This is a genomic window from Streptomyces sp. NPDC052012 (genome assembly GCF_040689265.1).
Lineage (GTDB): Bacteria > Actinomycetota > Actinomycetes > Streptomycetales > Streptomycetaceae > Streptomyces.
The window spans coordinates 115,344-171,694 of sequence record NZ_JBFAXA010000016.1 but is presented as its reverse complement, the minus strand read 5'-3'; the positions used below and the strand labels follow the sequence as shown (position 1 = coordinate 171,694).

Sequence of the window (56,351 nt, the reverse complement as noted above, 5' to 3'; positions counted from 1 at the left end):
TCGACCAGCAGGGGCAGCGGGTCACTGCTGGTGACCAGCTCCCGCAGCGGATGCCGGGCCAGCACCGCGTCCACCTCCGGCGTCAACGCCGCCGCGAAGCGGGTGGCGCAGGGCAGGGAGTCGTCGCGGAGGGTCGCCGCGGCGGCGAGGACGACGTCCTGTCCCTCGTCCTGCGGGACACCGGCGGCCGCCCGCTCGTACAGATCGGCGCCCTCCTCCAGGACCAGGCCCGTGTCGATGCCCGCGGGCACCTTGATGCCCGCGGTGCGGCGCCAGGTGGTGATCGGATCGCCCCAGGCCTCCACGCGGTACGTCCAGCGGCCCACGGCGCCGGCGGTGACCTCCGCGCCCCACCGGTCGCTGCCCGGCGCCAGTTCGCGCATCGGGGTGAACGGGCCGGGCCGCCCTTCGGGGTCCTTCAGGACGACATTGGCGGCGACCGCGTCGTGCCCCTCACGGAACACGGTCGCCGTGACCTCGAACGTCTCGCCCACGACCGCCTTCGCCGGCCGCCTGCCGCACTCGACGGACGGGCGGACGTCCCGCACCGGGACGCGGCCGATGGCCCGGGTCGTCTTCATGGATGTGCACCTCCGCCGTGCTCGAACGCCGGGCCCGCGCCCGGTCGTGGGGACCAAACTGCGGCGGGAAGGTCATTGCCTTCCCGCCGGGGAGCGCCGCTCGATCGTCGGCGGGCCCCGTCTGACCGCGGCGGCCGGACGGGGCCTGTCGTTCTGTTCCTGCAGATAGGTGACGAGGTTGGTGCGCAGGTACCGCTCGGCGGCGTCCGCCGCCTCGCGCGCGCAGCGCTTGCCCATCAGCACGCAGAGGGTGTAGCCGGAGTCCTCGAAGGTGGCCCGGACCGTGCGATCGGCCGGTGCCGCCAGCATCACGCGTTCCCAGGCCCGGTAGCGACGCAACTGCCGGGCAACTTCGGCTTTGGCGGGTAGCAGCATGGCGCCGTTCACCTTTCCGTGGCTCGATGGGGGCACGTTCTCCCGACGGTCGGGCGGCGCCCGTGCGCACAGCGGCACGGACCGTAACGGCGATCGAGGTCTTCACATATGGTGCACGCGCTGTGACCCTGCGTCTTGTTGGGCTTTCAACCATTTGTGCTCAGTTGTCGCCTCCGACATCTCAGGCGTGCGCTCGTGTTGCACGAATGGACCAACCCGGTCACGCTGAGGGTGACTCAGAAGCGATAAGTGCTCACGTTCCGTGTTCGGGGCCCGTCCCGCAGGGGCGAGGAGGAACGGGAGTCTCGCGGTGAGGAGCCAACGACCATGAAGACCGCAGTGCCCTGCTACTACCACCTCGATGTGGAAGTCAGCCCGGAGAGGGTGGGACAGGTCAGCCGCATTCTGGCCGCTCACCTCCGGTTCTGGGACCTCGAGAACCTGATGGAGCGCGTGTGCGGCGGCACGGAGATGCTGCTGCGGGCCATCGACGAGCACGCCACCGACAAGAACATCTCGATCGAGATGTGGTGGAACGGCCAGCACCTCATCACCGCCATCGGGGACAACGACCGCGCCCTGCGCCCGGACCAGGAACTGCGCGGCTGCCTGGAGCACATCGCCGCCAGCAGCGACGGATGGGGCTGCTGCGCCACCGAGACCGGCAGCAAGGTCATCTGGTTCTCGCAGCGCGCCCGCGCCGGCGAACGCGTCCCGCTGGTGCCCACCGCCCCCGACCCGCGCGAGAGCGAGGGCCTGGACGTGCCCCGCGAGGTGAGCGTCGCCCAGCTCACCGGCCGGGTGCGCACCTCCGAGGGCGTCCTGGAGGACGCCCGGTGACCCGGCGGCAGAACCGGCGAGGGGCGCCCGCGTGGAGCGGGCGCCCCTACCCGCTCGGGGCGTCCCACGACGGCGAGGGCACCAACTTCGCGCTGTTCAGCGAAGTGGCCGAACACGTCGAGCTGATCCTCGTCGACGACGACGGCCGACATACCGGCGTCGCGCTGACCGAGGTCGACGGCTTCGTGTGGCACGGCTATGTGCCCGGCGTCGGCCCCGGCCAGCGCTACGGCTACCGGGTGCACGGGCCCTGGGACCCGGACTCCGGTCACCGCTGCAACCCGGCCAAGCTGCTGCTCGACCCGTACGCCACCGCCGTCGACGGGCAGATCGACAACCACCCCTCGCTGTACGAGCGCAACCCCGACGGACCCGACCCCGCGGACAGCGCCGGCCACACCATGCTCGGCGTGGTGACCGACCCGGCCTTCGACTGGGGCGAGGACCGCCGGCCCTGCCGCCCCTACGCCGACACCGTGATCTACGAGGCGCACGTCAAGGGCCTGACCCGCACGCACCCTGAGGTGCCCGCCGAACTGCGCGGGACCTACGCCGGACTCGCCCACCCGGCCGTGGTGGAGCATCTGACCTCCCTCGGCGTCACCGCGGTGGAGCTGATGCCGGTGCACCAGTTCGTCCAGGACGGAGTGCTGCAGGGCCGGGGCCTGGCCAACTACTGGGGCTACAACACCATCGGCTTCTTCGCCCCGCACAACGCCTACGCCGCCCACGGCACGCGCGGCCAGCAGGTCACCGAGTTCAAGGAGATGGTGCGCACCCTGCACGCCGCCGGGCTCGAGGTGATCCTCGACGTGGTCTACAACCACACCGCCGAGGGCAACGAGAAGGGGCCCACGCTGTCCTTCCGGGGCATCGACAACTGCTCCTACTACCGTCTGGTGGACGGCGACTGGGCGCACTACTACGACACCACCGGCACCGGCAACAGCCTGCTGATGCGGCACCCCTACGTACTCCAGCTGATCATGGACTCGTTGCGGTACTGGGTCACCGAGATGCATGTCGACGGCTTCCGCTTCGACCTCGCCGCCACCCTCGCGCGGCAGTTCCACGAGGTGGACCGGCTGTCGGCGTTCTTCGACCTGATCCAGCAGGACCCGGTGATCAGCCGGGTCAAGCTCATCGCCGAACCGTGGGACGTCGGCGAGGGTGGCTACCAGGTGGGCAACTTCCCGCCGCTGTGGTCGGAGTGGAACGGCAAGTACCGGGACGCCGTACGGGACTTCTGGCGCGGCGAGGAGCACACGCTGGGCGAGTTCGCCTCCCGCCTGACCGGGTCCTCCGACCTCTACGCCCACAGCAGGCGGCGGCCCCGGGCCAGCGTCAACTTCGTCACCGCGCACGACGGTTTCACGCTGCGCGACCTGGTCTCGTACAACGACAAGCACAACGAGGCCAACGGCGAGGGCAACCGGGACGGCGAGAACGACAACCGGTCCTGGAACTGCGGAGCCGAGGGCGAGACGAAGGACCCGGCCGTGCGGGAGCTGCGCGCCCGGCAGCAGCGCAACTTCCTCGCGACCCTGCTGCTCTCCCAGGGCATCCCGATGCTCTCCCACGGCGACGAGCTCGGGCGCACCCAGCGCGGCAACAACAACGCCTACTGCCAGGACAACAAGACCTCCTGGATCGACTGGCGGCTCAGCCGCGAACAGCGCGACCTGCTGGACTTCACGCGCCGGGTGATCGCGTTGCGCACCGCCCACCCGGTGCTGCGCCGGCGCCGCTTCTTCCGCGGGGAGACCGTGTGTCACGCCGGTCAGCCGCTGCCCGACCTGGTGTGGCTGCTGCCGGACGCCGAGGAGATGACCGACGACGACTGGCAGCGCTCCGACGCCCACTCGGTCGGCGTCTTCCTCAACGGAGACGCCATCGCCGAACCCGACGCACGCGGCCGGCCCGTGGTCGACGACTCGTTCCTGCTCCTGCTCAACAGCCACTGGGAGCCGGTGGACTTCCGCCTGCCCGACGCGACCTACGGCGAGCGCTGGACGGCCCTGATCGACACGGCGGACCCGGAGGGCACCCCCGACGAGTCGGAACACAAACCCCGCACCACCCTGACGGTCGCCCCCCGCAGCCTGGTCCTCCTCTCCCGCCCGTCCCGCACCTCCGGTTGACCTGCCGGGCGGGCTCGCTCGTCGTGGCCGCCGCGCCCGCCCCGCGTGAGCGGTCAGCGGCCGCGGCGGGTCGTCACCGTGAACTGGGCGCCGTCGTTGTCGCGGAGGACCGCCTCGTCGGGGCTCAGGGACAGGACGCTGCCGCCGTGGATCTCGGCGGCACGGGCGCAGGCGGCCACGTCCTGCACCGCGAAGTGGACCTGCCAGTGCGGCCGGATCGTCGGATCGGGCGCCGCCTCCAGGGCGCCCGACTCGATGCGGGCCACCACGTCGCCGCCACTGCGCAGCACCACCTCGTCGCCCTCGTACTGGACCTCGCAGCAGCCCGGTTTCTCCGACGCCCAGTCGAAGACCTCGCCGTAGAAGATCGCGGCGTCGAAGGCGTCCCGTGTGTGCAGCTTGATGAACGCCGGCTGGGCGCGGCGCCAGGTGGGCCAGTCGGTGAAGAGTTCGCCCTCCCAGATGCCGAAGGTCGCCCCGTCCCGGTCGGCCAGCAGCGCCGCACGCCCCGGCGCCAGCGAGATCGGCCCGACCGCCGTCGTGCCGCCGCGCTCCTGCACCCGCGACACCGCCTCGTCGGCGCTGCGCACGGCGAAGTAGGGCGTCCAGGCCACCGCCATCTGCCACATGGTGGCGACCCCCGCGATGCCCGCGACCGGCGCCCCGTCCGCCAGCGCGATCCGGAACCGGTCCCCGAGCCGGACCGGCCGCCAGGTCCAGCCCAGCACGGCGCCGTAGAACTCCTCCGTCGTCTTCACATCGCGGCTGGTCAGGCTCACCCAGCAGGGCGCCCCGAACACGGCGTCCGTCGAGAAGACGTCCTTCGTGCCGGCGGGGGAGGGCATGTCGTGGTTCATGGCAGTCGCGTCCTGATCTCGTCGGCCCGGTGGCCACCGGAATGACACCAGTGTCCGGCCCGGACCCGTCCGGGCGCCTGCCGAGTACCCCGGCGGCGGTGCCGAAACGGTGATCCGGAACGCCCTCGTCCGCCCCAGTGGCACGAGGCGCGAGGAGTGGCGACGATGGAGGGGCCGGACACTGGGTGAAGGCACTCAAGCACTGTGCGAAGCCGGGATGAGAGCGGCACACCGGACCGGGAGGTGACCATGCCCACGGACGGGGGCTCGGAGCGGATCCTCCAGCTGGAGGCTGAGGTGCGGCAGCTGAAGGACGCGGTCGTCTCGCACGCGGTCGTCGACCAGGCGATCGGCGTGATCGTCGCCCTCGGGCGCGTCTCCCCCGACCAGGGCTGGACCGTGCTGAAAGAGGTCTCCCAGCACACCAACATCAAGGCCCGCAACATCGCCGACATGATCCTCGTATGGGGTCGCAGCGGCGTCATGCCGCCGGAGATACGCGCGGCCCTGGAGGACGCCCTCGACCGGCTCGGCCCGACCCAGGTCCCGGGCGCGCCGCCGGCTCCCTGATGCGCGGCGCGCCCGCGCGGCTCAGCCGGACTCGGCCTCCAGCTCCTCGCGCAGATGGGCGAAGCAGCTGCTCAGCAGCCGTGACACATGCATCTGCGAGATGCCGAGCTGCTCGGCGATCGTGCTCTGGGTCATGCCCCGGAAGAACCGCAGGTAGAGGATGATCCGCTCACGCTCCGGGAGCGCCTCGAGACACGGCCGCGCCGCCACCCGGTCGACCACCGTGTCGTACGCCGGGTCGGGGCCGCCGATCGCGTCCCCCAGCGCGTAGCCGTCGGTGCCCGGCATCTCTGCCTCCAGCGACAGCGCGGAGAAGCACTCCAGGGCCTCCGTCCCGGTCCGCACCTCGTCCTCGGTCAACTGCGCGTACGCGGCGATCTCGGCGGTCGTGGGGGCCCGGCCCGTGGTCGTCTGGGAGAGCTCCTTGACCGCGTTCCGCACGCGGTTGCGCAGGTCCTGGACCCGGCGCGGCACGTGCAGGGTCCACATGTGGTCACGGAAGTGGCGCTTGATCTCACCGGTGACCGTCGGCACGGCGTACGCCTCGAAGGCGTTGCCGCGCGCCGGGTCGTAGTGGTCGACGGCCTTGACCAGCCCCAGGGCCGCCACCTGGTACAGGTCCTCCAGGGCCTCGCCGCGGCCGCGGAAGCGGACCGCGATCCGCTCCGCCATGGGCAGCCAGGCCCGGACCAGTTCGTTGCGCAGTGCCGTGCGCTCGGGCCCTTCGGGCAGCTGAGCGAGGCGGGCGAAGTCCTCGATGGTGTCCGGGGCGTCGTCGTGGGGGTGCGGCCTGGTGGTGCTGCCGGGGTTACGCATGGTGCGCACCTCCCTGAGCAGGTGCCGGTGGGACGGACACCGCGGGAGCCTGGACTCGGACGACACGGAGCGGTCCGGGCCGGTGAGCCGGTTCCCGCGGACGTGCCTCCGGTCCGAAGCACTGAACCACATTTTCCCATGCCCCGGCATTCCGAAACAGCTTGGGAATTCAACGAGAGAGAATTCCTTGGTGTTGTACGCCGTGAAATCAAAGGAATTCGTGGCGTGAAATTCCCGGAGGGCGGGCCGGTCGCGGCGCAGGGCGGGTGGCGGTGGTCCCGCCGTGCGGCGGCCGGCCCGGGCCGTCGCCCCCGGCCCGCGCGTGATCACGACACGGAACGTGATGTGCGGCACGCCGCCGGGACGGGGCGGCCGACCGGTACGGGGGATCGTTCCAGCGCAGCGCTTGATCAGCGATCAGCGCCGGTGAACTGCCTGTCCACAGCGCATTCCGCTCATTTGACAGTGCGCTGAGCCCACAGATAGGAAGCAGCCACAGAATGTCGAGAGGTGCACTGTGTACGAGCCGAACGTGGTCGGGGACTGGCAGGAGTACGATGAGCATGCCGGTCTGCGGGTCCGCGTCCACCGTCTGGAGGCGGGCGAGCCGCCGCGCGGACGCGACGACGCCGCCGAGGGGCTGGCGTACTTCAGTGTCCGCGTGACCGTCGAGAACCGCGGAAATCGTGCCTTCGGCATTCATCTCGAGGACGGTCAGATCGACGTCCGGGTCGGCGCCGACGGGGAGAGCGCCTTCATCGACTGGCGCAACTCGCAGTTCATCGAGGGCTTCGACGTCTACCCGCTGCGCCGGGCCACCGCGGTGATCTACGCCGCGGGTCCCGAGGCGTCGCTGAACCATGTCGACGTCCAGGTCCAGCTGCGGGTCGACGAGGAGTGGACCGGCCGCCGGCTGTGGGCGGGCGGCATCGGGGTGCACGAGCCGTCCGCCGGGGCTCCCGCCGGTGCCTGCCGGGAGAGCCTCGCGCACCAGGTGAGCGTGTTCCTGCGCGACCAGGCGGAGGAGGGCACGGCCTGACCGGGCGGTGACAGCGGCACCCGCTGACCCGGCTCAGTGCGGGATCGCGTCGATGATCTCCCGGGCGCCCTGACGCAGCAGGGCCACGGCGACCGAGGTGCCGAGCGTGGCCGGATCGAGGCGGCCGGCCCATTCGTGCGCGTTCAGCCGGGTCTTGCCGTCCGGGGTGAACACGCAGGCCCGCAGGGACAGTTCGCCGCTGCGGTCCACGCGTGCGTAGCCGGCGATCGGGCTGTTGCAGTGCCCCTGGAGCACATGCAGGAGCATGCGCTCGGCGGTGGCCTCGCGGTAGGTGTCCGGATCGCCGAGGACGCTGATCGCGTCGATGACGGCGGTGTCGTCCTCCCGGCACTGCAGCGCGAGCACTCCCGCACCGATGGGCGGCATCATCGCCTCGGGTGAGAGGACCTCGCTGATCACGTCCCCGCGCCCGATGCGCTCCAGTCCGGAGACCGCCAGGAGCAGCGCGTCGGCCTCGCCGGCCGCGAGCTTCGCCAGCCGCCGGTTGGCGTTGCCGCGGAACGGCACGCAGGCCAGGTGGGGGTGGGTGGCGGCGAGTTGGGCGACTCGCCGCACCGAGGAGGTGCCGATCCGGGTGCCGGGCGCGAGCTCGTCCAGGGTGAGCCCCTCGGGGTGGACGAGGGCGTCGCGGATGTCGTCCCGCTTCAGGAAGGCGGCGAACACCGTGCCCGCGGGCAGCGGACGGTCGGCGGGCACGTCCTTGAGGCAGTGCGCGGCGACATCCGCCTCGCCGGCGAGCAGAGCGGCGTCCACCTCCTTGGTGAACGCGCCCTTGCCCTCCACCTTCGACAGGTCGCCCAGCCACTTGTCGCCGGTCGTGCGCACGGGTACGACCTCGGTGCGCACGCCGGGGTGGGCGGCGGCCAACTCGGCCCTGACACGCTCCACTTGGGCGAGCGCCATGGGCGAGTCGCGGGAGACGATGCGGATCAGCTCGGGGGCGGACATGGCGACACGATAGACCCTCCGGCCGGAGTCCTCCTCGCGAACCGTCAGGCGTTCGGATCGAACGGGATGCCGGGCGGCTGGGCGGCGGCGAGGTGTGAGGCGAAACTGCCGTCCTTCAGGCCGAAGTGGGCGCTGCCGAAGTCGTACGAGACCAGCCTGTCGCGCAGCCCGGCCGGGTAGCCGTTCCAGCCGACGAGGGCCGGGTACTGCCAGCTGCCCCGGTGGTTCTCGGGTGGTTCGTCGCCGGAGGTCGCGACGCGGAAGCAGTGGGTGCTGAGGCCGTCCTTGTGGTAGACGATCTTCGGGTGGGTGCCGTCGAAGCGGACCGCCGAGCGCGCGTGGACGGTGAACGAGCCGTGGTTGGACGTCGAGACGTACTGCACCGTGTCGTTCTGCACCCACACCACGACGTGCTCCCAGTCGTGGCGGTGGCCGCCCAGGCTGCTGCCCGGCAGCGCCTGGTCCTTCTCGAAGTACAGGGCGTAGACGACGGCGCACCAGCCGTTGTTGCACTTCGCGCGGGCGTAGCCGTTGGTGTTGGCCAGGTCGGCGGCGTCGCGGCAGTTGCCGTTCAGGGCGCCGGTCGGCTTCAGTCCGCCGTTCACCTCGCCGCCGGGGCCGATCGCGGGGGTGGGGTAGCAGCCGTCGGTGTCGTAGTCGTAGGCGGGCTGGTACGTCTGCTCCAGAGCATCGGCGTTCGCCGGCAGAGCGGGCGGCGGAGCGGCGAAGGCGGTGGCGGGGAAGGCGATGACGAGCGCTGCGGCTCCGGCCAGGCCGGTCAGCCATCTTCTGCGGTGGGTGCGGAGCGTGCTCGACGACACTGCGTCCTCCTGGGAGTACGGGCGCAGCACAACGGCTGTGGGGGGCAAGGGAGTTCAGCATCGCGGCTCGACGCGTCCATGCCAAGAGGGAGAGGCGTACCGGCGGTGAAGCGCGGCCCAACTCTTCGTGGGCGCACGGGGGGCTCACACCATGTCGTCGGGCAGGTCGGCCGCCGCCTCCTCGGGCGCCAGGTCCGGCCGCAGGCGCAGCCAGGACGGCTGGCGCAGCATCCCCTCCCGGGTACGGGTGCTGTAGCGGACCTCGCCGACCAGCCGGGGGACCACCCAGTGCGCGCCCGGCACCGAAGGCACCGGGTCGAAGGGGCACACCTGGCTCGCCGCACCGGACAGCAACGCGGCCAGTTCGGTGCGTTCGGCCTCGCTCCAGCCCGTGCCCACACCGCCGACGTAGCGCAGCCGCCCCGCCGCCCGCTGGCCCACCAGTACGGCGCCCGGCAGCCCCGTCAGCCGCCCCTTGCCGGGCAGCCAGCCGCCGATCAGGACGTCCTCGCTGCGCATGTTGCGAATCTTGATCCAGGCCCGGGAGCGCACCCCCGGCTCGTACACCGAGTCCAGCCGTTTGCAGACCAGGCCCTCGAGCCCGTGCTCCTGCGTGGCACGCAGCGCCTCGGCGCCGTGGCCGACGATCGCGGCCGGGGTCGACCAGGAGGGCCCGTCCAGGCCGAGCGCCTCCAGCTCCTCACGGCGCCGCGCGTACGGCAGACGGACCAGGGAGTGCCCGCGCAGGTGCATCACGTCGAACAGCACGAGATGGACGGGGACCGCCGCGGCTCGCTGCGCCGCTTTGGCGGGCGCGTGGGCCAGGCCCATGCGGGACTGGAGCAACTGGAAGCTGGCGCGGCCGTGTTCGTCCAGTGCGAGCACCTCGCCGTCCAGGACCGCCGGTGTGCTGCCGAGGGCGGTGGCCAGCGGGGCCAGCTCGGGGTAGGCGCGGGTGATGTCCTGGCCGGACCGGGCGCGCAGGAGGACGGTGCCGTCGCCGGGGAGGTAGATCACCGCGCGCTGGCCGTCCTGTTTGGTCTCGTAGGCCCAGCGGTCGTCCAGCGCGCGGGACGGCAGGGTGCCGGAGGTGGCGAGCATGGGCGGGATCAGCGGCAGGGTCACGGGTGAGGTGTGGACGCGGGTGGTGGTTGCTACGCGTGCGGGGGCGGGGTTTCGCCTGAACGGCGCCGTGGCGGCCCCCTGGGAGGGCTGTGGTGCCCAGGCGCCGTAGGGGGTGCGGTTCGGGGGCGGCTGCGGGTTGTGGGGGGCTGGTCGCGCAGTTCCCCGCGCCCCTGAAGGGGGTTGCACGGCCGCTCCCTCGGCGAGTGGCCTACCTACCGTCGGGTAATATCGCGCGGCAGGTCGTCAGAGGAGGAACCGTGTCCCGGTCCGATCGCTCGCCCCTGTTGCTCGCCGGTCTGCTGGCCGTCGCGGGCACCGCCCACTTCGCCGCCCCGCGGCAGTTCGACCACATCGTGCCCCGCTCCCTGCCCGGAGCGCCCCGCACCTGGACCCATGTCAGCGGTGCCGTCGAGCTCGGGCTGGCCGCGGGGATCGCGCTGCCCCGGACCCGCAAGGCCGCCGCACTCGCCGCGGCGGCCTTCTTCGTCGCCGTGTTCCCCGCCAACGTGAAGATGGCCGTCGACTGGCGGCACCGCCCCGCCCCGCAGAAGGCCGCCGCGTTCGGGCGGCTGCCGCTGCAGCTGCCCCTGGTGCTCTGGGCGCGCGGCGTCGCCAGGAACGCGGAGGGACGGTCGTGAGCGGCAAGCTCGTCACGGGCGACACGGTCGAGGACTTCGCGCTGCCGGACGAGACCGGCACCGTCCGCCGGCTGACGGACCTGCTCGCCGAGGGGCCGGTCGTGTTGTTCTTCTACCCGGCCGCGCTCAGTCCCGGCTGCACCGCGCAGGCCTGCCACTTCCGCGACCTGGCCGCCGAGTTCGCCGCGCTCGGGGCCCGGCCGGTCGGCATCAGCGGCGACCGGGTCGAACGGCAGGCGGAGTTCGCCGGTCGGCACACCCTCGGCATGCCCCTGCTGTCCGACACCGACGGCACGGTGCGTGAGCGGTTCGGGGTCAAGCGCGGCATCGCCCTGGCGCCGACCAGGCGCGCCACCTTCGTGATAGGCCAGGACCGCACCGTCCTCGAGGTCGTGCGCAGCGAGCTGCGCATGAACACCCACGCCGACCGGGCCCTCGCCGCCCTGCGCGACCACCGCCCCTGAGACCGGCCACGGCCCCGGGCCGCGGTTGATCGCGGTTGATAAGGGGACGTGATGGACCGATCCTGGACGAATGGAGGAGGCCTCCGCTGCGGTGGTCGTCGATGTCCGCGGCATCGTGACGGGGTGGAGCGAGGGTGCCCGGCGGCTGACCGGACACCCGGCCGAGGAGGCCGTGGGGCGGGCCGTGACCGAGCTGCTCGCCGAGGACGCGCCCTCCGCCGCCCCGCCCGTGCCCTCGGGCATCGTCGTGCTGCGTCACCGCGCGGGGCACCCCGTCCCGCTCCGGGTGACGGTCACGCCGCTCACCGGCCCGAGCGACACCCCCGCCGGGTACGTCCTCGTCGCCGAGCCGCCCGGCGCGGCCGAGAGTTCCCTGGCCGGGCAGGCCTTCCAGCAGGCGTCCATGGCGATGAGCGTCTTCGACACCGAGCAGCGCTACCTTCGGCTCAACGACGCCTCGTGCCGGGCGATGGGGACGACCGAGGAGGAGCTGGTCGGCCGGCCGTACCTGGACACCGGGGAGGCGGCCGGCCATCAGCGCGGCTTCCAGTGGTATCTGCGGCGGGTCGTCGAGACGGGCGAGCCCGTGCACTACGAGACCCTCGGCCGAGCACCCTCCGGCAAGCGGTTCCACGCCTGGAGCGTGGAGATGTGGCCGGTCCGCGACCCCTCCGGGCGGCTCCTCGGGACCGCGCTCGCCGCGTTCGACAGCACCGAGCAGCACCGGGGCCGGCAGCGGCTGGCGCTGCTCAACGAGGCCGCCACCGGCATCGGCACCACCCTGGACGTGGTCCGCACCGCCGAGGAACTCGTGGAGTTCCTGGTGCCGACCTTCGCCGACTTCGCCGCCGTCGACCTGCTCGACTGGGTCCTCGGCACCCACGAACCCCCGGCCCTCACGGACGCCGAGATCGTGCTGCGCCGCGTGGCACACGGCTCCGCCACCCAGGGCTCCCCGGCCGGCGCCGTCCACCTCGGCGGCACGGACGTGTATCCGCCGGCCTCGCCGCCCGCGCGGGCGCTGCGCGAGGGCAGGCCGGTCCTCGGCCGCGCCGGCGAGCCGGAGTTCGACCGCTGGCTGGGCGGGCGAGGGGCCCCCGCCCCGCCGGACCGGTCACGCCGGGCCCCCATCCACTCCCTGCTGGCGGTGCCGCTGCGCGCCCGCGGCACGACCCTCGGCGTCGCCGTCGCCGTCCGCAATCTCTTCCCCGACCCGTACGCCGCCGACGACGCGGTCCTCGCCGAGGAACTCGCCAGCCGCGCCGCCGTCTGCGTCGACAACGCCCGCCGCTTCGCCCGCGAGCGCAGCACCGCCCTGGCCCTCCAGCACAGCCTGCTGCCCAAGGGCCTGCCGGGTCAGGCCGCGGTCGAGGTCGCCCACCGCTATCTGCCCTCCGGGTCGGAGGCCGGCATCGGCGGCGACTGGTTCGACGTCATCCCGCTGTCCGGCAGCCGGGTCGCCCTGGTCGTCGGCGACGTCGTCGGCCACGGCATCCCCTCCACCGCAACCATGGGCCGGCTGTGCACGGCCGTCCGCACCCTCGCCGACGTGGACCTGCCGCCGGACGAACTGCTCACCCACCTCGACGACCTGGTCATCCATCTCGCCTCCGACGACGGCGACGAGGCCGCCGAGCTCGGCGCCACCTGCCTGTACGCCGTCTACGACCCCGTCTCGCGCCGTCTGACCGCCGCGACCGCCGGACACCCCCCACCCGCCGTCGTGCTCCCCGACGGCACCTGTCGCCTGCTCCGGCTGAGCGCGGGACCCCCGCTCGGCGTCGGCGGGCTGCCGTTCGAGGCGACGGAGCTCCAGCTGCCCGAGGGCTCCGTCGTCGCCCTCTACACCGACGGCCTGGTGGAGAGCCGCGACCGCGACGTCGACCACGCCACCGGCGAACTGTGCCGCGCCCTGACGGTGCCCGCCGCCTCGCTGGACGCCCTGTGCGACAGCGTGCTGAAGGCCGTCCTGCCGGAGGAGCCCGGCGACGACGTGGCCCTGCTGCTGGCGTGCACCCGGGCCCTCGGCGCGGGACAGGTCGCCACGAAGGAGGTGCCGCCCGATCCCGCGGAGGTGGCCGCCGCCCGGCAGTGGGCCGTCGAGCGGCTGACCGCCTGGGGCCTGGACGAGTTCGCCTTCGTCACCGAACTGGTCGTCAGCGAGCTGGTCACCAACGCCATCCGCTACGGCACCCCGCCGGTGCACCTGCGCCTGATCCGCGATCGCGCCCTGATCTGCGAGGTCTCCGACGGCAGCGCCACCTCGCCGCACATGCGCCGGGCGAACGCCTACGACGAGGGCGGCCGGGGCCTGCTGCTGGTGGCCCAGCTGACCCAGCGCTGGGGCAGCCGGCAGACCGGCACCGGCAAGACGATCTGGGCGGAACAGTCACTGTCCGCGGTGTGAAGCAGGCCCCGTCCCGGCAGTCCCGCAGCTCCGGCGGTTCTTCCGGCTCCGGCCGCCTCGGCCCGCTCTCAGGTGCCGCCGTCGTCCGCGGCGACCTGCGCGAGGGTGCGGCCGGACCGCGCCGAACGGGCCCGCCGGGGATCGGGCGCCCCGCGGCCCCCGGACCGGCCGGAGGACGCCCGCACCAGCAGCCACGCCTCCTCACCGCTGCCGTCCCCGCCGCCGCGGAACCGCGTCAGGGCGTACTCGCCGCGCAGCTTCGACCCCTTCAGCCGGAACGTGGCGTGCCCGCGCTCCAGCGACTCGGCGAAGTCGACCGGCCGGCCCCTGCGGTCGTGGCTGAGGGGCACGTACGTGCCGTGGTCCCACACGATCACCGTGCCGCCCCCGTACTCGCCGTGCGGGATCACCCCCTCGAACTCCTCGTACTCCAGCGGATGATCCTCCGTGGGCACGGCGAGCCGCTTGTCCTTCGGGTCGGCGGGCGGCCCCTTCGGCACGGACCAGGACCTCAGCACGTCGTCGACCTGGAGCCGGAAGTCGAAGTGCATCGTGCGAGCGTCGTGGATCTGCACGACGAACCGGGGCTCCGGGCCGGGCGACGCGCTCCGGCCCCGGGGCTCGGCGGTCCGTGCGAAGTCCCGCTTGCCGCGGTAGTCCCGCAGCCGGTCCTGTCCGTCCCGCTCGCCTCGTCCGTCCTGTCGGCCCACGGTCCTGCTCCCTTCCCGCGGCTCCACACAGCCTGATGCGGCTGCACGCGCCGTGCCGCCCGGTGCCGGGCCGGGTACCCGGTCAGTACTCCTCGTGCACCTCGGGGTCCCCGCCGAGGCGCCGGTGGGCCCGGTCGGTGATCGTGCGCATCTGCGCGGCGTCCAGTTCGAAGCCGAAGACGTCCAGGTTCGCGCGCTGCCGCTCGGGGTCCGCCGACTTGGGGACCGGCAGCGCCCCGAGCTGGACGTGCCAGCGCAGCACCGCCTGGGCGGGTGTCACCCCGTGCGCCTCCGCCACGGCGGCCACGGCCAGGTCGTCGAGCAGCGTCGAGCCCCGGCCGAGCGGGCTCCAGCTCTCGGTGAGGACGCCCTTCTCCTCGTGGTAGGCGCGCAGTTCGTCCTGCGGGAAGAAGGGGTGCAGCTCGATCTGGTTGACCGAGGGCAGCACTCCCGTCTCCTTCTCCAGCCGCTCGATGTGGGCGGGGGTGAAGTTGGAGACGCCGATGGACCGTACGAGGCCCTCCTCCCGCAGCTTGATCATGGCTTTCCAGGAGTCGACGTACTTGTCGACGCGGGGGAGCGGCCAGTGGATCAGATACAGGTCGACGTACTCCAGGCCGAGCCGCGTGCGGGACTCCTCGAACGAGGCGAGGGTCTCGTCGTAGCCGTGGTGGCGGCCCGGGAGCTTCGTCGTGACGACGATCTCCTCGCGCGGGACACCGGCGCGGGCGACGGCGCGGCCGACGCCGGTCTCGTTGCGGTAGTTGGCCGCCGTGTCGACGAGGCGGTACCCCATCTCCAGGGCGCCGGTCACCGCGCGTTCCGCCTGGTCGTCGTCCAGGGGCCAGGTGCCCAGGCCCAGGGCGGGGATCGTCGTGCCGTCGTTCAGGGTGCGGGTGGGGACGCTGATCACGAAAGGACCTCCCGTCGGCGATGTCGTACCCCCAGCCTCGGGGACACGACGGGCCGTGATCAACCGGAGGAGGGAGCCCACGCGGCCGAGGCCCTGTCGCCAAGCGCCCGCACGGCTGTCACGATCTTCCGAGAGCCGGCCCGCACCGGGCCGGTGCGCACGAGCGACGGAGCGGGGACCGATGACGAGCGACAGGGGTGGCGTGCCGGATCACGACGAGCGGGTCGCGGAGCTGGACGTACGGCCCGTCGCCGGGTGCATCGGGGCCGAGATCGGCGGGGTCGATCTCACCGGTGACCTCGACGACGCGGTGATCGCCGCGATCAGGGCGGCGGTGCTGCGCTGGAAGGTGGTGTTCTTCCGCGCACAGCGCCTCGACCACGCCGGACACGTGGCGCTGGCGCGCCGGTTCGGCGAACCGGTCGTTCTGCCGCGGCGCGGCAAGGCCTCCCCGCCCGGCGCCCCGGAGATCGAGACGACCGCCGACCGGCTGGAGCTCGGCGGCCGGTTCGGCATGGAGCACGACGAGTGGCTGCGGCGCCGCCGGCACACCCTGCTGCGCGGCTGGCACTGCGACCACGGCGCCCGCGTCGACCCGCCCGCCGCGACGATCCTGCGCGCCGAGACCGTCCCGCCCTACGGCGGCGACACCACCTGGTCGAATCTGGCCGCCGCCTACGCCGGACTGTCCGCGCCGGTCCGGGCGTTCGCCGACGGGCTGCGCGCCGAGCACCGGCTGGGGGTCGGCTATCAGCCACGGCCCGGCGACGACGCCTACGTGCGGCATCTGCTGGACCACCAGACCGCCTCCGAGCACCCCCTGGTGCGGGTCCACCCGGAGACGGGGGAGCGGATCCTGTTCGTCAACGGCTACTACGTCGAGCAGATCACCGGCCTGTCCCGCCCGGAGAGCGAGGCCGTCCTGCGGATGCTGCTGGAGCAGGCGACCCGGCCCGAGTACACCGTGCGGTTCCGCTGGGAGCCGGGCAGCGTGGCCTTCTGGGACAACCGGGCCACCATCCACCTGGCCCCGAGCGACACCGCCCACCTGGACCATCCCCGGATCATGCACCGGGTGATGCTCGCCGGCGACGTCCCGGTCGGCGTCGACGGGCGGCCGTCCACGCCGCTCACCGGCACCGCACCGGGCCGCTGGTGAGCGGCGGGCCACCACGCCCCGGGTTCAGGCCAGCGGGATGGTCACCTCGTCCTCGACCGGCGGGTCGACTTCCTGCGCGCGGTTGCCCGTGGCCGCGTGGCAGCGCAGCCGGATCTCCTCCGGGCCGACGTCCAGGCGCAGGAAGCACTTGAAGAACGGCGGGCTGTAGGTGGCCGAACCCGGCGAGAACACCTGCGTGTAGATCTTGCGCACGGGCAGCCGGATCCGCTTGGCCCGGTCGGGCCGGCGGCCGGTGCCGAGCAGCGCGGCGACCAGCCGCACCCGCCGGGTGACCCGTGCCGCCGGGTCCGTGGGACGGGTCGGTCCGATGCCGAGCCGCTCGGCGACCACGGCGGCCGCCTCCGCCTCGGTGAGGGTGAAGAAGCGGCGCAGCCGCAGCCGGCGGCCGTAGAGGGCGCTGTAGAAGGCGAGGGAGTCGCCGCGCAGCGGGTAGCAGCGGAAGTCCCGCTCGGTGACACCGGCGACGGCGACGCGGGGGATGGTGTGGGTGGCGTGCGTGAACGCGCCCCCGCCGCCCGCCACCACGTACTGGATCGTGCGCCCGTCCGGCAGCCGCACCGGGTAGCGCTGGTAGTTGTGGATGTCACCGCCGATCGCCGCGACGTAGTGATGCTCCGGGTCGCGGACGACGTCGTCGACGGTGCCGCCGCCCTCGACGGGGCACGGGTGGTGCTTGCCGTCCACGTACAGCGGGGAGCCCGCGACGAGGATCTTCGGGCGCGGACCGCGGGACACCTCGCGCAGCCAGGCGCCCTGCTCGGCGTCGAGGGTCCCCAGCAGCCCCGTGTCGATGCCCACGATCCGTACCGGTCCCGCGTCGATCGCCCAGTAGGGGCCCGGCTGGACGGCCTGCTGGGCGGGGGCCGCCCGCAGCTTCCGCGCCTCGGCGAGACCGCGGCCGTCGTCCGGGCGCGGCCGGTGCCACAGCAGCGAGCGCAGCCAGGCGCGGGTGAGGGGGCGCGGGGGCTGCTCAGGCGGCAGGGGCGGGGCGTCGTCGCAGAAGACGCGCATGAAACCGCGGAGGTCCTCGTACCAGTCGTGGTTGCCGGGTATCGCGTAGATCGGCGCGGGGTAGTCCGCGTACGGGCGGAAGAACTTCTCGCCGTAGTCGCCGGCGCTGCCCACCGGGTAGATCACATCGCTGGCCAGGACGGCGAATCGGGTGTCCCGGCCCGCGTTCAACAGGCCCGGCACCACCGCGTACTGCGGCTCGCCGCCCTCGCCGGTGTCACCGATGACCAGGAAGGAGAACCGGTCCGGGTCGTCGCGCCGGATCACCTTGTCGGCGGGCGCGCCGGCCGCCTCCCGCTGCGCCGTCCAGCGGCTGCGGGTGCGGCCGGTGGGGTCCCCGAACCAGGAGGCCAGGACGCCGTTGCGGGCGGCCCACAACATGCGCGGGTCGAGCCAGGACACCTTCTCGGCCCCGCCGGGCATCAGCCGCCGGTACGTGCCGCGTTCTGCGGAGCCCCAGCCTGCGCCCTCGGCCGTGTCGCGTGAGGAGTTGGACATCGGGGCACCGTAACAACGGTGCGGTGCACGGGCGCAGGGGTGTGCCGAGCTTCAACTGCCCCCGGGACGCTACTCGAACCGCGACACGTCGCCCGCGCCCTGCCGTACGATCTCCGCCTCGCCGCCGGAGAAGTCGATGACCGTCGTCGGCTCGGTGCCGCAGTCACCGGAGTCGAGCACCGCGTCCACCACGTGGTCGAGGCGGTCCTTGATCTCCCAGCCCTGCGTCATCGGCTCGTCCTCGCCGGGCAGCAGCAGGGTGCTGGACAGCAGGGGCTCGCCGAGCTCCGCCAGCAGCGCCTGGGTGACGACATGGTCGGGGATGCGCACGCCCACCGTCTTCTTCTTCGGGTGCTGGAGCATGCGCGGCACCTCCTTCGTCGCGGGCAGGATGAACGTGTAGCTGCCCGGGGTCGACGCCTTCACCGCGCGGAACACGTCGTTGTCGATCCGCACGAACTGGCCGAGCTGGGCGAAGTCCCGGCACACCAGCGTGAAGTGGTGCCGGTCGTCCAGCTTGCGGATGGTGCGGATCCGGTCGATGCCGTCACGGCTGCCCAGGCGGCAGCCCAGCGCGTAGCAGGAGTCCGTGGGGTACGCGATCAGTGCGTCGGCGCGGATGCTGTCGGCGACCTGGGAGATGGTGCGCGGCTGCGGGTTGTCGGGGTGCACATCGAAGTACTTCGCCATTCACCGAGCTTATGCCGCCCGCGCCGGTGCGTCCCCCGAGGCCCGGCCGTGCCCCGGTGCCGGGTGAGGTCCGTCCCGTGCCGGGTGAGGTCCGTCCCGTGCCGGTGCGGTCCGTTCCGTGTCGAGAGCGGGCCGTCCCGTGTCGAGAGCGGGCCGTGCGGGTGCGGGCGGCGCCCCGTGCGGGCGGCGTCCCGTGCCGAGGCGGGCCGCGACCCGTTCCGCCGTGGGGTGTCCGGGACGAGCCGGGCACAAGGGATGAGCCGGGCGCACGGGTGAGGTAACGTGCCCGACCTGGACCGAAACGGCGCCGAGAGCGAGGGGAAGGCCGAGGTGGCAGGCCGCAGGGACGGAGTCCGGGACACACAGCCGGCGGCCGGGGAGGCCCCGACGTGGGCGCGGGAGCTGCTCGAGCACCTGCGCCCGGCCGGCCGCGACGTCCGCAGGATCGCCGACTGGCTCGGCCGGACCGCGCACGCCACCGTCGCCCTCCAGGACGCCGGGGGAGCCCTCGTCGCGGGCACCCGGCTCCAGCTCGACGAGGATCTCGTCGCCGACCTCACCTCCGGCCGGATCGCCTCCGCCGCCTGGGAGGAAGAGGGGCGCCATCTGCGGCTGGTGCGGGTCGAGCACCCTTCGCAGGCCTGGGTGCTGGCCGTCTCCCGGCGGACCCCGTTCGACCGGCACGCCGCCGATGTCGTCACGTACACCGCCCAGGTGCTGGAGCTGCTGCTGACCGCCCGCGAGACCACCACGGCCGGGCATCTGCTGCGCCGCGCCACCGCCGACCTCCGGCTCGCGATCCTCCAGCTGCTGATGGTCGAGGACACCGTCGCGGCCCGCCGGGTCGCCGCGGGACTGTGGCCCGGACTGCTCGACGCCGACTCGGCCTGCGTCTACGTGGTCGAGTCGACCCCGGCCCACCGGGACCGCCTCGCCGAGGAGTGCCTGGACGCCACGGCCGAGGAGGCACTGGTGGTGCGGTGCCCGGCCATGGACGGCCATGTGATCGTCGTCAGCCCCCGCGAGACCACCGCCGGCGATCTCCGGTCGCTGGTCGTACGGCATCCGGACACCTTTCTCGGCGGCAGCGCCCGGCAGAGCCTCGCGCGCACCGCCACCGCCTACGGGCAGGCCGTCAGTGCCCTGGCCGTGGCGCGCTTCCGGCCGGACCGGACGGCCGTGTACGCCGAGCGCACGCATCCCGAGCGGCTGATGGACCCGGCGGCCCTGCGCGGCTGGACGGCGCGGGTGCTGCGCCCGCTCGACGCCCTGCCCCACCACACCCGCGCCGAACTCCTCGCCACCACCCGCCTCGGCCTGGAGTTCACGGCGGTCAACACGGCCAAGATCCTCGGCGTGAGCCGCAACACCGTGCGTGCCCGGATGGAACGCGTCGAGACCATGCTGGGCACCGACTTCACCGACGTCACCGCACGCGCCGTGGCCCATCTGGCGCTGCACACCCAGATCAACCTCCAGGACGGGCAGGCGGTCGCCGACCCCGGCACGGCCCCGCCCGGCCTCGCCGAGCTGCTGGCCGGCCCGGCCGTCCGCGCCTGGGCCCAGCAACTGCTGGGCCCGCTCGACGAGGACGCCCGGAACCTGCGCCGCACCCTGCGCGCCTGGATCGCCTCGGGCGGCAACGCCGAACGCGCCGCGCAGAGCCTGGGTGTCCACGCCCAGACCGTCCGCGAGCATGTGCGCAGCGCCGAGCCGGTCCTGGAGCGCCAGCTGCTGGCCGCCGGGACCGACCTGTACGAGGTGGTCGTGGCGCTGCTCGCGGCCGGGGACCTGCGGCAGCCGGTGTTCGCCGCCCCGGCGCAGGCATCCTCACCTGCGTGAATGACCATTCCTTGGTGAGGGACCACCTGCGCGAAGCGGGGCCGACCGGTACTTTCCGGACTCGGTTGTGCACAGGTGAGTCCTCCGGCCGCCGCGGCGGGCACGAGTGCGGTACCCAGACCCTCCGCGCCCGCATAGTTTCTTCCTGCCGCGGGAGCACGACCGGAACGGGGGACCGGTCGCGCTCCCGTGCCGTCGTGCTGTGTGTCCCCGCCGAGGACGGGTACCCGAGCGGCGCTGTGGAGGTCCGCCCCCCGCCCAGGCGGTTCGGGGCCGGCGGACCCGGAACCGAGCGAGCCGCGAGAAGGAGGCCCGAATGACCAGCGACACGGAGACCGGCGGCGTGACGGGCACGCAGGACAAGGACTACAACCTGATCTGGTACGTCGAGGCGTGCCTGAGCAACGCGCTGCGCCTGGAGAGCTACATCCAGGACGCCGAGCGCGCCAAGGACACCGAGGTCGCGGACCTGTTCCGCAAGGCCCAGGCGGACAGCCGCAAGGGCGCCGAACTGGGCAAGGGACTTCTGCGCGCACGGCTCAACGGCGGCTGAACGCACCGCTGTCGAGGCCCGGCCGTCGTCACCTGGACGACGGCCGGGCCTTTGTCGTGCGCGGCGGACCGCGGTGGACGGTTCTGCTACGGTCGCATACGCGTTCCACACAGGTGGTTACGCGGAGTTCACACCCGCCCGGTCTGCCGGGCGGGCGGACTTGCTATCGTGCTACTCGCCGGTAGCAAGCTGAACGGGGGTTCGGGGGGCCGGTGTTGACCGCATCAGCGCTCCCCGCGGTGTCCAGCGGCAGCGGTCTGGCAAGGGGGCCAGGCCGGCCACAGTCTCGCGCGTTCCCAAGGCGCGGCCCTCGCACTCCGGTTCCTCGCACTGACGCAAGAACAGGTGAGTCTCCTCCTATGGCCCGTTCCCTGGTCGACCTACTGATCGCGCACGCCACCGAGCACCCTGACCGGACCGCCTACCGCTTCCTCGCCACCGGCGACTGCACGGGCGAGACCTCCGAGATCCACGACATCACCTACGGCCGCCTGGCCGACCGCACCCGAGCGGTCGCCGCCTGGCTGCAGGACCGCGGACTGGCCGGCTCGCGCGCCATGCTGCTGTACCCGCCCGGCCTGGAGTTCATATCCGGCTACCTCGGCTGTCTCGCCGCCGGGGTCGTCGCGGTCCCCGGAGTGCCGCCGCAGGGACGCACACAGAACCACCGCGCCCTGACCCGGATGAAGCGCCTGATGGCCGACGCCGACACCAAGGTGATCCTCGGTGGACGCGAGGTGATCGGCGCGCTCGACACCATGGCACCCCACCTGCCCGAACTGGCCGACGTCACCCGCGTCGCCACCGAGGACATCCCCGGCGAGCTGTCCGCCGGCTGGCAGGCACCCGAACCCGACGCCGACACCGTCGCCTTCCTCCAGTACACCTCCGGCTCCACCTCCGCGCCGCGCGGCGTGATGGTCACCCACGGCAACCTGCTCGACAACCAGCGGATCATCACCGAGCGGATGGGCCACACCCCGGACGCCCTCGCCGCCCACGCGGGCGAACTGTTCGTCAGCTGGCTGCCCGTGTACCACGACATGGGCCTCATCGGACCCGTCCTCAACACCGTCTACCTCGGCGGCACCAGCACCCTGTTCTCCCCGCTGCACTTCCTCCAGCAGCCGCAGCGCTGGCTCGACGCCGTGACCCGCTACCGCCCGCACACCAGCGGGGCCCCCAACTTCGCCTACGAACTGTCCCTGAAACACGCCACACCCGCCTTCCTCGACCGGCTCGACCTCGGCGCCTGGAAGGTCGCCTTCAACGGCGCCGAACCCGTACGGGCCGCCACCCTGCGCTGCTTCGCCGACACCTTCGCCCCGGCGGGCTTCCGCCGCGCGGCCCTCTACCCCTGCTACGGGCTGGCCGAGGCCACCCTGATGGTCACCGGCGGCTCGATCGACGCCCCGCCCACGCTCCTGTCCGCCGCCGACGACGGGCCGCACGCGGGCGAGGCGGACGCGGCGGCGGTCGGCACCGGCCGGCCCGGCCCCGGACTGACCGTGGTGATCGCCGACCCCGAGACCCACGAGGAACTGCCCGACGGAGAGGTCGGCGAGATCCGCGTCGCCGGCGCCAGCGTCGCCAGGGGCTACTGGCGCAACGCCGTCGCCACCCGTGAGACCTTCCGCGCCCGGGTCACCGGCCGCGAGGGCCGCTTCCTGCGCACCGGCGACCTCGGGTTCCTGCGCGACGGCGAACTGTTCGTCACCGGACGGCTGAAGGACCTCATCGTCGTCGACGGCCGCAACCACTACCCGCAGGACCTCGAACTCTCCGCCGAGATGGCCCACCCGGCGCTGCGGCCCGGCTGCACCGCCGCCTTCGCCGTGGACACCGGCGCGGACGGGTCCGGCGGCGAACAGGCCGTCCTCGTCGCCGAGGCCGCCCCGGAGGCCGCCGCCGAGGCCGAGAAGATCACCGAGGTGATCCGCGGCGCGCTCGGCGACGCCCACCAACTCGCCGTCCGCGATGTGGTGCTCGTCCTTCCGGGCACGATCCCCAAGACCTCCAGCGGCAAGATCCAGCGCCGCGCCTGCCGGTCCGCGTACCTCGACGGCACCCTCTCCACGCTCGGCGCTCCCACCGCCGGATGACCCCCCGCGCGCCGACGGCCGGCCTGCCGGACGCCGGCCGGCCGGCGGCCCGTAGGTCACCGCGCACCCGGCGCGCCGTTTCCGGTCCGCCGTGAGCCCGCCCTTCGTACGCCCGCCCTTCGTACGCCCGCCTCCGCACCAGCCCTGCCCAGCGCCCGAGTTCACGAGGACCACCCGTGTCAGAGATGCCCGCGCCCGAGCCCCCGAAGCAGACCGACGACACGCCCCCGACGACCGTGGACGAGCTGCGGGCCTGGCTGGTGTCGGCCGTCGCCGGGGCCACCGGAATCGATCCGCTGAGCGTCGACCCCGACCGTCCCCTCGCGGAATTCGGCCTGGGATCACGGCAGTTGGTCACCCTGTCCGCCGAACTCGCCGCGCGCACCGGCCGCTCCCCGGACGCCGCCGCGGTCTTCGACCACCCGACGATCACGGCCCTCGCGACGGCGATCCTGCACGACGGCACCGACGGCACCGACAGCACCGACGGCACCGTTCGTGCGCCGGGCGGGCGGGCCGCCGGCCGGGCGGCCGGCGCGGGACAGACGCGGCGGGCCGTCCCCGCGCCGGGCGCCGGGCCGGGTCCCGCGGGCGCTTGCGGACCGGCGCCGGATGCCGGGCCGGTGTCCGCGGCAGCCGCCCACCCCGGCGACGACATCGCCATCGTCTCCATGGCCTGCCGTCTTCCGGGAGGAGCCGACGACCCGGAGGCGCTGTGGCGGCTGCTGGCCGACGGACGGGACGCCGTCACCGAGGTGCCCGCAGGCCGCTGGCACACCCAGGGCCTGTACGACCCCGACCCGGAGGCGACCGGCACGGCGTACAGCCTGCGCGGCGGATTCCTCACCGGCATCGACCGGTTCGACGCGGCCTTCTTCGGCATCTCGCCCCGCGAGGCCGACGCCATGGACCCCCAGCAGCGGCTGCTGCTCCGGACCGCCTGGGAGACCGTCGAGCGCGCCGGGATCGTCCCCGGCACGCTCAGCGGCACCGCCACCGGCGTCTACGTCGGCCTCTACGACAGCGGCTATCTCGCCTCCGCCGGGCTGGACCGGCTCGACGGGCACGTCGGCACCGGCTCGGCGTCCAGCGTCGCCTCCGGGCGCATCGCCTACTCCCTCGGGCTCGAGGGACCGGCGGTGACGGTGGACACCGCCTGCTCCTCGTCCCTGGTCGCCCTGCACCTCGCGGCACGGGCGCTGGCCGACGGCGAGTGCGACCTGGCGCTCGCGGGCGGCGCCACGCTGCTGGTCACCCCGCGCGGGCACGTGGAGTTCAGCCGGCTGCGCGCACTGTCGCCCAGCGGCCGGTGCAGCCCCTTCTCGGCGGACGCCGACGGAGTGGTGTGGGCCGAGGGCTGCGGCCTGGTGCTCCTCAAGCGACTGGCGGACGCACAGCGCGACGGCGACCGGGTCCTCGCCGTCGTCAAGGGCTCGGCGATCAACCAGGACGGCCGCAGCCAGGGCCTCAGCGCCCCCAACGGTCCCGCGCAGGAACGCGTGGTGCGCGCCGCCCTCGACGCCGCCGGGCTCACCCCGCACGACATCGACTACATCGAGGCCCACGGCACCGGCACCCGGCTCGGCGACCCGATCGAGGGCCGGGCGCTGGCCCGCGTCTTCGGCCCCGGCCGCCCGGCCGAACGCCCCCTGGCCATCGGGTCGCTGAAGTCCAACCTCGGCCACACCCAGGCCGCCGCGGGCGTCGCGGGCGTCATCAAGACCGTTCTCGCCCTGCGGCACGAGACACTCCCCGCGTCCCTGCACGCGGACACCCCGACCGAGCACGTCGACTGGGCCGCGGGCGGCCTGCGTGTCGTGGACGACGCGCGGCCGTGGCCGCGAGGGGAGGGCCGGGTCCGCCGCGCCGGGGTCAGCGCCTTCGGCATCAGCGGCACGAACGCCCATGTCGTCCTGGAGGAAGCACCCCGCGAGCCGGACACCACGCCCGCTCCCGACCCCGGCGGACGGCACCTGTTCCCCCTCTCCGCCCGCACCGTCCCCGCGCTCCGGCAGCAGGCCGACCGCCTCCAGCGCGCCCTCACGGCGCGGCCCGGCCTGCCCCTGCCCGGGGTGGCGGCGACCCTGGCCCACCACCGCACCCACTTCGAGCACCGGGCCGTGATCCCCGCCGAGGACCGCGACGCCCTGCTCACGGCGCTGCGCGGACTCGCCGCCGGAGAACCCGACCCCGGCCTGGTCGTCGGCCCGGCCCACGCCCGTCCGCACGGCAAGCTGGCCTTCGTCCTCCCCGGCCAGGGATCCCAGTGGGCGGGCATGGCCCGCGACCTCCTCGCGCACGACCCCGTGTTCGCCGACGAACTCGACCGCTGCGACGCCGCCCTGCGCCCGTTCACCACCTGGTCGGCGGCGGCCGTCCTGCGCGGCGACGCGGGCGCGCCCTCCCTGGACCGCGTGGACGTCGTCCAGCCGGTGCTGTTCGCCGTGATGGTGTCCCTGGCCGCCGCCTGGCGGGCCCGCGGCATCAGGCCGGACGCCGTGATCGGGCACAGCCAGGGCGAGGTCGCCGCGGCCTGCGTCGCGGGCGCCCTCAGCCTCAACGACGCGGCGGCCGTGGTCGCCCTGCGCAGCCAGGCGCTGACCGCCCTGTCCGGCACCGGCGCCATGGCGGTCGTCGCCCTGCCGCACACCGAGCTGGAGACCCGCCTCGCCGGACTCGGTGAGGACCGGGTGTCGGTCGCCGCCGTCAACAGCGGCCGCTCCACCGTCGTCGCGGGCGAGGCGGAAGGCGTCGAGGCGCTGCTCGCCGGCCTCGACCGCGAGCAGGTCTTCGCCCGCCGCCTCGACGTCGACTACGCCTCCCACAGCGCCGGTGTCGAAGCGGTCCGCGCCGACATCCTCGACGAGCTCGACGGCGTCACCGCGATCCCGGCGTCCGTCGCCTGGTACTCCACCGTCACCGGCGCACCCGTCACGGAGGAACTGGACGCCGGCTACTGGTACACCAACCTGCGCGAACCCGTGCGGTTCGGGCCGACCGTCGAGCGGATGATCGCCGACGGGTACCGCTGGTTCGTCGAACTGAGCCCCCACCCGTCCCTGCTCACCGCGCTGCGCACGGTCGCCGAGGACACCGGCACCGAGGATCTCGTCGCCGTGGGCTCGCTGCGCCGCGACGAGGACGGCCCGGCCTGTCTCGACCGGGCCACCGCCGAACTGCACGTCCACGGACGGCCCGTGGACTGGCGCCGGCGGGTCGCCGGGACCACCCCGGCCGATCTGCCGACGTACGCGTGGGACGAGGAGCGCCACTGGTCCGAGGCCGTCGGCACCGGCACGGCTCCCGGCCTCTTCGACCGCGCCGCACACCCTTTGCTCGGCGTCCAGTTGCAGTCGGCGGACGAGACGCGCTGGACCTTCCGCGGTGAATGGTCCGCCGCCACCGCAGCATGGCTCCCGGACCACGCGGTGTTCGGCCGCACCGTGGTCTCCGGGACGACGGTGGCGGAGCTGTGCCGCGCCGCCCTCGCCGTGGCCCGCCCGGACACCCCGTCCGACGTCACCGACCTGCTCCTCACCGCCCCGCTCGCCCTGCCGGCCTCCGGCACGGTCGAGGTGTCCGTCGAGGTGGTGACCTCCGGCCCGGCGCCGGAGATCACCGTGCACAGCCGCCCGCGCGGCCAGGAGGCCACGGGCTGGACCCTGCACGCCACCGCCACCGCCGACGCCGCCGCCGCGACGACGGGGGAGGCACCACCGGCCTGGCCGGACGCGGCGGACCCCGCCTGGAGCGAGGACACCTACGACCGGCTGGCCGGCCTCGGCCTCGGCTACGGCCCCGCGTTCCGGGGCGTACGGCAGGCCGTCCGCACCGGCGAGGGCGCTCTGCTGGCCCGGCTGTCCCTGCCCCCGTCGGCGCGCGACACCACCGACCCCTACCCGGTCCACCCCGCGCTGCTGGACGCCGCACTGCACGTGACGGCCGCGCTCGACCCCGACGGCACCCGGGTGATGCTGCCGGTCGCGGTGGGCCGCTGCGTCCTTACGCCCGGCGGTGCCACCGAACTGACCGTCCGCGTGCGGCGCACCGGCGCGTCGGACACGGACGTCACCCTCGACGTCGGCCTGTGGGACACCGACGGCATCCCCGTCGGCCGTCTGGAGGGCGTACGCCTGCGCGCCGCCGAGCGCGCCGATCTGGACGGTTCCTCGGAGAACGCCCGGCATCTGTACGAGGTGACGTGGACACCCGTCCGGGCGGAGCCGGACGCGCAGGGCACCTGGCGGGTGCTCGGCGACGACCCCGTCGCGGGCGGCCTCGCGCGGGAGCTCGAAGCGGCCGGTGCAGCCCTCGCCGCTCCGGACGCGCACCCCGACGTGGTCGTACGGCTCTGGCCGCGCACCGACCCGTGGGCCGGGACGGCCGAGCAGGCCGCCACGGCCCTCGCCGAGCTGCGCGACCTCATCGCCCTTCCGCCCGAGGAGACACCGTCGCGGATCCTGTGGGTGACCCGCCAAGCGGTCGGGGCCGGTGCGGGCGACGACGTCCAGGGTCTCGCCCAGTCGGTGCTGTGGGGCCTCGCCCGCAGCGCCCGCGCCGAACACCCCGGGCTCGGTCTCACCCTGCTCGACCTCGACCTCGACGACGCCGAGGACGTGACGCCCGCCCTCCTCACCGCCGCCGCACATCCGCAGGAGCCCGAACTCGCCGTCCGGCGGGGCGCGCTGCTCGCTCCGCGTCTCGTCCGGGCCCGCTTCGCGGACGAGGCCGGGGCGACGGAGGCCGCCGGCCGGCGGATCCCCACCGACGGCACCGTGCTGATCACCGGCGGGCTCGGCGCGGTCGGCCGCACCCTGGCCCGGCTGCTCGCCGAACACGGCACACCGCGCCTGCTGCTGACCTCCCGTCAGGGGCCCGCCGACCCCCGCCGCGACGAGATCACCGCCGAACTCACCGCCCTCGGCGCCGAGGTGGACGTCGCGGCCTGCGACGTCGCCGACGCGGACGCGCTCGCCGACGTGCTCGCCGGGATCCCGGACGAGGCACCCCTGCGGGGCGTCGTGCACTGCGCCGGCGTCCTCGCCGACGGGCTCGTCACCGACCTGACCCCCGAACGCCTCGGCCAGGTGCTGCGCCCCAAGGCCGACGGCGCCGCGCATCTGCACCGCCTCACCGCCCACCTGCCCCTCGACCTGTTCCTGCTGGTCTCCTCCGCCGCCGGTGTCGCCGGCAACGCCGGCCAGGCGAACTACGCCGCGGCGAACGTCTTCCTCGACCAACTCGCCCACCACCGCAGGGCCCGGGGCCTCACCGCCCAGTCCGTCTCCTTCGGCGCCTGGGCGGGCGAGGGGCTGGCCGCCGGGCACGCCGACCTGGACCGCATGGCCCGCCTGGGCCACCGGGCCCTCACCCCCGAACAGGCCCGGGACCTCGTCGAGCTGGCCCTGCGCCGGCCCGGCCCGCACCTGGTCGCCTGGTCCCTGGACCTGCCCCGCCTGCGCGCGGCCCTCACCTCCGCGCCCGGCGGCACACCGGCGCTCTGGCGCACCCTGCTGCCCGCCGCGCCCCGCACCGCACCCGGCGGCGGCGACCGGCTCGCCGACCGCCTGGCCCGGCTGCCCGAGGACGAACGCGCCGCCCGCGTCCTCGCCCTGGTCCGCGAGGAGGCCGCCCGCGCCCTCGGTCTGCGCACCCCGGACGCCGTACGCCCCGAACAGCCGCTGCGCGAGCTCGGCATGGACTCCGTGACGGCCGTCGAACTCCGCAACCGCATCGGCGCCCGCATCGACGCCCGGCTCCCCGCGACGCTGCTGTTCGACCACCCCACGCCCGCCCGGCTCACGGCCCACCTGCTCGGCACGGTGCTCGCGGCCGGCCGTGCCGCGGCCCGCCCGGCGGCCCGGCCGGTCCCGTCCGGCACCACCGCGGCCACCGCCGACGAGCCGATCGCCCTGGTGGCCATGGCCTGCCGGCTGCCCGGCGGCGCCGACGACCCGGAGGCGCTGTGGCGGCTGCTCGCCGAGGAACGCGACGCGGTCGGCCCGTTCCCGGCCGGACGCTGGGACGTGGAGGCGCTCTACGACCCCGACCCCGACACCCCCGGCACCTCCTACACCCGCGAGGGCGGCTTCCTCGACGACATCGAGTCCTTCGACGCGGGCTTCTTCGGGATCACCCCCAAGGAGGCGGCGGCCATGGACCCGCAGCAGCGGCTGCTCCTGGAGACCGCCTGGGAGGCGCTGGAGCGGGCCGGGATCGTACCGGGCGGACTCGCGGGCAGCACCACCGGCGTGTACGTCGGCATGTTCGGCAGCGACTATCTGGCGGGCTCCCGCCTCGACCAGCTCGACGGGTACGTCGGCACCGGCTCGGCACTGAGCGTCGCCTCCGGCCGGCTGGCCTACACGCTCGGCCTGCACGGTCCCGCGATGACCGTGGACACCGCCTGCTCGTCGTCGCTCGTCGCCACCCACCTCGCCGTCCAGGCGCTGCGTTCCGGCGAGTGCGACCTGGCCCTCGCCGGCGGGGTGACACTGATGGTGACCCCGCAGACGTTCGTCGAGTTCAGCCGGCTGCGCGGGCTGTCCCCGACCGGCCGCTGCCGCTCCTTCTCCGACGACGCCGACGGTGCCGTCTGGGCCGAGGGCGCCGGCATGGTCGTACTGAAGCGGCTCGCCGACGCGCGGCGCGACGGCGACGAGGTGCTGGCCGTGCTGCGCGGCACCGCCGTCAACCAGGACGGCCGCAGCCAGGGCCTGTCCGCGCCCAACGGGCCCGCGCAGGAACACGTGATCCGGCGGGCACTCACGCAGTCCGGGCTCACGCCCGCCGACATCGACTACGTGGAGGCCCACGGCACCGGCACCACCCTCGGCGACCCCATCGAGGCGAACGCGCTGACGCAGGTCTTCGGCGCCACCCGCCCCGACGACCGGCCGCTGTATCTCGGGTCCCTGAAGTCCAACATCGGGCATGTGCAGGCCGCCTCGGGCATCGCCGGGCTGATCAAGGTCGTCGAGTCGCTCCGCCACGAGACCCTGCCGGCCACCCTGCACGCCGGCACGCCCAGCCGGCACGTCGACTGGGCGGACAGCGGACTGCACCTGCTGCGCGAGCCGGTGGCCTGGCCGTCCGGAGAGCGGGTGCGGCGGGCCGGAGTGAGCGCGTTCGGGATCAGCGGCACCAACGCACACGTGATCGTGGAGGAGGTCCCGGCCGCGCGGATGGCCTCGCCGACCCGGGACGGCGACGAGCGCCCGGCCGCCGGACTGTTCCTGCTGTCCGCGCGCAGCGAGCCGGCCCTGCGCGGGCAGGCCGCACGCCTCGCCCGGCACCTGACCGACGACGTGTCCCTGCCGGACGTCGCCCACACCCTGGCCCGGCACCGCAGCCACTTCGAGCGGCGCGCCGGACTCGTCGCCCACGACCGGGACGAACTCCTCGCGCAGCTGGAGGCGTTGGCGAGCGGCCGCATGCCGGTGCCGCCGGCACGACGGGAACAGGACGGCAAGGTCGCCTTCGTGTTCGCCGGGCACGGCGGGCAGTGGCCGGGCATGGGCCTGGAACTGATGGCGCAGTCGGAGGCGTTCCGTGAGGAGCTCACCCGGATCGACGAGGCCGTACGGCGGCACGCCGGCTGGTCGGTGCTCGACGCGCTGCGCGCCCCGGAGGAGTTCTCCCCGCTGGACCGCACCGAGTACCTGCAGCCCGTGCTGTTCGCCGTCAACGCCTCGCTCGCCGCCGCCTGGCGGGCGCTCGGCGTCACCCCCGGCGCGGTGGTCGGGCACAGCCTCGGCGAGATCGCGGCCGCGTACAGCGCGGGCGCGCTCGGACTCGACGACGCCGTGACCGTGGTCACCGGCCGCGCCCACGCGGTCGTGCCGCTGGTCGGGCGCGGTGGGATGGCCGCCGTGGAACTGCCGCGGGCGGACGTCGAGGAACTCCTCGCGCCGTACACCGGCCGGCTGTTCGTCGCCGCGGTCAACAGTCCCGGATCCACGGCCGTCTCCGGCGACTCGGGCGCCCTGGCCGAGCTGCGCGCCCGCCTGGAGGAACGCGGCGTCACCGTACGGCGGCTGTCGACGCCGTTCGCTTCGCACACCCCGCTGATGGAACCCCTGCGGGACGAACTCCTGGAGAGGTTCGGCGGGGTGCGGCCCGTCGAACCGCGCACCCCGCTGTACTCCAGCGTGCTGGCCGAACCCGTGCCGGGCGAACGCCTCGACCCCGCCTACTGGTTCGCCAACCTCAGCCGGCCCGTCCGCTTCGCCGACACGATCCGCCGCCTGCTCGACGACGGCTACCGCCACTTCGTCGAGCTCAGCCCGCACCCGTCCCTCACGGCCTCCATCGAGGCGGTCGCCGCCGACGCAGGATCCGACGCGGCCGCCGTCGGCTCACTGCGCCGGCAGCAGGACGGCCGGCACGTACTGCTGCGCAGGGCCGGCGAGCTGTACGCGGCCGGCCACACCCCGGACCTGGAAGCACTTGTCCCGGCCGGCCACCGCGTCGCCCTGCCGACGTACGCCTTCGCCCGATCCCGGCACTGGCTCGCGCCCGCCCCGGCCACCGCCTCCGGCGGCTCCCCGCTGCTCGGCACCCACGTCGAGGCCAGTGACACACCCGGTCGGCACCTGTTCCAGAGCGAGATCGACCTGCGCGACCGCCGCTTCGCCTATCTGACGGACCACCGTGTCACCGGTGAGGTGTGGCTGCCGGGCTCCGCCTTCCTCGGCATGGCCCTGGAGGCCGCCGCGACCGTCGAGCAGTCAGCCGAGGTGCGCCTGGCCGACGTCGACTTCCTGCGGCCCCTGCGTCTGGAGGAGGAGCGGCCCGTACGGCTCCAGCTGGTGCTGCGGCCCGCCCAGGACGGCGTCCGGGAGTTCACCGTGGCGGCCGCCGCGCCCGGCGCCCGCTGGGAGCGGCATGTCACCGGCCGCGTCCTCACCGGCGCGTCCGGTGACACCGGCACGGCCGAGCCGCCGTCGGTCCTGCGCGCACGCTGCACCGAACAGGCGGATCCGCCCGCCCTCTACGCGCGGCTCGGCACCCTCGGCATCGAGTACGGCCCGGCCTTCCGCGGCCTGACCGACGGCCTGCGCGACGCCTCCACCGCCCTCGCCCGGCTGGCCGACCGGTCCGCCGAGGGACACCTGCTGCACCCCGCCGTCCTCGACGCGGCCTTCCACAGCGCCGGTCTGCCCGGTGACGCGCCCGAGGGCCGGGCGTTCGTGCCCGCCGGGGTCGGACGGCTGCGGTTCACCGGGCGGCGCACCGCACCCGCGTGGGTCACCTGCGCGCTGCGGTCCGTGGACGGCGACACCGCCACGCTCGACCTGCGCCTGTGGGACGACGACGAACAACTCGTCCTGGAGGCGCGGGAGTTCCGGCTGGCCGCGCTCTCGCCGCTGGACGGCGCGCTCTTCGAGACCCGCTGGCAGCCCCGCCCCGACGCCCGGGAACCCGCGACCGACGGCCGCTGGCTGATCCTGGCCGACACCACGGGCGTGGCCGACGAACTCGCCGCGCGCCTCGGGGCGTCGACCCCGCACGTCGTGGCACGGGACGGGGAGACGTTCGCCCCGGACGGGCCCGGCCGCTACGTCCTCGACCTGACCGACGAACACCAGCTGACCCGGTTGCTCGACGAGGCGTTCCCGGACGGCCCGCCCGAGCGGGTGGTCCAGCTGACCGCGCTCGACGCCCCGCCGGTCACGGACGACCTGAGCGCCGGCCGGGCGGCCCGCCTGTGCTGCCTGAGCACCCTGCACCTGGTGCGGTCCCTCACCGGCCGCGGTCCGGCGCCGCGCCTGTTCGTCGTCGTCCGCGCCAGCCAGGCCGCCGGCGACCACCCGCGGGTCGCCCGTCCGCAGCAGGCGCTCGCCTGGGGCTTCGGCCTGGCCGTCGCGCAGGAGCACCCGGAGCTGTCCACCACCCTCGTCGACCTGCCCGACACCGGCGGGACCGACGCGCTGTGGACCCAGCTGCGGCACGCCGACGACGAACGGCTCGTCGCGCTGCGCGAGACGGGCCGCCTGGTGCCCCGCCTGGCCCGCACCCGCCCCGACGACGGCGCCGACGGCACCGTCAGCCCCGACGGCGTCCACCTGATCACCGGCGGTCTCGGCGGCCTGGGCCGGGTCGTCGCCGAACGCCTGGTCCGGCTCGGGGCGCGGCGGCTGGCCCTGCTGAGCCGCGGCACGCCCGGCCCGGACGCCGCCGCCTGGATCGCCGGCCTGGAGCAGCGCGGCGTCACCGTGCACCTGGCCCGCGCCGACGTCGCCGACCGCGCCGCCCTCACGGCCGCCCTGGACGCCGTGCGCGAGGAGGCCGGGGCCATCGCCACCGTCGTGCACGCGGCCGGTGTCCTCGACGACGCCACCGTGGCGAACCTGACCGACGAGCGCGTCCTGCGCGTCCTCGCGCCGAAGGTCCTCGGCACCGCCCTGCTCACCGAACTGGTCCCCGAGGCCGGCAACCTGGTGCTGTTCGCCTCGGCGGCCGGCCTGCTCGGCTCCGCCGGACAAGCCCCGTACTGCGCGGCCAACGCCTTCCTCGACGCCTGGGCCCACCACCTCGACCGGCGTGCGCTGAGCCTGGACTGGGGCGCCTGGACCGGCGTCGGCATGGTCGCCGCCTCGGGCACCCGCGCCGCCGAGACCGGCCGGTCGGGACTCGTCCCCTTCACCCCCGAGGACGGCGGCGCACTCTTCACGCGCGTGCTGGGCGACTCCCGGCGCCGGCTCGCCCCGATCGCCCTCGACTGGGAGATGCTGGCCCTCGCGCCCGACCTCGCCCGCACGCGCCCGGTCCTCGGCGACCTCATCGGCGCACCGGCCGGCGACCCGGACGCGGACGAACTCGTGCGCAAGGTGTTCGCGGCGGCCACCGAGGAGGACCGCGCCATCTGGCTGGAGGCATACGTACGGGCGCGGATCACGGCCGTCTCCGGAGGCGTGGCGGACGTGACCGCGTCGACGGCCCTGAAGGAACTCGGCCTGGACTCCCTGATGCTGGTGCGGCTGCGCAACGACTTCGCCCGCGAACTCGGCGTCGACCTCCCGGCCGCCGAGGTGTTCTCGGCCGCCGACACCCGGGGTCTCGCCCGCATGCTGGCCACCGCGCTGCCTGAGCAGGCGGTGGCCCCCGAGGAACAGCCGGCGGCCACCGGCGAGGTGCCCGCCACCGAGCTGCTGCCCGCGACCCGGGACGTGGTGCGACTGCTGCGCAGCGCCGGGCCCGGCATGCCCGCCGCCGCCCACGCCATCGGCCTCGCGCTGCGGCTCACCGCCCCGACCACCCGCGACGCGCTCACCGGCATCCTCGCCCGGCTGACCGCACGCCACGCGGCGCTGCGCACCGGCATCGTCACCGGTGCCGACGGCGGACGGCTGCTGCGCGTGGACCGCGAGACACCGGAACCGGTGCTGCGCTGGACCCCCGTCGCCGACGGCACGGACCTCGACGCGGCGAGCCGCCTGCGTGCGCTGCTGGAACCGCCGTTCGACCTGGCGCGGCCGTCCCTGTGGCGGTTCGAGCTGCTGGACGGCGGCGAGCACGGGCAGACCCTCGTCCTCGGCGCTCACCACGCGGTGAGCGATCTGCAGTCCCTGCTGCTGGTGGCGGGGGAGATCGACACCGAGCTGTCCGGCAGGCCCCTCGGCGGCCACACCACCAACCGGGACGTCGCCCTGCTCGTCCAGTCCCAGGACAGCGGCGGCGCGGACGGACCGGCCGCCGACGCGGAATGGCGCGCGGCCTTCGAGGGAGCCGCACGTCTCGACCTGACGCTGAGTCATGAGCGCCCGGCCGAACGCTCCTACCGGGCGGGCAGTGTCACCGTGCCGGTCCCGGACGAGCTCACCGCCCGGATCTCGGCCGCCGCGAGCCGCCTCGGCGTCACACCGGCCGCGTTCTGCCTCGGCGCCCTCACCGTGCTCCTGGCCCGCGAGCGGCAGCGTGAGCGGTTCGTCCTCGCGGTGCCCGTGGACACCCGGATCCACGCGGACGCGTACGACGCCCTCGGGTTCTTCGGGGTGCCGGTGCCGTTCCCGGCCGAGGCCCGGCCCGGAGAACGGGTCGGGGAGGTGCTGCACCGCACCGACGTGCGCCTGCGCCGGATCCTCGCCAAGGGCGCGATGTTCTCCGACGTGCTGCCGACCCTGTCCCGTCAGGGCCTGCACCGGCCGAACGCCCCTCTGGTGGAGGTCTACTTCAACTACGTCCGCTCCGCCGCCGGCCGCCTGGACTCCCTGGAGGTGCTGCCGGCCGGGACGGGCTACTCCGACCTCGACCTGATGATCACCATGACCCCCGACGCGGGCCGGATCCGGCTGGACCACAACCTCGACATCCTCGACGCGGCGGCGACGCGCGCCCTTGCGGAGGACTACCTGCGTCTGCTGGAGGAGACGGCCGAGGATCCGGCGGCGGCCGTCGGCACGGCTGCCCGCACCGCTGCGGGCACGGCTGCGGGCACCCCGTCCGCTCCCCCTGCCCGGGTGGCGCTCGCCGCCACCTTCGCGCTCGGCACCCTGCCGCTGATGTGCCATGCGGCCCTCGACGCGGAGCCGGCCACGCGCGGGACGACCGTCGCGGAGGCGCCGTACCACCAGGTGCTCGCCGCGCTCCAGGACCCCTCCGGGGTCTTCTCCGCCCCGGAGACGGCGGTGGGCGTGGTGCTGCTGCGCGGGGCCGATCTCGAACGGTTCGGCGCCCTGGACGACGAACTGCTCGCCGAGCTGCGCGGCGCCTGTTCCGCCGCGCTGCGCGCACTCATCGAGCGGACCGGCAAGCCGGTCGTCGTCGGCATCCTGCCCACCGCCCGCCCCGACGACCGCCACACCGCCTGGGAACAGCAACTGGCCGCCGACCTGGCCGAGCAGCCCGGCATCGCCGTCCTCGGCACCGACGCGTGGACCCGCCGTCACAGCGTCGAGGAGATCTTCGACGAACGCACCGAGCGGCTGGCCCATCTGCCGTTCACCGCACCGTTCCAGGCAGCCGTGGCCCTGACGCTCGCCGAGGCCGTCCGCGCGGTGCGCCGCCCCGCGCCCAAGGTGATCGCGGTCGACGGCGACGAGACCCTGTGGGGCGGCGTCGCCGGGGAGACAGGACCGGCGTCGGTGGACCTGACCGGCCCGCGCGCCCTGCTGGCCCGCCGCCTGCTGCGCTGGCGGGAGGCGGGCGCCCTGCTCGTCCTCGTCAGCAACAACGACGAGGACGTGGTCCGCGCGGTCCTCGACCGCCCCGACAGCACGCTCAAGGCCGAGCACTTCAGCGTGCTCTCCGCCGCCTGGGGCCCCAAGCCGGCACGGCTCTCCGAGGCCGCCCGCACCCTTGGCCTCGGTCTGGACAGTTTCGTGTTCCTGGACGACAACCCCGCCGAGATCGCCCGGATGCGCGCGGCCCACCCGCAGGTGCTGTCGGTGACCTGCCCGCCGGCCGGCGAACTCCCCGGCTTCCTGGACCGGTTGTGGCCGCTGGTCCCGGCGGCGGCGACCGCCGAGGACGCGCTGCGGGCACGCTTCTACGAACAGGAACGCGAACGGGACGCGGCGCGTGCGCAGGCCGGCTTCGAGGAGTTCCTCGCCGGGCTCGAGCTGGAGGTCGACATCCGCCCGCTGGCGGAGGCCGATGTGCGGCGAGGCGAGCAACTCGTCCGCCGGACCAACCAGTTCACCCTCCGGGCGCGCTCGTCGGACGGCGGTGACCTGGCGCGCTGGCGCGAGAGCGGCGAGGTGTGGACGGCTGCGGCGCGGGACCGGTTCGGCGACTACGGGCAGATCGGCCTCATCGCCGTACGGGCCGAGGGCGACCTGCTCGACGTCCTCGCCTGGTCGATGAGCTGCCGGGCGCTCGGCCGAGGAGTCGAGGAGCGGCTGCTGCAGTGGACGGCGGCACGGGCGGAGGAACTCGGCTGCACCAAGGTCCGGCTCACGGCGGAGCGCACCCCGCGCAACGCACCGGCGCGGCGGCTGCTGGCCGCGCTCGGCGGGGGAGACGAGAACGACGACCGCCTGGAAGCCGTCGTCACACCGGAACACCTGCGGGCGTTCCGGTCCTGGCGGCAGCAGTAGGCCCCGCTGCGGCGGAACGGAAAGGAACACGGACCAGTGAAGGCAGTCACGGCGGCGAAGGGCTCCCATGCGTGAGGTGAACCAGGACACGGTGGCGGAAGCCGAGTCCATCGAACGGGGCGGCGGGACGCTCGGGATCAGCGAACTGCTGGCCAAGGTGGCCGAGCAGACACGGCCGCCGGCCGAGGCCGAGGCCACCGACGGGGCGCCTGCCGCGGCCACGGCCTCGGACCGGGACGCGGACACCCCTGCTGCGGCCGCTGCCGCGACGGCGCCCGAGAGCGCCGAGGGGCTCGGGCGCCCGGCCGCGGAGTCCGGCGGTGACCCGCACGTGCGTCCGGCCGGGGAGGACGGTGCCGGGGACTCTCGGGCGCGCGACGCCGGAGAGCCTGACGGTCTCCCCGCCGCATCCGCCGGACCTGCCGACGTCGCGCCGGACCCCGGGCCCAACCCGGGAACGAACTCGGGAACGAACTCGGGAGAGCACACCACCGACACTGGTTTGGCCACGACCATCGCCGCCATCGCCGGACGTTTCGTGCCCGGCGGGCAGCTCGCCGTGGACGCCGACTTCTTCGACGCCGGCGGTACCTCCGTCAACGCCGTCGAACTCGCCGCCGCGCTGGAGGACGAGCTCGGGATCGTGCTCGATCTGGACGAGGTGTTCGCCGACGCCCGTCCGAGCAGCCTCGCCCGCCGGTGTCTGCACAGCGGCACACCACCCGAGGCCGTACGACCGTCGCCCATACCGCCGTCGCCCCTACCGCCGTCGACCGCACGGCCGGCGACCGCACCGCCCGCAGCCGAACCGCCTGCGACCGTCTCGCCGGTTCCGGCCACACGCCCCGCGCTCGTCCTGCCCGCCTCGTCCGGCCCTGAGTCGGCCGGCCCCCACTCCACCGCCCGCCCCGACGACCTCGAGCAGATCCTCGCCGACCTGGCCCTGGCCGACCGGCTCCCCTTCACCGCGAACCCCGAGCCCCTGCCGCCCCGCCGGATCCTGCTCACCGGTGCCACCGGCTTCCTCGGCGGGCACATGCTGCTCGACCTGCTCCGGCACAGCGACGCGCACGTGTACTGCCTGGTCCGCGCCGCCGACGAGGCCGCGGCGCTCGCCCGGCTCGGCGAGGCGCTCACGAGCTACCGGCTGCCCTGGTCGTCGGAGGTCCGCCGGCGCATCACCGTCCTCCCCGGCGACATGCGCCGCCCCCGCCTCGGCCTCTCCGACGAGACGTGGACGAGGCTCACGCGGGAGCTGGACAGCGTCGTCGGCGTCGCCGCCGCCGTGGACTTCCTGCGCGGCTACCAGTCGCTGCGGCACAGCAACGTCCTCGGCGCCCTGACCCTCGCCGAGCTCGCCGCGACGGGACGCCCCAAGCCGCTGCACCACATCTCGTCCGTCGCCGTGTTCAACGAGGTCGGCATCGCCTCCATGGGTGAGGACGACCCGCTCGCGCACGTCGACCGCCTGATCGCCGGCTACGACCAGACCAAGTGGGCCGCCGAAGTGGCCCTGCGCCGCGCCCGCGACCACGGCCTGATCGTCACCGCGCTGCGCCCCGGCGGCATCGGGGGCCACACCAAGACCGGTGCCTACAACCCGCAGGACCTCAGCAGCGGCCTGATCTCGGCCTTCGGCCGCTTCCGCACCGTTCCCGCCTTCCGCTACCTGAACGCCGCCCCCGTCGACTGGGTGAGCCGCGTCGCCGCGGCCGTCGTCTGCGAACCCGACGCCTGGGGCTTCGACTACAACCTCACCGGCGTCCCCAACACCCTGGACGACGTCGTACGGGACATGGCGTTCGGCGGGATGCATGTGCGCGTGCAGGACTGGGACGAGTGGCGCACCGACACCCTGGCCAGGCTGGAGGCCGAGCCGGTCCCCGAACTCGCTTTCCTGACCCGCGTGTTGCAGAGCCCCACCGCGCTGAAGCTGTGCGAGGCCACGCTCAAGGGGCCGGCCGCGGAGATGGAGCGCACCGCCGCCCTCGTCGAGGCGCTGGGCCTGCCGCCCGCCGAACGCTACGACGCCCGCGCCCAGTTGAAGACGTTCGAGAAGCTCGCCGAGGACGGTCTCGGCCGCCTCCCGTCCAAGGACGACCAGCCCTACCTGTGGTTCTCCGAGACCACCGAGGGCGCCGTCGGACCGGCCGGCGCCCCCGCCGACAGCCCCTGCTCCATGGCCCTCACCCTCTCCATCGCGAGCATGCACCAGCTGGTGAGCGAGCGCCGCGTCGACGTCCGCGGCACGGTGACCTGCCCCGCGCTGCACGCCGAGGCGCTGACGGTGGAGCGCGGCGACCTGTGGGTCCGCCCCGAGGAGGGCATCCCGCAGCGGCACGGGATGAAGCACCAACTGCTCCGCTACCGCCTGGAGCTGCGGGACGCCGACGGCGGACGCTGGTGGCTGGAGGGCCGCAAGCACGCCCGGGCCCGCCGCGACCTGTGGCGGCAGACCCGCGCCCTGACCGTCGAGATCGGCCCCGAGGGCGCGCCGGCGACGCTGGCCGGCGAGGTCGTCGTCCCCGCCGACTCCTACGTCCGCGACCAGATCGACGGCATCGAGGTCGACCCGCGCCTGACCGGTCAGGAGAAGCGGGCCGCCAAGCTGACCTGGCTCGCCTGGTTCGGCCTGGAGATGGGCCGCGGACTGCTCGGCCCCTTCGCCCGCGCCGCCGCCGACCTGCTCGACCTGCGCCGCACCACCACCCTCACGGAGCGCAACCGATGATCTTCCGGCCCAGGACCAGGACCACCGCACGGCCCGCCCTCCGCCGGGTCAGGACCGCCCCCGCGCTGCGCCCCCTCCGGCACCGCCTCGACCCGGCCGCCGTCGAGGAGATCCCGCTGCGCGCCGCCGACGGCACACGCCTCGGACTCACGCGTGTCGACAGCGGCGACCGCGGCCGTCCCGCCGTCCTGCTGCTGCACGGGCACACCGCCTCCGCCGACATGTTCCTGCTGCCGGAGACCCGCAACCTCGTCGACGTCCTCCTCGACGACGGCTACGAGCCCTGGCTGCTCGACTGGCGCGGCAGCTGCCGGCTGCCCTACAACGAGACCGGCGGACGCTACACCTACGACGACGTCGCCCTGTACGACATCCCCGCCGCCGTCGCCCACATCCGCGAACGCGTCGGCGACCGCCCGCTGTTCGTGGTCGCCCACTGCATCGGCTCGCTCACCCTGTCGCTGAGCATGACCGCCGGACTGGTGCCGGGACTCGCGGGCGTGGTCTCCCAGGGCGTGTTCCTCACACCCAAGCTGGCCGGCCGTACCTCCCTGCGCATGTCGCTCGCGGGGGAACTGCTGAAGTCCCGCATCGACCACATCCCCGTCGACTTCCGCAAGGTCGGCCTGTGGTCGAAGTACACCCCGCTGTTCGCCCTCGCCTCCCGCAAGGCCGACTGCCCCGACCCGACCTGCCAGATCCTGCACAACTCGGCCTGGGGGACCGGCGCTTCGCTGTTCGTGCACGAGCACCTCACCGAGGCCACCCACGACCGGCTGGCCGACCTCCTCGGCCCCGCGCCGCTGTGGATCCTGCCCCACCTGCGGCGCATCGAACTGGCCCGCACGGTCGTGCGCTGGCACGACACCGACCACCGCTACCGCGCCCTGCCGCCCAACGCCCTCGACGCCGCCGCCCGCATCGACACCCCCGTGCTGCTGCTGGCCGGCAGCGAGAACGGGCTGTGGCTCGACTCGCAGAAGCTCTGTCACGAGGTGCTCGCCCGCAGACAGCCGCAGCTCGACGTGCGCTACACCGAGATCCCGGGCTACGGCCATCTCGACACGTTCCTCGGCCGGGGCGCCGCGCTCGACGTGTACGGCCACATCCTGGACTTCCTCGGTGAACGCCGCTGACGGCCGCTACCCTACCGATCAGTAACCCAACGGCACACCAGGAGGCGACGCCCCATGCCGCAGTTCGCTGTCGACGGCGCGGAACTCACCTACGACGACGAGGGCCCGCGCGACGCCGAGGGCGTGCCCCTGGTGTTCATCCACGGGTGGACGGCCAACCGGCACCGCTGGGACCACCAGATGGAGCACTTCGCCGCCGGGCGCCGGGTGATCCGCCTCGACCTGCGCGGACACGGCGACAGCACCGGCATCGGGGCCCGCGCGATCGCGGACCTCGCCGGAGACGTCATGGCCCTCCTCGACCACCTGGAGGTCGACCGGTTCGTCCCGGTCGGCCACTCCATGGGCGGCATGATCGCCCAGACCATCGCCCTCACCCACCCCGAGCGGGTCGAGCGCATGGTCCTCGTGAACTCCATCAGCCGAATGGCCTACAGCCGGGGACGCGGACTGCTGATGGCCGCCTCCACCCGCGTGCCGTTCAAGCTGTTCGTCGCCGCCAACATCCAGCGCGCCTTCGCCCCCGGCCACCCCCGCCACGAGATCAAGGAGTACATCCGCGCCTCCGCGGCCACACCCCGCGAGGTCGTGATGACGCTGTACGACGCCATGCGGGCCTTCGACGTCCTGGACCGGGTCGGCGAGATCCGCGTCCCCACCCTGATGGTGCACGGCTACCACGACATCCAGCTCCCGGTGCACCAGATGCTGCGCATGGCCAAGGGCTACCCGGACGCGGTGATCCGCATCATCGACGCGGGCCACGAACTGCCCGTGGAGAAGCCGAAGGAGCTGACCGCCGCCCTCGACTGGTTCCTGTCCGGGCCGCCCTCCCGGCCCTGAGCCACCGGGCGCCTTCGAGTCGCCGCACCCCGCGCGGCGCGGCAGCATGGCCCACGTGCGCCGCGGCGGGAGAGCCGAGGCGTGAGTGACCTCGCGGTGCCGGGTACCCGGGCCGTCCGCCACCAGCGGCCGGCCGGGCGCACCGTGCCCGGGCCCGCCGCAGCCGAGAGCAGCCGAAGGAGCCCACGAACATGACGGACGTATCGAGCCGGGGCCCCGCTCCGGGCGACGACCGCAAGGTACTCACCAACCGCCAGGGCCATCCGGTCTACGACAACCAGAACCAGCGCACCGTCGGCGCCCGCGGCCCGGCCACGCTGGAGAACTACCAGTTCCTGGAGAAGATCAGCCACTTCGACCGGGAACGCATCCCCGAGCGGGTGGTGCACGCCCGTGGCGTCACCGCGTACGGCTACTTCGAGGCGTACGGGAAGTGGGGCGACGAGCCGATCTCCCGCTACACCCGCGCCAAGCTCTTCCAGGAGCCGGGCAAGCGCACCGACCTGGCCGTCCGCTTCTCCACGGTCATCGGCGGACGCGACTCCTCCGAGGCCGCCCGCGACCCGCGCGGATTCGCGGTGAAGTTCTACACCGAGGACGGGAACTGGGACCTCGTCGGCAACAACCTGGGCGTCTTCTTCATCCGGGACGCGATCAAGTTCCCGGACGTCATCCACGCCCTCAAGCCCGACCCGGTCACCTTCGAGCAGCAGCCTCGGCGCATCTTCGACTTCATGTCGCAGACGCCCGAGTCGATGCACATGCTGGTCAACCTGTTCAGCCCGCGCGGCATCCCGGCGGACTACCGCCATATGCAGGGCTTCGGCGTCAACACCTACAAGTGGGTCAACGCCGAGGGCGAGACCAAGCTGGTCAAGTACCACTGGATGCCCAAGCAGGGCGTGCGCAGCATGACCGAGGAGGACGCGGCCAACGTCCAGGCCGAGGGGCTCGGACACGCCACCAAGGACCTCTACGAGGCGGTGGGGCGCGGCGACCACCCCGAGTGGGAACTGCTCGTCCAGATGATGGACGACCACGAGCACCCGGAGCTGGACTTCGACCCGCTGGACGACACCAAGACCTGGCCCGAGCAGGACTTCCCGCCCAAGCCGGTGGGCCGCATGGTGCTGAACCGGATGCCGGACAACTTCTTCGCCGAGAACGAGCAGATCTCCTTCGGCACCGGCGTCCTCGTCGACGGCCTGGACTTCTCCGACGACAAGATGCTCGTCGGCCGCACCTTCTCCTACAGCGACACCCAGCGCCACCGGGTCGGCCCGAACTACCTCCAGCTCCCGGTCAACCAGGCCAAGAACGCCGACGTGCGCACCAACCAGCGCGACGGCCTCATGACCTACCACCAGGACGGCCACGGGGAGAACCCGCACGTCAACTACGAGCCGTCGATCACCGGCGGGCTGCGCGAGGCCCAGTACCCGACGCACGACGAGCAGGGCCCGGAGATCCGGGGCCGACTCACCCGCCGGCGCATCCCCCGCACCAACGACTACCAGCAGGCCGGCCAGCGCTATCTGCTCATGGAGGACTGGGAGCGCGACGACCTGGTGCACAACTTCGTCACGCTGATCTCCCAGTGCGACCGTGCGGTGCAGGAGCGCATGGTCTGGCACTTCCTGCTGGTCGAGAACGACCTCGGCCGCCGGGTCGGCGAAGGACTCGGCATCACGCCCGAGGACGTCGCCACGCTGGAACCCCTGGCGAGCCAGGACCTCACCGACGAGGACCGCAAGCGGCTGTCCCACCTCGGCGACAACCCGCCGCGCGACGTGGAGGGCCTCACCATGACCCACTGCGTCCCCGACGAACGCCACGTCGTGACCCGCTGAACGAACGACCCCGTGGGACCTTCGACGGGGGCGGGACATTCGCCGTCAACCGCTCACGCGGGACGGTGAATTCCCGTCACCCGCCGATCGTCCCGGGCCGGGCCGGGGGAGCACTGGGTCATGACGAGTTCACCGTTCCAGCGCACCCTCACCCTGCCCGCCTCCCTGTGCGAACAGGCCGTCGAGCACCTGGAGCAGGCCGCGCAGCGGACCGTCGACGGTGCCGGGATCCCGCTGAAGGCGTTCCGGGCCGCCGCCGACAACGACTACACGCTGCCGGTCTCCGTGGTGGAACAGGCCGCCGGCTGCCTGCTGGTCCTGGCCACCGAGACCGCCCAGACCGCACGCCCCTCCGCCCTGCGCGCCACCATCGGCATCGCCCTGCGTCTGCGCGACGCCGTGGAGGCCGTCCACCAGCCCGCACTGACGACCCGGTTCTGGTGACGTCGGCCCCTCCCGCGTCACCCGCGGCGCCGCATGGCCGCCGTGCGCGAGGGAACCCGCACCCCCCCCCACCCCGACATCCCAGGAGAAGGCCATGAGTGTGTTGCGCGTCCTCGGCCGCCCGATGCTCGCGTCGATGTTCATCGCGGGCGGCCTGGAATCCGCCCGCCGCCCGCAGGACGTCACCCCGGTCGCCGACCCCGTCGTCCAGCCCGTCACCGAACGCGTCCAGGCGCTGCCCGACCGCACCGAGCAGGTCGTACGGCTCAACGGCGCCGTCCAGGTCGTCGCCGGACTGATGCTGGCCACCGGACGCATGCCCCGCCCGGCCGCGCTCGCCGTCGCCGCCACGCTCGTCCCCACCACGCTGGCGGGACACCGCTTCTGGGAGGAGGAGGACCCCGACGCACGCAGTCAGCAGCGCGTCCACTTCCTGAAGAACCTCTCCATGCTCGGCGGGCTGCTGATCGCCGCCGACGACACCGGCGCCGCCCCCTCGCTGCTGTGGCGCGGCCGGCACACCGCCCGCGGCGTGCGCCGCGACGCCCGCCTGGTACGGCGCTCCGTCCGCGCCGGCGCCAGGCCCGCCGCCGCGGCCGGCCGCGTCCGCGGCAAGCTGCCCCGCTGACCGAGAACCGTCACGCACCGTACCCGGGCCGCGCGGGAGGCGTTAGCCCCCGACGGCCGGGGGGACCCGAGGGACCCGGCACGGTGTGCCACCACGAACCGGAGGAGGAAGAGATGGGACACGGAGGAAACGTCATCGACGAACTGGTGACCGATCACCGGGAGGTCGAGGAACTCTTCACCAAGATCGAGGAACTGCCCCCGGGCCACAAGGACCGCAAGACGTACGCCGACCAGGCCACCATCGAACTCGTCCGCCACTCCGTGGCCGAGGAGGCCTACCTCTACCCGGCGGTGCGGGAGCACGTGCCCGGCGGGGACACCCTGGCCGACAAGGAGCTCGAGGACCACGCCGAGGCCGAGCGGATCATGAAGGACCTAGAGGGCTGCGACGCCGGTGACCCGGAGTTCGACCGGCTCGTCGGCATGCTGATGAGCGAGATCCGGTCCCACATCGCGGACGAGGAGGGCAACCTCTTCCCCAGGCTGCGCGCCTCCTGCCCGCCCGAGCAGCTCGACCAGCTCGGGGACAAGGTGCGGCAGGCGAAGAAGACGGCACCGACCCGGCCGCACCCCGCCGCGCCGGACAAGCCCCCGGCGAACAAGCTGCTGGCACCGGGCGTCGGCATGGTGGACCGGCTGCGCGACGCGCTGAGCGGGCGCGGCAAGCTCGAGTGACACGGTCACGGACACTCCGGGACGCCAGGTGGGAGGGCCCGTCGCCGCGACGCGACGGGCCCTCCCACGTGTCCTCACCGGGCCTGCTCCTTCCGGGCCCGCCTTTTTGCCCGGCCCGTCCCTCCGGGGTCAGGGCGGCCACTCGTCGTCGTGTCCGGTGACCACCGCCGGGGTCCGGCCGGACCCTCCCGTGAGGGCGGCCACCGTGCGTTCCAGGCCCTCCTCCCAGGGCACCCTCGGCGACCAGCCGAACAGCTCGTGCGCGAACCCCGTGGCAGGCCGCGGCCGCTCGTCACAGGGGGCGGCCGGTGCGGCCGGTGGGGCGACGTACACCAGCGGCGACCGGGAGCCCGTCAGCTCGATCACCCGCCGGGCCACCTCCCCGTCGGTCGTCTCCTCGTCCGACCCCAGGTCGACCGGCCGCACCGACCGCCCCGCGGCCACCAGCAGCATCCCGTCGACCGCGTCGTCGACGTAGCACAGCGAGCACGGGCGGCTGCCGTCACCGGTGACCGCGACCGGCTCACCCGCGAGCGCCTGCCGGACGAAGACCGGGATCATCCGGCCGTCGTCCGTCCGCATCCGGGGGCCGTGCACGGCGAACAGCCGCACGATGCCCGCGTTGCTGCCCCGGGCCCCCGCGTGGGCGGCCACGAGAGCCTCGGAGAACCGCTGGGCCTCGACGTACGCGGTGCGCGGGGCCAGCGGATCCGCCGCGTCGCCCGGCGCGGGCGGGGGCGCGGCGAGCGGTGAGTCGCCGTCGTCCGCGGGCGCGGAGGCGAGCAGGAAGCGGGCCCCGTGCCTGTCCGCCACGGCGAGCGCGTTGCGGGTGCCCCGGCCGGCCGCGTCGAGGACCTCCACGGGCCGCTCCAGCCCGTCCGTCGGCGAGGCCGGGCCGGCGAGGTGCAGGACCAGGTCGTAGGGCCCGGCGAGCGCGTTCGGGCAGGCCGGATCGGCGAGGTCGTACTCCAGGAACCGGAAGCCGGGCCGACCGGTGAGCCGGCCGATGTTGTCGGCGTGGCCGGTGGAGAGATTGTCCAGACAGTCGACGTCGACTCCTGAAGCGAGCAGCCGCTCGCACACATGGGAGCCTAGGAAGCCCGCCCCGCCGGTCACCAGGGCGCGCCGCCACGGAGCCGGGGAGAGCGTGCCGTCGGGGAATGTCGTCATCGGCATCTTGGAACGCCCTTCTCACTGGTCCGACGCGAGAGAGCCGGCGCCCCGAGTGCCCCTGACGCACCGACTTCATGCGCTGACGCCCTGTGCGCGGCCGGTCACCGGGCGCGGGCGCGCGGCGTCTGTGATCAACCCCACTCACTGCGCCAAGTCCCCGTCTTCCACGGCGTAGTTGAAGCGTCGGGGCCGTCCGCCGGAGCCGCCACCGGAAAGGACTCGGGCCTCCCTTCTGCCACGATGGTCCGCGCCGTTTCCCGGCGACGGGAGCCGCCGCGCAGCGCAGCCGGCGTTCCGCTCCCCGAGTCCCCTTCGCCTGAGTCCCCGGACTCGTCTTCGAGTAGCGCACTGTGACTTCCTCACCCACCTCCGCCCTGCCCGCCCCCGCGCCGGAATCCGCTTCCGGCCCCGCCGAGGCCCCGTCCCGCTCGCCCTGGCGGTCCCTGCGGTACCGCAGCATGCGCTGGTGGTCCGTCGCCAACTTCGTGTCGAACGCCGGCACGTGGATGCAGCTCACGGTGCAGAACCTGCTGGTCCTGCAGATCACCGGGTCCGCCGCCGCCACCGGTCTGTCCATGTCCGTGCAGGCCGCCCCCGCCCTGCTGATGAGCATGCTGGGCGGCGCGATGGTCGACCGGTGGCCGCGGAAGCTCACCGCCGCGGTCAGCCAGGCGCTGCTCGGCGCGATCGCCTTCACCACGGCCGTCCTGGTGGCCACGGACCGGCTCGACATGACCTCCCTGATGGTGCTGGCCGCCGTGACCGGCATGGTCGCCACCGTCGACAACCCGGCCTGCGCCCTGCTCGGCAACGACCTCGTGCCCGCCGAGGACGTGCCCTCCGCCATCGGCGTGGGTGCGCTGGTGCACAACGCGGGCCGGCTCGCGGGCGCCGCCATGGCGGGCGTGACCGTCGGCTTCCTCGGCACGTCCGCCGCGTACTTCGCCAACGGGCTGTCCTTCCTCTTCGTGACCGCCGTCATCCCCTTCCTGCGGCCGGTGCGCGGCGCGGCCCGCCGGGTCGCGGGCGAGCGCGGGCGCGGGCGCGGGGAGCCGGACATGACCGTGCGCGAGGGGCTGGCCTTCTTCGCCCGTCGGCCCCGCCTGCTCGCGCTCGCCGGGATCACCGGGATCAGCGCGGTCTTCGGCCGCAACTACGGGCTCACCCTCGCCGTCCTCGTCACCGGGCCGCTCGCGGGCGGCGCCGGGGCGTTCGGCACGGTGTCCACGGTGCTCGCCGTCGGCGGCATCCTCGGTGCCGTCCTCGGCGCCCGGCTGCGCAAGCCGTCCGTGCGGGTCGTGGGCGCCCTCGCGGCGACGGGCGCGCTGCTTCAGGTGGTGGCGGGGCTGTCGCCCTCGCTGGCCGTCCTGCTGGTGCTCGTGCTGCCGATGGCCGTCGTCGAGTCCGTCTCCGACACCGCCGGGACCGCTGTGTTGCAGACCGACCCGCCCGCCCATCTGCGCGGACGCGTGCTGGGCGTGTGGGGCAGCATCGGCACGGTGTGGAGCCTGGGCGGACCCCCCGCTCTCGGCCTCCTGATGGAACTGGCCGGCCCCCGCGGCGCCCTCGTCACCGGCGGTCTGATCATCGCCGGCTCCCTCACGGCCGGCCACCTCCTGAGCTCCCGCCGCACGGCGACCCCCGTGCTGGTACGCACGGAGGAGGGCGACGTCTCGGACCGCACCGCCCTGAGCACCGCCGCCTGACGCCTGCGGCGGACAGCGCCCCTCCCGGCGTGCTCTCGCCGGACGCCGTCGGACGTCTCCGGTCAGCCCTGCGTCCACCAGGCCGGCGGCCGGCCCGCGCCGGTCGGGACGGGGCGGGTGTCGAGGACCTCGCGGTAGACCGCCTCGGTGGCTGCGGCGATGCGCGGCCAGCCGTAACGGTCGAGGACCCGGCGGCGCCCGGCCCTCCCGCACGCCTCGCGGGCCGCGGGATCCGCGAGCAGGCCGGCCACGGCACGGGCCAGCGCCGCCGGGTCGCGGGGCGGCACCAGCCGGCCGGTCCCCGGGTCGGCCACCGTGTCCAGCTGACCGCCGACCGCGCTCGCCACCACCGGCCGGCCGCACGCCATCGCCTCCAGCGGGACGATGCCGAAGGGCTCGTAGTCGGCCGGACACAGCACCACGTCGGCCGAGCGCAGCAACAGCGGCACCAGGGCGCCGCTCACCCCGCCGGTGAACCGGACCCGGTCGGCGACCCCCGCGTCCCGCGCGACACCCCGCAGTCGCCGTACCTCCGGGTCGTCGTCCAGCCGGTCCGCCGGCGGCCCGCCGACGACGAGCAACTCGGTGCCGGGCAGCCGTGCCAGCGCGGCCACCGACACAGCGGCGCCCTTGCGCGGCACCAGCCGGCCCAGGTGCAGCAGCCGATGACGGTGCGGGCCGCGCGGCGCCACCGGGCCCACCGGCGTGAACCGGTCGGTGTCCACCCCGCACGGCACGACGTCGATCCGGTGGGCCGGCACGCCCATCCGGGTCAGTTCGGCGACCTCGTCCCGGCAGGTGGCGATGATCCGGTCGCAGCCCAGGCCGAGCTCGATCTCGCAGCCGATCCGCTCGGGCGGACTGGTGTCCGCGAGCCCCTGGTGCCGCCGCTTCACCGCGCCCAGCGCGTGATACGTGTGCACCAGCGGCCGCCCCAGCTCGCGGGCCGCGGGCAGGGCGGCGAGGCCCGACATCCAGAAGTGCGCGTGCGCCACGTCGGGCGGGCGCGCCCGCCACTCCCGGGCCAGCCGGCGCCCGAACTCCGCCATGTACGGCAGCAGCGCGTCCTTGGGGACGGGTTCCGCCGGGCCCGCGGGCACGTGGTGCACCTCGACGCCCTCGCGCAGGCGCACCCGGTCGGGCAGGTCCGGGGCGTCCCGGCGGGTGTGCACGGTGACCCGGTGACCGCGATCGGCGAGCGCCCCGGCCAGCGCGGCGACGTGCACGTTCTGCCCGCCGGCGTCCACCCCGCCGAGCGCCGCGAGCGGACTGGCGTGCTCCGAGACCAGCGCGACGGACAGCACGCCGGGTGCCGTGTGCACCCCCGGGGCCGTGTTCATACGGCCGCTCCGCGGTCCGTCGGCTCCCCCCGGCCCTGCTCCCGCTCCCACGGCCCGCCCGCGGATCCCAACAGCCGGGCCACGGCGGCGAGCACATCGGCGTCGTCGATCCCGTCGAGACACGGGTGTCCCGGCACCGGACACTGCCGGGCCCGGGTGCCCGCGCAGGGCGCACGCTGGTCGCCGAGCAGCACGTGCGGTACGGCGTACGGGGCCCACCGCTCGGCCGGCACCACCGGCGCGAACAGGCTCACCACCGGGGTGCCGACCGCCGCGGCGAGATGGGCCGGTCCGGTGTTGCCGGTGACCACCACCCGGGCCCGCGCCAGCACCCCGGCCAGCTGCCGCAGATCCGTGGCACCGCCCAGGTCCAGGCCGTGCCGTCCCGCGACCCGCGCGGTCAGTTCCCGTTCCGTGCGGCCCCCGGTCACCACCACCCGGTAGCCCTCGGCGGACAGCGCCGCCACGGCCCGCGCGGCCCGCCCGGCGCTCCAGGCCCGGGCCGGGACGGCGGCTCCCGGGTGCACCACGACATACGGCTCGGTACCGGTGAGTCGGGCCGTCCCGGGCGGGGGAGCGACCCGCAGCCGCCCGTCGTCCCCGGGCGGCAGCGCGAAGCCCGCGGCGCGGGCCAGGTCCAGAGCGGCCAGGACCTCGTGCCGGCCGGGCCGTCGCCGGTGCCGGAGGTCCAGCAGGGCGCCGGGATAGTCGTCGCAGTCGGCGGCGATCCACCCGACCCCGGCCAGCTTCAGCAGCAACGCCGCCGGGAGCGGGCTCTGGTGGTACGACACCAGCACCAGCGCCCGGTCGAACCGGCCCGCCGTCAGGGCCCGCATCAGCTCCCGGGTGGCCGGGCGGGCGACCGGCGCCGGCTCCAGCCCCACCCAGGGCGCGTCGTAGACCAGCACGTCGTCCGCGCCGGGCAGCATCCGCGCGGCCGCCGCACCCTGTGGCCCGCACAGCAGCGCGGTGTACGCCGACCCCGCGGCCACGGCGCGCACGGCCGGACCCGCCAGCAGGACGTCCCCCGCACTGTCCAGACGCACGACGAGCGTGCGCGGCGACCGGCGCCGAGTCCGCCCGGTCACCGCATCGCTCCCACCGACGTCCCCCGTGCGCCCGCCCGCCGACCGCACGGTCCGGCGAGGCGGGACGCCGGCCGGAGGAGCCGTGGGCCGGTCGAGCCGGGCGCTCCCCGGGCGGGCGGGGCGCCCGGCCGGTGCGGTACGGGGGAGGTGGCCTCGGGCAGCAGGCCGGGGGCGGTGGGGTGGTTCATGAGCCGAGCCGTTCACTGATCGCCGGGTGCGGCTCGCGGGATGCCGCCCGGGAGCGGCGCCGGTCGTGCGGCGGGGCGGCGCGGTGGACGAGCTGTCCGCGCAGCCAGTGCCAGGTGGCCGTGGGCGGGATCAGGGTGCTGGTGAGCACCATGGTCAGGATCTCGTCCCGGGTGCGCGGCCCCGGCAGGATGCGGGCCAGGGCGAACTCGGCGGTGCCCGCCAGCCATCCCGCGGCGCAGACGACCGCGGCCCGCCGCCGCCCCGACACGGCACCGGCGACGGCCGCCAGCCCCGCCGCTGTCACCGCGAGATGCAGCGGCAGCCGGCCCCGCGGCGCCCCGGCGCGCCGCCACCAGTCGCGGCCGTGCAGCCGGGTCATCAGCACGTCGTCGGCGTTGCCCGCCTGCGTCCGCACCGAGACCCAGGGGCCTGCCGGGCGCACCGGATGCGTGGTGGTGCGGCGGCCCTCGGCCAGGGTCCAGCCCGCGTCCAGCAGCCGCAGCGCCAGATCCGCGTCCTCCCGGAACGCCCGCCGGAACCGTTCGTCGAAGCCGCCCACGGCCTCCAGCGCGCGCCGCCGGTACACCATGTCGGCGGTGATCCACCGGGCGTCGGCGAGGGCCGCGGTGCCGCGCTCCCAGTCGGTGGGCGGGCGGTCCCGCGGCAGCGGCACCTCGATGCGCGCGCTGATCCCGGCCGTGGCGACACTGGCCCCGGCCAGATCGAGCGCGAGGTCGTCGGCCCAGGTGGGGCCGGGGACGACGTCGTCGTCGAGGAAGGCGATCCACGGCACGTCGCCGGCCGCGCGCAGCCCGGCGTTGCGCGCGGCGGCCGGCCCGCGTCCCCCGCCGGGCACGACGACGGTGCGCGAGCGCAGCGACGGCGGCACGGCCGCGGTGAGCGGCACGTCGGGGTCGGGGCGGTCGTCGACGACCACGACCCGCACCGGGCGGGGCCCCTCCGCCTCGGCCAGCGCGCCCAGGCACGCCCCCAGGCTGGGCCGGCCCAGCGTCGGCACCACCACCGCGTACTCCCCGCTCGGCACCCTCGGCGCGGTCATCGCAGGTCCTCGCCGTCGTCCGAGGCGAAGAACCTGCCGCGCCGGACCGCGTACGGGCCGATGGCCAGCAGGTCGACGGGGGAGGAGCCGAAGCACTCCAGGGCGTCGCGCGGATCGTCCACCATGGGCCGGCCGGCCGTGTTGAGGCTGGTGTTGACCACCACGGGCAGCCCGGTCAGCCGTTCGAACTCGGTGAGCATCCGCGCCACCAGCGGCTCCCGGTCCGGGTCGACGGTCTGGATGCGGGCGGTGCCGTCCACGTGCACCACGGCGGGGACGCGCTCCCGCCACTCGGCGGCCACGTCGTGCACGAACAGCATGTACGGGCTGGGCAGCGGCCCGTCGAAGATGTCCGCGGCGCGGTCCGCGAGGACCATCGGCGCGACCGGCCGGAACTGCTCGCGCCCCTTGACGTCGTTCAGCCGTTCCAGATTGCCCGCGTGCCCGGGATGGGCGAGCAGCGAGCGGTGTCCCAGCGCCCGCGGGCCGTACTCGCTGCGGCCCTGGAACCAGGCGACGATGCCGTTGTCCGCGAGGGCCCGCGCCACGGTCGCCGCGATGTCCGGCGGCCGCTCGAAGGGCACGCCCGCGGTCTTCAGCCAGGCCGCGAGCTCGGCGTCGGACCAGTCCCGGCCCAGGTCGGCGCCGGTCATCGGCGCGGGCTCGTCCCCGGCGCCGGCGGCCAGCAGCAGGGCTCCGCCGAGCGCGGTGCCGGCGTCACCGGCGGCGGGCTGCACCCACACCCGGGAGAAGGGACCCTCGCGGGCGATACGGGAGTTGGCGACGCAGTTCAGGGCCACACCACCGGCGAGGGTGAGGAGGCTGTCGTGGGTCCGGCCGTGCAGCCAGCGCACCAGGTCGAGCAGGGTCTCCTCCAGCACGGCCTGCGCGCTGGCGGCGACATCGGCGTGCGCCTGCGTCCACGGCTCGTCCGGACCGCGCGGCGGGCACAGCTCGGCCCAGGGGACCCCGGTGGCGCGGAAGCCGCCGTCACCCGTCGGACACACGTACCGGCGCAGCTCGTTCAGCATGCGCGGGGTGCCGTGGGAGGCCAGCGCCATCACCTTGAACTCGTCGGAGGACCGCAGGAAGCCGAGGTGTGCGGTGAGCTCCTCGTAGACCAGGCCGAGCGAGTGCGGCAGCTCCTGCGCGTGCAGCGCTTCGAGCCGGCCGGACCTGCGGCGGGCCGCGAGGTGGGAGGCGCGCTCACCGCGGCCGTCCAGGACGAGCACCGAGGAGTTCCCGGCGTCGGGTGCCGCGAAGGCGCCCGAGGCGGCGTGCGCCATGTGGTGCGGCACGAAACGGACGATGCCGGGGTCCAGGCCCGGCAGCGCGGTGCGCAGGAAGCCGGGGGCCTCGCGGGCGTAGGTGAGGCGCAGGTGGTCCCACGGGTCGTCCAGGCCCATCGCGTCGGCGGGGCGGGCGAGCGCCGGGTCGAAGGAGTAGGTGACCGCGTCGAGGTCCTGCGGGCGCAGCCCGGCCCGCTTCAGGCACCAGGCGGCGGCCTTCTCGGGCAGCTCCCAGGCGGAGAACGGCAGCGGACGCTTGCCGTGCTTGCGCCGGGAGAACCGTTCCTCCTCGGCGGCGGCGACGGTCCGCCCGTCGATCACCAGGGCGGCGGCGGGGTCGTGGAAGAGCGCGTTGATCCCGAGGATGCGCATGGGCAGGGCCTTTCAGCTTCCGGGGTCCGCTTGCGGACCCGCTTCACCGTCGGCTTCGGCGCGGAACCAGGCGATCGTGCGGCGCAGCCCCTCATCGGCGCTCACCCGCGGTTCCCAGCCGAGCTTGTCGCGGGCGAGCGTGATGTCGGGGCAGCGCACGGCCGGGTCGTCGACGGGGCGTTCGATGAAGCGGATCTCCGAGCCGGACCCGGTGAGGTCGACGACCAGGCGGGCCAGGTCCAGCATGGTGATCTCACCCGGGTTGCCGATGTTGACCGGCCCGCGCATGCCGTGCGCGGCCGCCGCGAGGACGCCCGCCACGGTGTCGTCGACGTAGCACAGCGACCGCGTCTGGCGCCCGTCACCGGTCACGGTGAGCGGCTCACCGGCGAGCGCCTGCCGCACGAACGTGGGCACCGCGCGGCCGTCGTGGCCGCGCATCCGCGGGCCGTAGGTGTTGAACAGCCGCACGATGCAGGTGTCGGTGCCGTGGGTCTCGGCGTGGGCGGTGGTCAGCGCCTCGCCGAAGCGTTTGGCCTCGTCGTACACGCTGCGGGGCCCCACCGGATTGACATGGCCCCAGTAGCGCTCGTCCTGCGGGTTCTGCTGCGGATCGCCGTAGACCTCGGAGGTCGACGCCAGCACGAAGCGGGCTCCCGAGGTCCGCGCCAGCTCCAGGGCGTTGCGGGTGCCGAGGCTGCCGGTCTCCATGGTGTGCAGCGGCAGCCGCAGGTAGTCGGCCGGGGACGCCGGCGAGGCGAAGTGCAGCACCAGGTCGGGCGGTCGCCGCACGGGAAGCTCCTCGGCCACGTTCGCCTGCACCAGCAGGAAGCCGGGCCGGTCGAGCAGCGGGGCGATGTTCTCCGGCCGCCCGGTGCAGAAGTCGTCGACACAGGTGACGCGGGCACCGGAGTCCAGGAGGGCGGCACACAGGTGAGAGCCGACGAATCCGGCACCACCGGTGACGACGACGTGCTCCCAGCTGCGTGAGACGGCACTGCTCATATCGCTCGCCCTCCGGCTCAGACGTCACCGACCGGCCCGGCCGCCCCCGACACCGGGCCCTCGATCAGCGTGAGCCGCCTCGCCGGGACGGGCACGGCCGTGTACGGCAAACCGGTGAATGACGCAGAGTGAGCACGTCCGGACGGTGCGCGGCCCAGGGGGTGTCCGCAAAGTCCCGCCCGGCATGCCCTCTCGCCGCACCGGGCGGACACCCGAGTACAACCACTTTGCGGGCGTCAGGCGGTCAGGGTGTGGTCCGGGTCGAGGCGGGTCCGCAGGTGAGCGTGGTGGAGGCCGGCCACCGGGGCCAGGAGGTCCGGGTGGCGCAGGAGGGCCGCCGCACGGCGGTCGCCCGCGTCGGGGGAGAGGAGACGGCGGAATTCCGTCGGTGCCGCGCCGGGCAGCGCGGCGACCGCGCGGTGGGCCAGATCCTCGTCGGCGAGCAGGCAGGCGGCCCAGCTGGCGACCACCTCGTCCACCCAGGTGCGCCAGGCGTCCCCCTCACCGTCCTCGCCGGCGCCGCGCGTGTCCGCGCCGGTGACCCAGTCCAGCCGCGCCGAACCACCCGGGCCCGCCAGGGCGACCAGCCCGGCGTCCATCGCGGTCGGGTACCGCAGCCACGCCGCGACCGTCACGGCCTGCCGCGCCTGCGCCTCGCACAGGGCGGCGGCCAGGGCCCCGCCGGGGGCGGGGAAGGACCGGGTCAGCCACTGTGCGGTGGCCGCGACGACCGGGGAGAGATCCGAGAGATCCGAGTGCACGCCGACCCGCCCGAGTGAGTGGTAAGGGGAACCTTCCCCGGAACGGTAGCCGTCACCCGCGCCCGCCCGACGTGACGGGGACCTCCCGCACCGCATGGCCTGCGTCACACCGGCCGGAAACCGCCGGGCCCCGCCGCCCCGGAGTGTCCGGAGGGCCCGGAAGGGCACCCGGCGGCCATGGACGTACTCAGCCGCCCCCTGATCGACCGCACCCTCCCCCTGCTGACCGAGGGCTACGCCTGGCTGCCCAACCGGATGCGCGACAGCTCCGGCCCCGTCGTGCGCACCCGGATCCTCGGCCGCCCCGCGCTGGCCCTGCGCGGACCGGAGGCGGTGCGGTTCTTCTACGACGAGCAGAACGTGCACCGGCAGCGGGCGATCCCGGAACCCGTCCTCGGCACCCTCTTCGGCCACGAGGCGGTGCACACCCTCGACGGCACCGCCCACCGCACCCGCAAGGCCATGTTCCTGCCGCTGCTCGCCCCCGAACGCATCGCCGGACTCGTCGAGGAGGTCACCGCGGCCTGGGACGACGCCGTCCCCGCATGGGGCCGCCGCGGCGCCGTCGTCCTCTTCGACGAGGCGAGCACGGTGCTCACCCGCGGCGTCCACCGCTGGGCCGGGATCCCGCTGGCCGACGCCGACGCCGACGCCCGGTCCGTCGCCCGCGACATGATCGCCATGGTCGACGGCTTCGCCACCGCCGGCCCACGCCATCTGCGGGCCCGCCGCGCCCGTGGCCGGCAGGAGGACCGGCTGGGCCGCCTGGTACGGGAGGTGCGGGCAGGTGACGTCACGCCCCCCGAGGACTCGGTGCTCGCCCTGGTGTGCGGGCACCGCGACGCCGACGGGGCGCCGCTCGACGAGAAGACCGCGGC

The 56,351-nt window shown here is 74.4% G+C and carries 39 protein-coding genes (1 of these 39 only partly in view); 21 read left to right on the top strand and 18 right to left on the bottom strand.

Annotated features, from left to right (window positions below; translation table 11 throughout):
- Positions 1 to 581: maltotransferase domain-containing protein (locus AB0412_RS24190; protein WP_366404660.1), on the bottom strand; the 581-nt coding region annotated here is incomplete at its 3' end.
- Positions 582 to 653: 72 nt separating this feature from the next.
- The gene (locus AB0412_RS24185; protein WP_366404659.1) at positions 654 to 956 is read right to left on the bottom strand and encodes a DUF5133 domain-containing protein; all 303 of its coding nucleotides are present in this window, start codon (positions 954 to 956) and stop codon (positions 654 to 656) included.
- Between the two features lie 327 nt (positions 957 to 1,283).
- Here AB0412_RS24185 and AB0412_RS24180 point away from each other — a divergent pair, with 327 nt between their 5' ends.
- Both AB0412_RS24180 and glgX read left to right on the top strand, forming a co-directional pair.
- Positions 1,284 to 1,796, top strand: coding sequence for a pep a2 (locus tag AB0412_RS24180; protein WP_366404658.1), 513 nt, complete (start codon positions 1,284 to 1,286; stop codon positions 1,794 to 1,796).
- Entirely contained in the window at positions 1,793 to 3,937 is a 2,145-nt protein-coding gene (gene glgX, locus AB0412_RS24175) for a glycogen debranching protein GlgX (protein ID WP_366404657.1), read from the top strand. Before AB0412_RS24180 ends, glgX begins: the two co-directional genes overlap by 4 nt.
- Positions 3,938 to 3,990: 53 nt before the next feature.
- On the opposite strand, the gene AB0412_RS24170 is transcribed toward glgX, so the two are convergent.
- The gene (locus AB0412_RS24170; protein ID WP_366404656.1) at positions 3,991 to 4,794 is read right to left on the bottom strand and encodes a VOC family protein; all 804 of its coding nucleotides are present in this window, start codon (positions 4,792 to 4,794) and stop codon (positions 3,991 to 3,993) included.
- Between the two features lie 249 nt (positions 4,795 to 5,043).
- On the opposite strand from AB0412_RS24170, the gene AB0412_RS24165 reads away from it, so the two are divergent.
- Complete coding sequence (locus AB0412_RS24165; RefSeq protein WP_366404655.1) at positions 5,044 to 5,364, top strand: ANTAR domain-containing protein; 321 nt, start codon at positions 5,044 to 5,046, stop codon at positions 5,362 to 5,364.
- A gap of 21 nt (positions 5,365 to 5,385) precedes the next feature.
- Here the strand turns inward: AB0412_RS24165 and AB0412_RS24160 are convergent, their stop codons facing one another.
- Positions 5,386 to 6,180, bottom strand: coding sequence for an RNA polymerase sigma factor SigF (locus tag AB0412_RS24160; RefSeq protein ID WP_366404654.1), 795 nt, complete (start codon positions 6,178 to 6,180; stop codon positions 5,386 to 5,388).
- Between the two features lie 517 nt (positions 6,181 to 6,697).
- Between AB0412_RS24160 and AB0412_RS24155 the strand changes: the two genes are divergently transcribed.
- The gene (locus AB0412_RS24155) at positions 6,698 to 7,219 is read left to right on the top strand and encodes a hypothetical protein (RefSeq protein WP_366404653.1); all 522 of its coding nucleotides are present in this window, start codon (positions 6,698 to 6,700) and stop codon (positions 7,217 to 7,219) included.
- Positions 7,220 to 7,252: 33 nt separating this feature from the next.
- Here AB0412_RS24155 and hemC read toward each other — a convergent pair whose 3' ends face one another.
- The 3 genes from hemC to AB0412_RS24140 form a co-directional block, all read right to left on the bottom strand.
- Positions 7,253 to 8,188 carry a hydroxymethylbilane synthase gene (hemC, locus tag AB0412_RS24150; protein ID WP_366404652.1) on the bottom strand — a complete coding sequence of 312 codons (936 nt, stop codon included), beginning with the start codon at positions 8,186 to 8,188 and terminating at the stop codon, positions 7,253 to 7,255.
- A gap of 44 nt (positions 8,189 to 8,232) precedes the next feature.
- Entirely contained in the window at positions 8,233 to 9,009 is a 777-nt protein-coding gene (locus AB0412_RS24145; RefSeq protein ID WP_366404651.1) for an NPP1 family protein, read from the bottom strand.
- Between the two features lie 144 nt (positions 9,010 to 9,153).
- Positions 9,154 to 10,134: an ATP-dependent DNA ligase gene (locus AB0412_RS24140; RefSeq protein WP_366404650.1), complete on the bottom strand. Its 981-nt coding sequence runs from the start codon at positions 10,132 to 10,134 to the stop codon at positions 9,154 to 9,156.
- Positions 10,135 to 10,391: 257 nt separating this feature from the next.
- On the opposite strand from AB0412_RS24140, the gene AB0412_RS24135 reads away from it, so the two are divergent.
- The 3 genes from AB0412_RS24135 (at position 10,392) to AB0412_RS24125 (ending at position 13,643) form a co-directional block, all read left to right on the top strand.
- Positions 10,392 to 10,772 (top strand): hypothetical protein, encoded by a 381-nt coding sequence (locus tag AB0412_RS24135; RefSeq protein ID WP_366404649.1) that lies wholly within the window; start codon positions 10,392 to 10,394, stop codon positions 10,770 to 10,772.
- Complete coding sequence (locus AB0412_RS24130) at positions 10,769 to 11,236, top strand: peroxiredoxin (RefSeq protein WP_366404648.1); 468 nt, start codon at positions 10,769 to 10,771, stop codon at positions 11,234 to 11,236. Before AB0412_RS24135 ends, AB0412_RS24130 begins: the two co-directional genes overlap by 4 nt.
- A 70-nt stretch (positions 11,237 to 11,306) precedes the next feature.
- Entirely contained in the window at positions 11,307 to 13,643 is a 2,337-nt protein-coding gene (locus tag AB0412_RS24125; RefSeq protein ID WP_366404647.1) for a SpoIIE family protein phosphatase, read from the top strand.
- Positions 13,644 to 13,711: 68 nt separating this feature from the next.
- Here the strand turns inward: AB0412_RS24125 and AB0412_RS24120 are convergent, their stop codons facing one another.
- Together AB0412_RS24120 and AB0412_RS24115 are read right to left on the bottom strand one after the other, a co-directional pair.
- The gene (locus AB0412_RS24120; protein WP_366404646.1) at positions 13,712 to 14,353 is read right to left on the bottom strand and encodes a DNA polymerase ligase N-terminal domain-containing protein; all 642 of its coding nucleotides are present in this window, start codon (positions 14,351 to 14,353) and stop codon (positions 13,712 to 13,714) included.
- An 82-nt stretch (positions 14,354 to 14,435) separates the two neighbouring features.
- Positions 14,436 to 15,266 carry an aldo/keto reductase gene (locus tag AB0412_RS24115; RefSeq protein WP_366404645.1) on the bottom strand — a complete coding sequence of 277 codons (831 nt, stop codon included), beginning with the start codon at positions 15,264 to 15,266 and terminating at the stop codon, positions 14,436 to 14,438.
- A gap of 181 nt (positions 15,267 to 15,447) precedes the next feature.
- Between AB0412_RS24115 and AB0412_RS24110 the strand changes: the two genes are divergently transcribed.
- On the top strand, positions 15,448 to 16,425 hold the full coding sequence (locus AB0412_RS24110) for a TauD/TfdA family dioxygenase (RefSeq protein WP_366404644.1): 978 nt from the start codon (positions 15,448 to 15,450) through the stop codon (positions 16,423 to 16,425).
- A 24-nt stretch (positions 16,426 to 16,449) separates the two neighbouring features.
- Here AB0412_RS24110 and AB0412_RS24105 read toward each other — a convergent pair whose 3' ends face one another.
- Positions 16,450 to 17,955 (bottom strand): metallophosphoesterase, encoded by a 1,506-nt coding sequence (locus tag AB0412_RS24105; RefSeq protein WP_366404643.1) that lies wholly within the window; start codon positions 17,953 to 17,955, stop codon positions 16,450 to 16,452.
- A 69-nt stretch (positions 17,956 to 18,024) separates the two neighbouring features.
- Positions 18,025 to 18,645, bottom strand: coding sequence for an L-threonylcarbamoyladenylate synthase (locus AB0412_RS24100; protein ID WP_366404642.1), 621 nt, complete (start codon positions 18,643 to 18,645; stop codon positions 18,025 to 18,027).
- Positions 18,646 to 18,975: 330 nt separating this feature from the next.
- On the opposite strand from AB0412_RS24100, the gene AB0412_RS24095 reads away from it, so the two are divergent.
- The 11 genes from AB0412_RS24095 to AB0412_RS24045 all read left to right on the top strand — a co-directional run bounded on the left by AB0412_RS24095 (position 18,976) and on the right by AB0412_RS24045 (position 45,490).
- Positions 18,976 to 20,487, top strand: a complete 1,512-nt coding sequence (locus AB0412_RS24095) for a helix-turn-helix domain-containing protein (RefSeq protein ID WP_366404667.1) — start codon at positions 18,976 to 18,978, stop codon at positions 20,485 to 20,487.
- A gap of 316 nt (positions 20,488 to 20,803) precedes the next feature.
- Positions 20,804 to 21,040, top strand: coding sequence for a hypothetical protein (locus AB0412_RS24090; RefSeq protein WP_359791977.1), 237 nt, complete (start codon positions 20,804 to 20,806; stop codon positions 21,038 to 21,040).
- A gap of 359 nt (positions 21,041 to 21,399) precedes the next feature.
- Entirely contained in the window at positions 21,400 to 23,142 is a 1,743-nt protein-coding gene (locus AB0412_RS24085; protein ID WP_366404641.1) for a fatty acyl-AMP ligase, read from the top strand.
- 185 nt (positions 23,143 to 23,327) lie between these two features.
- Positions 23,328 to 37,181 carry an SDR family NAD(P)-dependent oxidoreductase gene (locus AB0412_RS24080; protein WP_366404666.1) on the top strand — a complete coding sequence of 4,618 codons (13,854 nt, stop codon included), beginning with the start codon at positions 23,328 to 23,330 and terminating at the stop codon, positions 37,179 to 37,181.
- A gap of 67 nt (positions 37,182 to 37,248) precedes the next feature.
- Entirely contained in the window at positions 37,249 to 39,912 is a 2,664-nt protein-coding gene (locus AB0412_RS24075; protein WP_366404640.1) for a thioester reductase domain-containing protein, read from the top strand.
- Positions 39,909 to 41,048 carry an alpha/beta fold hydrolase gene (locus tag AB0412_RS24070; RefSeq protein ID WP_366404639.1) on the top strand — a complete coding sequence of 380 codons (1,140 nt, stop codon included), beginning with the start codon at positions 39,909 to 39,911 and terminating at the stop codon, positions 41,046 to 41,048. Before AB0412_RS24075 ends, AB0412_RS24070 begins: the two co-directional genes overlap by 4 nt.
- Positions 41,049 to 41,102: 54 nt before the next feature.
- Positions 41,103 to 41,891, top strand: a complete 789-nt coding sequence (locus AB0412_RS24065) for an alpha/beta fold hydrolase (protein WP_366404638.1) — start codon at positions 41,103 to 41,105, stop codon at positions 41,889 to 41,891.
- 191 nt (positions 41,892 to 42,082) lie between these two features.
- Positions 42,083 to 43,741, top strand: a complete 1,659-nt coding sequence (locus AB0412_RS24060) for a catalase (RefSeq protein ID WP_366404637.1) — start codon at positions 42,083 to 42,085, stop codon at positions 43,739 to 43,741.
- Positions 43,742 to 43,861: 120 nt separating this feature from the next.
- Entirely contained in the window at positions 43,862 to 44,185 is a 324-nt protein-coding gene (locus tag AB0412_RS24055; RefSeq protein WP_366404636.1) for a hypothetical protein, read from the top strand.
- A gap of 94 nt (positions 44,186 to 44,279) precedes the next feature.
- Entirely contained in the window at positions 44,280 to 44,813 is a 534-nt protein-coding gene (locus tag AB0412_RS24050; RefSeq protein ID WP_366404635.1) for a DoxX family protein, read from the top strand.
- Between the two features lie 113 nt (positions 44,814 to 44,926).
- Positions 44,927 to 45,490 (top strand): hemerythrin domain-containing protein, encoded by a 564-nt coding sequence (locus AB0412_RS24045; RefSeq protein WP_366404634.1) that lies wholly within the window; start codon positions 44,927 to 44,929, stop codon positions 45,488 to 45,490.
- Positions 45,491 to 45,619: 129 nt separating this feature from the next.
- Here the strand turns inward: AB0412_RS24045 and AB0412_RS24040 are convergent, their stop codons facing one another.
- A complete protein-coding gene (locus AB0412_RS24040; RefSeq protein WP_366404633.1) occupies positions 45,620 to 46,660 on the bottom strand; it encodes an NAD-dependent epimerase/dehydratase family protein in 1,041 nt (346 codons plus the stop codon).
- Between the two features lie 353 nt (positions 46,661 to 47,013).
- Between AB0412_RS24040 and AB0412_RS24035 the strand changes: the two genes are divergently transcribed.
- Positions 47,014 to 48,369 (top strand): MFS transporter, encoded by a 1,356-nt coding sequence (locus tag AB0412_RS24035; protein ID WP_366404632.1) that lies wholly within the window; start codon positions 47,014 to 47,016, stop codon positions 48,367 to 48,369.
- A gap of 62 nt (positions 48,370 to 48,431) precedes the next feature.
- Here AB0412_RS24035 and AB0412_RS24030 read toward each other — a convergent pair whose 3' ends face one another.
- From AB0412_RS24030 to AB0412_RS24005, 6 genes are all read right to left on the bottom strand, one after another.
- Positions 48,432 to 49,709, bottom strand: coding sequence for a glycosyltransferase (locus AB0412_RS24030; RefSeq protein WP_366404631.1), 1,278 nt, complete (start codon positions 49,707 to 49,709; stop codon positions 48,432 to 48,434).
- Positions 49,706 to 50,797: a glycosyltransferase family 9 protein gene (locus AB0412_RS24025; protein WP_366404630.1), complete on the bottom strand. Its 1,092-nt coding sequence runs from the start codon at positions 50,795 to 50,797 to the stop codon at positions 49,706 to 49,708. The genes AB0412_RS24030 and AB0412_RS24025 overlap by 4 nt, the downstream gene beginning before the upstream one ends.
- 184 nt (positions 50,798 to 50,981) lie before the next feature.
- On the bottom strand, positions 50,982 to 52,046 hold the full coding sequence (locus AB0412_RS24020) for a glycosyltransferase (RefSeq protein WP_366404629.1): 1,065 nt from the start codon (positions 52,044 to 52,046) through the stop codon (positions 50,982 to 50,984).
- Entirely contained in the window at positions 52,043 to 53,707 is a 1,665-nt protein-coding gene (locus tag AB0412_RS24015) for a carbamoyltransferase C-terminal domain-containing protein (RefSeq protein ID WP_366404628.1), read from the bottom strand. The genes AB0412_RS24020 and AB0412_RS24015 overlap by 4 nt, the downstream gene beginning before the upstream one ends.
- A gap of 12 nt (positions 53,708 to 53,719) precedes the next feature.
- Positions 53,720 to 54,712: an NAD-dependent epimerase/dehydratase family protein gene (locus tag AB0412_RS24010; protein ID WP_366404627.1), complete on the bottom strand. Its 993-nt coding sequence runs from the start codon at positions 54,710 to 54,712 to the stop codon at positions 53,720 to 53,722.
- A gap of 236 nt (positions 54,713 to 54,948) precedes the next feature.
- Entirely contained in the window at positions 54,949 to 55,473 is a 525-nt protein-coding gene (locus AB0412_RS24005; protein ID WP_366404626.1) for a hypothetical protein, read from the bottom strand.
- 177 nt (positions 55,474 to 55,650) lie between these two features.
- Here AB0412_RS24005 and AB0412_RS24000 point away from each other — a divergent pair, with 177 nt between their 5' ends.
- On the top strand, positions 55,651 to 56,351 hold the 5' portion of the coding sequence (locus AB0412_RS24000; RefSeq protein WP_366404625.1) for a cytochrome P450. Its footprint extends 541 nt past the window's final position; 701 of the gene's 1,242 nt are visible here — the first part of the coding sequence; it begins with the start codon at positions 55,651 to 55,653; its stop codon lies beyond the right edge, outside the window.

Bases quoted from the DNA above. Each gene is read 5' to 3' on its own strand.
- AB0412_RS24185 (WP_366404659.1), bottom strand. From the start codon at position 956: ATGCTGCTACCCGCCAAAGCCGAAGTTGCCCGGCAGTTGCGTCGCTAC.
- AB0412_RS24180 (WP_366404658.1), top strand. From the start codon at position 1,284: ATGAAGACCGCAGTGCCCTGCTACTACCACCTCGATGTGGAAGTCAGC.
- AB0412_RS24170 (WP_366404656.1), bottom strand. From the start codon at position 4,794: ATGAACCACGACATGCCCTCCCCCGCCGGCACGAAGGACGTCTTCTCG.
- AB0412_RS24165 (WP_366404655.1), top strand. From the start codon at position 5,044: ATGCCCACGGACGGGGGCTCGGAGCGGATCCTCCAGCTGGAGGCTGAG.
- AB0412_RS24160 (WP_366404654.1), bottom strand. From the start codon at position 6,180: ATGCGTAACCCCGGCAGCACCACCAGGCCGCACCCCCACGACGACGCC.
- hemC (WP_366404652.1), bottom strand. From the start codon at position 8,188: ATGTCCGCCCCCGAGCTGATCCGCATCGTCTCCCGCGACTCGCCCATG.
- AB0412_RS24125 (WP_366404647.1), top strand. From the start codon at position 11,307: ATGGAGGAGGCCTCCGCTGCGGTGGTCGTCGATGTCCGCGGCATCGTG.
- AB0412_RS24110 (WP_366404644.1), top strand. From the start codon at position 15,448: ATGACGAGCGACAGGGGTGGCGTGCCGGATCACGACGAGCGGGTCGCG.
- AB0412_RS24105 (WP_366404643.1), bottom strand. From the start codon at position 17,955: ATGTCCAACTCCTCACGCGACACGGCCGAGGGCGCAGGCTGGGGCTCC.
- AB0412_RS24100 (WP_366404642.1), bottom strand. From the start codon at position 18,645: ATGGCGAAGTACTTCGATGTGCACCCCGACAACCCGCAGCCGCGCACC.
- AB0412_RS24090 (WP_359791977.1), top strand. From the start codon at position 20,804: ATGACCAGCGACACGGAGACCGGCGGCGTGACGGGCACGCAGGACAAG.
- AB0412_RS24085 (WP_366404641.1), top strand. From the start codon at position 21,400: ATGGCCCGTTCCCTGGTCGACCTACTGATCGCGCACGCCACCGAGCAC.
- AB0412_RS24080 (WP_366404666.1), top strand. From the start codon at position 23,328: ATGCCCGCGCCCGAGCCCCCGAAGCAGACCGACGACACGCCCCCGACG.
- AB0412_RS24075 (WP_366404640.1), top strand. From the start codon at position 37,249: ATGCGTGAGGTGAACCAGGACACGGTGGCGGAAGCCGAGTCCATCGAA.
- AB0412_RS24070 (WP_366404639.1), top strand. From the start codon at position 39,909: ATGATCTTCCGGCCCAGGACCAGGACCACCGCACGGCCCGCCCTCCGC.
- AB0412_RS24065 (WP_366404638.1), top strand. From the start codon at position 41,103: ATGCCGCAGTTCGCTGTCGACGGCGCGGAACTCACCTACGACGACGAG.
- AB0412_RS24060 (WP_366404637.1), top strand. From the start codon at position 42,083: ATGACGGACGTATCGAGCCGGGGCCCCGCTCCGGGCGACGACCGCAAG.
- AB0412_RS24055 (WP_366404636.1), top strand. From the start codon at position 43,862: ATGACGAGTTCACCGTTCCAGCGCACCCTCACCCTGCCCGCCTCCCTG.
- AB0412_RS24050 (WP_366404635.1), top strand. From the start codon at position 44,280: ATGAGTGTGTTGCGCGTCCTCGGCCGCCCGATGCTCGCGTCGATGTTC.
- AB0412_RS24045 (WP_366404634.1), top strand. From the start codon at position 44,927: ATGGGACACGGAGGAAACGTCATCGACGAACTGGTGACCGATCACCGG.
- AB0412_RS24040 (WP_366404633.1), bottom strand. From the start codon at position 46,660: ATGACGACATTCCCCGACGGCACGCTCTCCCCGGCTCCGTGGCGGCGC.
- AB0412_RS24030 (WP_366404631.1), bottom strand. From the start codon at position 49,709: ATGAACACGGCCCCGGGGGTGCACACGGCACCCGGCGTGCTGTCCGTC.
- AB0412_RS24020 (WP_366404629.1), bottom strand. From the start codon at position 52,046: ATGACCGCGCCGAGGGTGCCGAGCGGGGAGTACGCGGTGGTGGTGCCG.
- AB0412_RS24015 (WP_366404628.1), bottom strand. From the start codon at position 53,707: ATGCGCATCCTCGGGATCAACGCGCTCTTCCACGACCCCGCCGCCGCC.
- AB0412_RS24010 (WP_366404627.1), bottom strand. From the start codon at position 54,712: ATGAGCAGTGCCGTCTCACGCAGCTGGGAGCACGTCGTCGTCACCGGT.